Annotated in this window: 50 protein-coding genes and 2 pseudogenes (2 of these 52 running past the window's edge); 16 read left to right on the top strand and 36 right to left on the bottom strand. The window is 37.3% G+C overall.

Annotation, left to right across the window (positions count from 1 at the left end; translation table 11 throughout):
- Positions 1 to 84: the start of an OmpA family protein gene (locus CXF93_RS05940; protein ID WP_101061490.1), read on the bottom strand. Its footprint begins 798 nt before the window's first position; only the first 84 of its 882 coding nucleotides appear in the window; the start codon lies at positions 82 to 84; the stop codon falls past the left edge of the window.
- Positions 85 to 325: 241 nt separating this feature from the next.
- Here CXF93_RS05940 and rnt point away from each other — a divergent pair, with 241 nt between their 5' ends.
- Entirely contained in the window at positions 326 to 1,030 is a 705-nt protein-coding gene (rnt, locus tag CXF93_RS05935; protein WP_101061489.1) for a ribonuclease T, read from the top strand.
- A 64-nt stretch (positions 1,031 to 1,094) separates the two neighbouring features.
- Here the strand turns inward: rnt and CXF93_RS22230 are convergent, their stop codons facing one another.
- Entirely contained in the window at positions 1,095 to 1,322 is a 228-nt protein-coding gene (locus CXF93_RS22230) for a hypothetical protein (RefSeq protein WP_232784119.1), read from the bottom strand.
- Between the two features lie 586 nt (positions 1,323 to 1,908).
- On the opposite strand from CXF93_RS22230, the gene CXF93_RS05925 reads away from it, so the two are divergent.
- A complete protein-coding gene (locus CXF93_RS05925) occupies positions 1,909 to 3,234 on the top strand; it encodes a Na+/H+ antiporter family protein (protein ID WP_101061487.1) in 1,326 nt (441 codons plus the stop codon).
- 188 nt (positions 3,235 to 3,422) lie between these two features.
- Here the strand turns inward: CXF93_RS05925 and CXF93_RS05920 are convergent, their stop codons facing one another.
- On the bottom strand, positions 3,423 to 3,752 hold the full coding sequence (locus CXF93_RS05920; RefSeq protein WP_045110952.1) for a Grx4 family monothiol glutaredoxin: 330 nt from the start codon (positions 3,750 to 3,752) through the stop codon (positions 3,423 to 3,425).
- Positions 3,753 to 4,092: 340 nt separating this feature from the next.
- On the opposite strand from CXF93_RS05920, the gene CXF93_RS05915 reads away from it, so the two are divergent.
- Complete coding sequence (locus tag CXF93_RS05915) at positions 4,093 to 4,677, top strand: superoxide dismutase (RefSeq protein WP_017220598.1); 585 nt, start codon at positions 4,093 to 4,095, stop codon at positions 4,675 to 4,677.
- Positions 4,678 to 5,006: 329 nt separating this feature from the next.
- Here CXF93_RS05915 and recR read toward each other — a convergent pair whose 3' ends face one another.
- On the bottom strand, positions 5,007 to 5,609 hold the full coding sequence (gene recR, locus CXF93_RS05910; RefSeq protein WP_101061486.1) for a recombination mediator RecR: 603 nt from the start codon (positions 5,607 to 5,609) through the stop codon (positions 5,007 to 5,009).
- A gap of 410 nt (positions 5,610 to 6,019) precedes the next feature.
- Between recR and CXF93_RS05905 the strand changes: the two genes are divergently transcribed.
- The 6 genes from CXF93_RS05905 (at position 6,020) to dbpB (ending at position 11,816) form a co-directional block, all read left to right on the top strand.
- On the top strand, positions 6,020 to 6,310 hold the full coding sequence (locus tag CXF93_RS05905) for a J domain-containing protein (RefSeq protein WP_101061485.1): 291 nt from the start codon (positions 6,020 to 6,022) through the stop codon (positions 6,308 to 6,310).
- Positions 6,311 to 6,323: 13 nt separating this feature from the next.
- Positions 6,324 to 6,812, top strand: a complete 489-nt coding sequence (locus CXF93_RS05900) for a hypothetical protein (protein ID WP_101061484.1) — start codon at positions 6,324 to 6,326, stop codon at positions 6,810 to 6,812.
- Positions 6,809 to 7,573, top strand: coding sequence for a hypothetical protein (locus CXF93_RS05895; protein WP_101061483.1), 765 nt, complete (start codon positions 6,809 to 6,811; stop codon positions 7,571 to 7,573). Before CXF93_RS05900 ends, CXF93_RS05895 begins: the two co-directional genes overlap by 4 nt.
- 11 nt (positions 7,574 to 7,584) lie before the next feature.
- Complete coding sequence (locus CXF93_RS05890; protein ID WP_101061482.1) at positions 7,585 to 8,478, top strand: hypothetical protein; 894 nt, start codon at positions 7,585 to 7,587, stop codon at positions 8,476 to 8,478.
- Positions 8,479 to 9,319: 841 nt separating this feature from the next.
- Positions 9,320 to 10,621 (top strand): tRNA-guanine transglycosylase DpdA, encoded by a 1,302-nt coding sequence (gene dpdA / locus CXF93_RS05885; RefSeq protein ID WP_101061481.1) that lies wholly within the window; start codon positions 9,320 to 9,322, stop codon positions 10,619 to 10,621.
- A gap of 13 nt (positions 10,622 to 10,634) precedes the next feature.
- On the top strand, positions 10,635 to 11,816 hold the full coding sequence (gene dbpB / locus CXF93_RS05880) for a DGQHR domain-containing protein DpdB (RefSeq protein WP_101061480.1): 1,182 nt from the start codon (positions 10,635 to 10,637) through the stop codon (positions 11,814 to 11,816).
- Here dbpB and CXF93_RS05875 read toward each other — a convergent pair.
- From CXF93_RS05875 to CXF93_RS05860, 3 genes are all read right to left on the bottom strand, one after another.
- Complete coding sequence (locus CXF93_RS05875) at positions 11,779 to 12,033, bottom strand: hypothetical protein (RefSeq protein ID WP_101061479.1); 255 nt, start codon at positions 12,031 to 12,033, stop codon at positions 11,779 to 11,781. The genes dbpB and CXF93_RS05875 overlap by 38 nt on opposite strands.
- 424 nt (positions 12,034 to 12,457) lie before the next feature.
- The gene (locus CXF93_RS05865; RefSeq protein WP_157824421.1) at positions 12,458 to 13,243 is read right to left on the bottom strand and encodes a hypothetical protein; all 786 of its coding nucleotides are present in this window, start codon (positions 13,241 to 13,243) and stop codon (positions 12,458 to 12,460) included.
- Between the two features lie 13 nt (positions 13,244 to 13,256).
- Complete coding sequence (locus CXF93_RS05860; RefSeq protein WP_101061476.1) at positions 13,257 to 15,056, bottom strand: hypothetical protein; 1,800 nt, start codon at positions 15,054 to 15,056, stop codon at positions 13,257 to 13,259.
- Positions 15,057 to 15,699: 643 nt separating this feature from the next.
- Between CXF93_RS05860 and CXF93_RS22225 the strand changes: the two are divergent.
- Positions 15,700 to 16,499: pseudogene (locus tag CXF93_RS22225) on the top strand (IS5 family transposase); the annotation flags it as partial.
- Positions 16,500 to 16,535: 36 nt separating this feature from the next.
- Here the strand turns inward: CXF93_RS22225 and CXF93_RS05850 are convergent.
- The 7 genes and pseudogenes from CXF93_RS05850 to queE all read right to left on the bottom strand — a co-directional run bounded on the left by CXF93_RS05850 (position 16,536) and on the right by queE (position 23,423).
- Positions 16,536 to 18,049, bottom strand: a pseudogene (locus CXF93_RS05850) (IS66 family transposase).
- An 84-nt stretch (positions 18,050 to 18,133) separates the two neighbouring features.
- Positions 18,134 to 18,484 (bottom strand): IS66 family insertion sequence element accessory protein TnpB, encoded by a 351-nt coding sequence (gene tnpB / locus CXF93_RS05845; RefSeq protein WP_101061475.1) that lies wholly within the window; start codon positions 18,482 to 18,484, stop codon positions 18,134 to 18,136.
- Entirely contained in the window at positions 18,481 to 18,789 is a 309-nt protein-coding gene (locus tag CXF93_RS05840) for a hypothetical protein (RefSeq protein WP_101061474.1), read from the bottom strand. The genes tnpB and CXF93_RS05840 overlap by 4 nt, the downstream gene beginning before the upstream one ends.
- Before the next feature lie 408 nt (positions 18,790 to 19,197).
- Complete coding sequence (locus tag CXF93_RS05835; RefSeq protein ID WP_101061473.1) at positions 19,198 to 20,388, bottom strand: DGQHR domain-containing protein; 1,191 nt, start codon at positions 20,386 to 20,388, stop codon at positions 19,198 to 19,200.
- Positions 20,389 to 21,780, bottom strand: coding sequence for a tRNA-guanine transglycosylase DpdA (gene dpdA, locus CXF93_RS05830; protein ID WP_101061472.1), 1,392 nt, complete (start codon positions 21,778 to 21,780; stop codon positions 20,389 to 20,391).
- A 31-nt stretch (positions 21,781 to 21,811) separates the two neighbouring features.
- On the bottom strand, positions 21,812 to 22,753 hold the full coding sequence (locus CXF93_RS05825) for a DUF6884 domain-containing protein (RefSeq protein ID WP_101061471.1): 942 nt from the start codon (positions 22,751 to 22,753) through the stop codon (positions 21,812 to 21,814).
- A gap of 1 nt (position 22,754) precedes the next feature.
- The gene (gene queE, locus CXF93_RS05820) at positions 22,755 to 23,423 is read right to left on the bottom strand and encodes a 7-carboxy-7-deazaguanine synthase QueE (RefSeq protein ID WP_101061470.1); all 669 of its coding nucleotides are present in this window, start codon (positions 23,421 to 23,423) and stop codon (positions 22,755 to 22,757) included.
- A 67-nt stretch (positions 23,424 to 23,490) separates the two neighbouring features.
- Between queE and queC the strand changes: the two genes are divergently transcribed.
- A complete protein-coding gene (gene queC / locus CXF93_RS05815) occupies positions 23,491 to 24,183 on the top strand; it encodes a 7-cyano-7-deazaguanine synthase QueC (protein ID WP_101061469.1) in 693 nt (230 codons plus the stop codon).
- Between the two features lie 66 nt (positions 24,184 to 24,249).
- Here the strand turns inward: queC and CXF93_RS05810 are convergent, their stop codons facing one another.
- The 4 genes from CXF93_RS05810 to CXF93_RS05795 form a co-directional block, all read right to left on the bottom strand.
- On the bottom strand, positions 24,250 to 25,122 hold the full coding sequence (locus CXF93_RS05810; protein WP_101061468.1) for a 6-carboxytetrahydropterin synthase: 873 nt from the start codon (positions 25,120 to 25,122) through the stop codon (positions 24,250 to 24,252).
- 54 nt (positions 25,123 to 25,176) lie between these two features.
- Positions 25,177 to 25,830, bottom strand: coding sequence for a GTP cyclohydrolase I FolE (folE, locus tag CXF93_RS05805; protein ID WP_369832197.1), 654 nt, complete (start codon positions 25,828 to 25,830; stop codon positions 25,177 to 25,179).
- Positions 25,831 to 26,192: 362 nt separating this feature from the next.
- On the bottom strand, positions 26,193 to 26,618 hold the full coding sequence (locus CXF93_RS05800) for a hypothetical protein (RefSeq protein WP_101061466.1): 426 nt from the start codon (positions 26,616 to 26,618) through the stop codon (positions 26,193 to 26,195).
- Positions 26,619 to 26,691: 73 nt separating this feature from the next.
- Positions 26,692 to 28,242 carry a hypothetical protein gene (locus CXF93_RS05795; RefSeq protein ID WP_101061465.1) on the bottom strand — a complete coding sequence of 517 codons (1,551 nt, stop codon included), beginning with the start codon at positions 28,240 to 28,242 and terminating at the stop codon, positions 26,692 to 26,694.
- Between the two features lie 156 nt (positions 28,243 to 28,398).
- Here CXF93_RS05795 and CXF93_RS05790 point away from each other — a divergent pair, with 156 nt between their 5' ends.
- The gene (locus tag CXF93_RS05790) at positions 28,399 to 28,635 is read left to right on the top strand and encodes a helix-turn-helix domain-containing protein (RefSeq protein ID WP_101061464.1); all 237 of its coding nucleotides are present in this window, start codon (positions 28,399 to 28,401) and stop codon (positions 28,633 to 28,635) included.
- A gap of 79 nt (positions 28,636 to 28,714) precedes the next feature.
- Here CXF93_RS05790 and CXF93_RS22065 read toward each other — a convergent pair whose 3' ends face one another.
- The 4 genes from CXF93_RS22065 to CXF93_RS05770 form a co-directional block, all read right to left on the bottom strand.
- The gene (locus tag CXF93_RS22065; RefSeq protein WP_198551594.1) at positions 28,715 to 28,927 is read right to left on the bottom strand and encodes a Trp family transcriptional regulator; all 213 of its coding nucleotides are present in this window, start codon (positions 28,925 to 28,927) and stop codon (positions 28,715 to 28,717) included.
- A gap of 1,300 nt (positions 28,928 to 30,227) precedes the next feature.
- Positions 30,228 to 34,430, bottom strand: a complete 4,203-nt coding sequence (locus CXF93_RS05780; protein ID WP_101061463.1) for a DEAD/DEAH box helicase — start codon at positions 34,428 to 34,430, stop codon at positions 30,228 to 30,230.
- Positions 34,423 to 36,411 carry a hypothetical protein gene (locus CXF93_RS05775; RefSeq protein ID WP_101061462.1) on the bottom strand — a complete coding sequence of 663 codons (1,989 nt, stop codon included), beginning with the start codon at positions 36,409 to 36,411 and terminating at the stop codon, positions 34,423 to 34,425. The genes CXF93_RS05780 and CXF93_RS05775 overlap by 8 nt, the downstream gene beginning before the upstream one ends.
- Positions 36,408 to 37,676, bottom strand: coding sequence for a hypothetical protein (locus CXF93_RS05770; RefSeq protein WP_101061461.1), 1,269 nt, complete (start codon positions 37,674 to 37,676; stop codon positions 36,408 to 36,410). Before CXF93_RS05770 ends, CXF93_RS05775 begins: the two co-directional genes overlap by 4 nt.
- A 990-nt stretch (positions 37,677 to 38,666) precedes the next feature.
- On the opposite strand from CXF93_RS05770, the gene CXF93_RS05765 reads away from it, so the two are divergent.
- Positions 38,667 to 39,611, top strand: coding sequence for an IS1595 family transposase (locus CXF93_RS05765; protein ID WP_101061460.1), 945 nt, complete (start codon positions 38,667 to 38,669; stop codon positions 39,609 to 39,611).
- Positions 39,612 to 39,822: 211 nt separating this feature from the next.
- On the opposite strand, the gene CXF93_RS05760 is transcribed toward CXF93_RS05765, so the two are convergent.
- The 6 genes from CXF93_RS05760 to CXF93_RS05735 all read right to left on the bottom strand — a co-directional run bounded on the left by CXF93_RS05760 (position 39,823) and on the right by CXF93_RS05735 (position 43,620).
- Entirely contained in the window at positions 39,823 to 40,257 is a 435-nt protein-coding gene (locus CXF93_RS05760; RefSeq protein WP_101061459.1) for a DUF2513 domain-containing protein, read from the bottom strand.
- A 65-nt stretch (positions 40,258 to 40,322) separates the two neighbouring features.
- Positions 40,323 to 40,895 carry an HNH endonuclease gene (locus CXF93_RS05755; protein ID WP_198551593.1) on the bottom strand — a complete coding sequence of 191 codons (573 nt, stop codon included), beginning with the start codon at positions 40,893 to 40,895 and terminating at the stop codon, positions 40,323 to 40,325.
- A 115-nt stretch (positions 40,896 to 41,010) separates the two neighbouring features.
- The gene (locus CXF93_RS05750; RefSeq protein ID WP_101061458.1) at positions 41,011 to 41,685 is read right to left on the bottom strand and encodes a hypothetical protein; all 675 of its coding nucleotides are present in this window, start codon (positions 41,683 to 41,685) and stop codon (positions 41,011 to 41,013) included.
- Positions 41,686 to 41,821: 136 nt separating this feature from the next.
- Positions 41,822 to 42,586, bottom strand: coding sequence for a hypothetical protein (locus CXF93_RS05745; protein WP_101061457.1), 765 nt, complete (start codon positions 42,584 to 42,586; stop codon positions 41,822 to 41,824).
- Between the two features lie 129 nt (positions 42,587 to 42,715).
- On the bottom strand, positions 42,716 to 43,102 hold the full coding sequence (locus tag CXF93_RS05740; RefSeq protein WP_101061456.1) for a hypothetical protein: 387 nt from the start codon (positions 43,100 to 43,102) through the stop codon (positions 42,716 to 42,718).
- A 104-nt stretch (positions 43,103 to 43,206) separates the two neighbouring features.
- On the bottom strand, positions 43,207 to 43,620 hold the full coding sequence (locus CXF93_RS05735; protein ID WP_101061455.1) for a GNAT family N-acetyltransferase: 414 nt from the start codon (positions 43,618 to 43,620) through the stop codon (positions 43,207 to 43,209).
- Positions 43,621 to 45,680: 2,060 nt separating this feature from the next.
- Here CXF93_RS05735 and CXF93_RS05730 point away from each other — a divergent pair.
- Together CXF93_RS05730 and CXF93_RS05725 are read left to right on the top strand one after the other, a co-directional pair.
- Positions 45,681 to 45,953 carry a hypothetical protein gene (locus tag CXF93_RS05730; RefSeq protein ID WP_101061454.1) on the top strand — a complete coding sequence of 91 codons (273 nt, stop codon included), beginning with the start codon at positions 45,681 to 45,683 and terminating at the stop codon, positions 45,951 to 45,953.
- Positions 45,954 to 45,964: 11 nt separating this feature from the next.
- Complete coding sequence (locus tag CXF93_RS05725; RefSeq protein WP_101061453.1) at positions 45,965 to 47,236, top strand: tyrosine-type recombinase/integrase; 1,272 nt, start codon at positions 45,965 to 45,967, stop codon at positions 47,234 to 47,236.
- 22 nt (positions 47,237 to 47,258) lie between these two features.
- Here CXF93_RS05725 and CXF93_RS05720 read toward each other — a convergent pair whose 3' ends face one another.
- From CXF93_RS05720 to apt, 3 genes are all read right to left on the bottom strand, one after another.
- Entirely contained in the window at positions 47,259 to 47,588 is a 330-nt protein-coding gene (locus tag CXF93_RS05720) for a YbaB/EbfC family nucleoid-associated protein (RefSeq protein WP_101061452.1), read from the bottom strand.
- A 136-nt stretch (positions 47,589 to 47,724) separates the two neighbouring features.
- Positions 47,725 to 50,301, bottom strand: coding sequence for a DNA polymerase III subunit gamma/tau (dnaX, locus tag CXF93_RS05715; protein ID WP_101061451.1), 2,577 nt, complete (start codon positions 50,299 to 50,301; stop codon positions 47,725 to 47,727).
- Between the two features lie 114 nt (positions 50,302 to 50,415).
- Complete coding sequence (gene apt / locus CXF93_RS05710; protein WP_101061450.1) at positions 50,416 to 50,961, bottom strand: adenine phosphoribosyltransferase; 546 nt, start codon at positions 50,959 to 50,961, stop codon at positions 50,416 to 50,418.
- A 231-nt stretch (positions 50,962 to 51,192) separates the two neighbouring features.
- Between apt and dusC the strand changes: the two genes are divergently transcribed.
- A complete protein-coding gene (gene dusC, locus CXF93_RS05705) occupies positions 51,193 to 52,131 on the top strand; it encodes a tRNA dihydrouridine(16) synthase DusC (RefSeq protein ID WP_101061449.1) in 939 nt (312 codons plus the stop codon).
- Between the two features lie 175 nt (positions 52,132 to 52,306).
- Here dusC and CXF93_RS05700 read toward each other — a convergent pair whose 3' ends face one another.
- The 5 genes from CXF93_RS05700 to CXF93_RS05680 form a co-directional block, all read right to left on the bottom strand.
- Positions 52,307 to 53,038 carry a DUF3726 domain-containing protein gene (locus CXF93_RS05700; protein WP_017220582.1) on the bottom strand — a complete coding sequence of 244 codons (732 nt, stop codon included), beginning with the start codon at positions 53,036 to 53,038 and terminating at the stop codon, positions 52,307 to 52,309.
- Positions 53,035 to 54,744 (bottom strand): hypothetical protein, encoded by a 1,710-nt coding sequence (locus CXF93_RS05695; protein WP_101061448.1) that lies wholly within the window; start codon positions 54,742 to 54,744, stop codon positions 53,035 to 53,037. Before CXF93_RS05695 ends, CXF93_RS05700 begins: the two co-directional genes overlap by 4 nt.
- Before the next feature lie 148 nt (positions 54,745 to 54,892).
- Positions 54,893 to 56,503 carry a BCCT family transporter gene (locus CXF93_RS05690; protein WP_101061447.1) on the bottom strand — a complete coding sequence of 537 codons (1,611 nt, stop codon included), beginning with the start codon at positions 56,501 to 56,503 and terminating at the stop codon, positions 54,893 to 54,895.
- Positions 56,504 to 56,599: 96 nt separating this feature from the next.
- The gene (locus CXF93_RS05685) at positions 56,600 to 57,589 is read right to left on the bottom strand and encodes a membrane dipeptidase (protein WP_017220579.1); all 990 of its coding nucleotides are present in this window, start codon (positions 57,587 to 57,589) and stop codon (positions 56,600 to 56,602) included.
- Positions 57,590 to 57,659: 70 nt separating this feature from the next.
- Positions 57,660 to 57,671: the 3' portion of an aldehyde dehydrogenase family protein gene (locus tag CXF93_RS05680; protein WP_017220578.1), read on the bottom strand. 1,452 nt of this gene lie beyond the right edge of the window; only the last 12 of its 1,464 coding nucleotides appear in the window; its start codon lies off the right edge, out of view — the gene reads right to left on this strand; it ends in the stop codon at positions 57,660 to 57,662.

The following is a 57,671-nucleotide window of genomic DNA, read 5'->3' as shown; positions in this document are numbered from 1 at the left end:
CGCATAGTTTTTCATACTAGCTGAAGCACTTGTTGAACCGACAGCAACAAGTGAAGCAATTATAAAATGTTGGCAGTTATTCATACGGTTCAAAATCCTGTTTATTCGAGGCCTATATTAACTTATCGGTATTGAGGTAAATAACTTGAGTCTCTTTTCTCAAAAAATTTAAAAAAACCGCAAAATACTTAATAAGGTAAAGGCCCTTTAAATGGCATTCCCTGTTGATTATCCCGACAACTAGCAATAAATTCACAAAGTTGATTAGAGGACATGGGATTATTATGGCATAATCCCAACCAAGTCAACACTAATAAATGATCACATGACCACAACTGAAAAATCAGCTTTTAGCCAACGATTCCGTGGCTACTTCCCTGTTGTTATCGATATTGAAACAGCGGGATTTAATGCACAAACAGATGCAATGTTAGAGATCGCCGCTTCCATTCTCGAAATGGATGAAGATGGTTATCTTAAAATTTCGCATACTTTACACTTTAACGTTGAACCCTTCGAAGGCGCTAATTTAGAACAAGCAGCCTTAGATTTTACCGGTATCGACCCTACTAACCCATTACGTGGCGCAGTACCAGAACGTGACGCGATCACCGAAATCTATAAAGCTGTTCGTAAAGGCTTGAAAGATACAGGTTGTCACCGTGCGATCATGGTTGCCCACAATGCTGCTTTTGACCATGGTTTTTTAAGTGCCGCATCTAGCCGTGAAAAGATTAAACGAAATCCTTTTCACCCTTTTGCTACATTTGATACCACGACACTGGCTGGTTTAGCTGTTGGTCAAACTGTACTTGCTAAAGCATGTATGGCTGCAGGTATACCTTTTGATCATAAACAAGCGCATTCTGCTAAATATGATACCGAGCAAACAGCAAAATTATTTTGCTTTATCGTTAACAAATGGAAAGATATGGGTGGCTGGCCACTCGCAGTACCTGAAGAAGAAATGATTGAAGAAACTGAAGCTGTTAGTGACAGTACGTTAAGCGCTGACACTGAAACAGAATAAGTAATTATGCCCCTGCGTAATGAATAATGCGCGAAGGGGCAAAAGCTTCATTATGTAAAGCAAGTTAAAACTTGCCTTTAACACCGATGATCGCCGTATCAGTTTCACTTTCATAGTGAAAGTTCAACACTGTTGCGCCAAAGGACATCCCAGCAACACAACCTAACAAATTGGCCGCCATATCGTTTGTACTGAATTCATTCCCTTCTTCCCCTGAATCTATAGTTTCCTTCAATGCACCGATAGAGATACCCACTAACATCGTTTGCCACCAACTTTCGCTATACATCATCGTCCCCCCACAGATAAAAGTCTGAGCAATAAAATGCTGCTGCTTGTCATTCTCTACGCTTTCAGCATTCACAGCTGCAGGAAAAAGAAACAGTGGGATTAACAAGATCCTCCTGCACAGAGTCATCACTGAACATATAACTTGGTGTACATTTTTAGCTGAATTAATCATGAGTATTAAGCGCCATAACAAATTTAGCAATGTAACCTAAACAACATCTACTCGGGATCGAGAGTTACCATAGTATAAACATGATAAGTATAGGTTTATTTTATAACGAAAACCTACATAGATAAGGGTTTAATGCTAAATAAAGCCCGCACAAAGCATCCATGCGCCACACCACTTAAAATAAAAGAATAAAACTCCAAGTGAATAATAACAAGGCTAGCAGCCAATATGTACTTCGCAACAAATACAAAAACATAAAAATAACGATCAAATACTTAAGAATTATCACCTGTAACAACAATCATTCACTAAATCTGCATAAATACCCATAAATAGCTGTAAAATTCACTTATCTTATTTGTAATAGTTTTATATACTACTATTAATGAAATTATTAACATTGGAAAATAGATAAATGAATCCTGTCGTTATCGCGGTGCTCACTATGCTAATCCTCAGCTTTATGCGGATTAATGTTGTTGTCGCGCTCACAATTAGTGCCATTTTAGGCGGCTTAATTGGTGGTTTACCTTTAGAAGAAGTTATTGCGGCGTTTAACTCCGGTTTAGGTGGTGGTGCGTCAATTGCATTAAACTATGCCATGTTAGGTGCATTTGCAGTTGCTATATCAAAGTCAGGTATTACTGACATATTAGCGGCTAAAATCGTTAGCCGTTTAGGCACTGGTGGTACTCAACGCCAAATAAACGGTTTTAAATACGGTTTACTGTTTACTCTGCTATTAGTGGCAATCTCATCACAGAATGTTATTCCTGTTCATATCGCGTTTATCCCGCTACTTGTTCCGCCTCTACTCGGTGTTATGAATAAGCTGCGATTAGACCGTCGAGCTGTCGCTTGTGTTATCACATTTGGTTTAACAGCGACCTATATGTTCTTACCGATTGGTTTTGGTGGTATTTTCTTAAACAATATCCTACTTAAAAATCTAAATGATAACGGTGCAAACGTAGTTGCTGAGCAGTTACCAACCGCAATGGCGCTACCGGTATTAGGCATGGTTATTGGTCTTATTACAGCTGTGGTATTTAGTTACCGTAAACCACGCGAATATTTGACTGAAAGTGAATTAACAACTAAAGAAGTACAGAAAGTTGAATATAATCCGCGCCATATTATCGTGGCGATTATTGCCGTTGTTGCCGCGCTTAGCTTACAGTTAATCTACGATTCAATCATTCTAGGTGCATTAACTGGTTTCATTATCTTTACGTTAGGTGGTGTGATCAAGTTCCACGAAACCCAAGATATCTTTACTCGTGGTGTGCATATGATGGCGATGATTGGCTTTATCATGATTGCGGCATCTGGTTTTTCTGAAGTGATGAAAGCTACAAGCGGTGTTGAATCGTTAGTTAGTTCAATTGGTGGTGTAATTGGCGATAATAAAGGCCTAGCTGCGCTACTAATGCTAATTACTGGTTTATTGGTCACCATGGGTATTGGTTCGTCTTTCTCTACAATTCCAATTCTTGCTACTATCTATGTACCACTTGCACTGCAGTTTGGTTTCTCACCACTTGCAACTGCATCACTCGTTGGTACAGCAGCAGCATTAGGTGATGCCGGGTCACCAGCATCAGACTCAACATTAGGTCCCACATCTGGCCTTAACGTTGATGGTCAACACGATCATATTCGTGACTCAGTAATACCAACGTTCATCCACTATAATATTCCACTTATTATCTTTGGTTGGATCGCTGCAGTTACACTGTAAAGATCATCGCTGGTACGGTGAGATAAATCATCGTACTGGTTAGTACTATAAAAGGTTTTAAATAAGAGATTACTTAAAATCGAGATATAAAAAAGGGAAGCAATTGCTTCCCTTTTTCGTACGCTAATTATAGTTATAAACAAATGATAACGCTTACAACATAATTAACAGATAACAACTAACAAAAGTTATTCAGCTTTCGCTTTTGCAGCAGCTGCTGCGATTAATGGCTGTAGTTCACCTTGCTGGAACATTTCCATGATGATGTCACAACCACCAACTAGCTCGCCGTCAACCCACAGTTGTGGGAATGTAGGCCAGTTAGCGTATTTAGGTAGCTCAGCACGGATATCTGGATTTTGCAGGATATCAACGTAAGCAAATTGCTCACCACAATTGATTACAGCTTGTGATGCTTGTGAAGAAAAACCACAGCTAGGTAGTTTTGGTGATCCTTTCATATATAGGATGATTGAGTTCTCAGCAAGTTGCTGTTTAATTTTATCTAAAGTTTCCATTGTGTCCTCACAAATCTTAGCGTTTACATCTACTGTAGTTATTATTTGAATCTAAGTTATTTAAACTCTAACCATAGAATGCGTTATATAAATACAAATTTAATCCGCCATTTTATGCTAATTATAGTCTTGTTAACACCGTTAATTTGTAGGGTTATTTTGTTTTATATTTAGTCTAATTGTTAATAATTCATGTATCTAGTTACAATTTATTAATTGAACAAGACAATTGCGTGCAAATGCTTGAATATATTCAACGCTAGCGGTAGTATTCTTGCAATAATTAAATCAATAATGAGCAATGGATAGCTTTTAGCTATCAATAAATAAGGAAATACCTATGAGTATTACACTACCAGCTTTACCGTACGCACAAGATGCACTTGTACCACATATCTCTGCAGAGACTCTTTCTTTCCATTACGGCAAACACCACAACACTTACGTGGTTAAGCTTAACGGTCTAATCGAAGGTACACCTTTTGCTGAAAAAACATTAGAAGAAATCGTTAAATCTTCTGCTGGTCCAATGTTCAACAATGCTGCACAAGTATGGAACCACACATTCTACTGGAACAGCCTGACTCCAAATGCAAAAGGTCAACCAGAAGGCGCTCTAGCTGACGCTATCAACGCTAAATTCGGTTCTTTCGAAGCCTTCCAAGCTGCATTCAACGATAAAGCTGTAAACAACTTCGGTTCAAGCTGGACTTGGTTAGTTAAAAACGCTGAAGGCGAATTAGAAATCGTTAACACTTCTAACGCTGGTACGCCAATCACAGAAGCTGGTGTTACACCGCTAATCACTGTTGATCTTTGGGAACATGCTTACTACATCGATTACCGTAACCTACGTCCTAGCTACCTTACTGCTTTCTGGGCACTAGCTAACTGGGATTTCGCTGCAGCTAACTTCGCAGCTTAATTTATCTGTTAGCCTTAGGCTAGACGAGTCAGAACTTTGTCTTGAATTAGCCTTACGCTAGATGGTAATAAAATCGATCATATAAAAAAACCGATAGTGAAAACTATCGGTTTTTTTTTATTCAACTAGTATTATTTATACTTAATTGTTATTCTTTGCGTCATTAGACTAATGACAAGGATGTTATTACTTATTTTTCAAGACCGAGGTCGTTATGAATTTTAGTAGTACATTTAAAGCCATATTAACATTGTCTATCCCAACAACCCTGATGTTTACTGTCCTGTACTTATCAGTAAACTAGGCCAAAGAAGAAACTGTACTGACAATTAGTAAATTTGTTGTCTACCAAGTAATGAATGGGACAAGGTCGTTCCATCTACATACTCTAATTCACCACCCACAGGTACACCATGCGCAATACGGCTTGCTTTCACGCCATATTCTTGTGCTATCTCAGCAATATAGTAGGCAGTTGCCTCACCTTCCACTGTCGGGTTTGTCGCCAGAATGAGTTCTTCATAGTGGCCAGATGCTAATAACTCTGCTAACTTATCTAAACCGATTTCATCCGGTCCGATACCGTCTAATGGCGATAAGTGCCCCATTAATACAAAGTATTGACCACTGAATTGATTGGTCTGCTCAATCGCAGCCACATCCGCCGGACCTTCAACAACACAAAGTATTTTTTCAATTTGGCGTTTTGGATTTGCGCAAATAGCACAGATATCTAATTCAGTCAGCGTATTACACTGTTGGCAATGACCAATCTCAATCATAGCCTTCTCTAAAGAATGAGCCAGAGAAACAGCAGAATCACGTTTACGTTCTAAAATATGGAAAGCAATGCGCTGTGCAGACTTAGGGCCGACACCCGGTAAAATTTGTAGATCATTAATCAATTGATCTAGCAAGGGACTGAACTTCATTTATAACTCCAAAAAGAATCCCGGCACAAGCTAGGTTTCGCGTCTATATTGAGCGCAATACTACCTTAAATCGGATGCTTTAGCATATAATTTTGTCCGTTAGGTGAGTTCGATGTTTTGGACTGAGTCACGACTTGGAATAGCGTAAAAACAAGCTGTAAACACGACAACGATGAAGATAAAATAACAGAGTGTAAACCCGAGAACGGTTCGCAAGCTGCCGAGAGATGCATTAAGCCACAACAATATCGGATTTCTGTTGTGATTTGGTCTTTCTGCCGTTAAACTTCTGCCTCCCAAATTATTGGTTGGGCTAAAGATTGATAGATTTTTAGCCGGTGGATATTCATTATATTGGATCTCGCCGTTTATATCGGGACATCACAGACTAATCTGCCACAGGTAACAATATGATTAACCACTTTAGTGTGCTGGGTATTAAACCGAGCGCAAATGAAGACGACATAAAGAAAGCCTACAAACGTCTATCGAATCGGTTTCACCCTGATAAATTACTCGGCGCATCTGATGATGAGAAAGTTCACGCAGAAGCCCAATTACAACGAGTAAGAAACGCGTATGAAGTGCTTTCAGATCCAAAGCTTAAACGCGAATTTGTAAAGAATTTTAGTAACGTTATTGTGACCGACCCTGCAGCCGCTATGCGCGAGCTGTGGGATCAATTTTATCCTATTAGTTAATTGCTGAGCCCCCATGACAAAAGCACTCGATCTCTCACGTATTGATGAATTAAAAGAAAATGCATACAGCAATATCGAATCTTATAACGATCCCGATACTCCCAATGCACTTGCTGAATTTACTAGTCAAATTAAGGCTGTTTTACTGGCAGACCCTAAGTTACTCGATTCTGTACCTGAGTACCTGCCTATTGCACTTTATGAACAGGTTAAGTTTCCAGCTGAAGCAAAACTCAAGTGGGCTCACTGGATAAAAGAAGGCATCCAACCTGAATGGAATGAATTTAAAACAACGGTAGCCTTTAACAAGCCTGATTTACCGCTTGTTTTAGCTGTACGTGACTACTCTGAAACCTTATTAATAGAAAGCTGTATCGTTCTATTCTTATTGTCGAATGACAACGTAGCGACGTCTACAAGTAAAGAACAAGATAATAATGACTATGATGAGGAAGAAGAAGGTTATTACGATCAATTTGATGAGGAAGAGGACGAGCTATAATGAAGAGCTTAATTGAAACTGCCGTAATAGAAATTAAACAACTGGCAGATGTAGAGCCTCAACAAGCAAGTAAAAAGTTTGAGTTGATGGCGAGCACCATGACTGATGACGTTTTAGTTGAAGTGATCGAGCAGATGGATATCGTGACCTTAACGCAGATAAACAGTCACCATGATATCTCTTGTCCTTCAATCATGTCAGAGCTAATGACCCCTGAACAGATCCGCGATATTGTTTGCCAACAACCGCTATACTGGGAAGAAAAGGTTAAGAACAATGCCGACGAATTGATCCAGCATACCTTTGATTTTTTAACCTATCTTATCCGTATCCAAGATAGCGAAGCGAAACAAGCTGCTATTTTAGAGTGCATTGCTGAAGATCAAGCGGGTCTTTTTTATCTGTCGATCCCGTTTATTGAATATCTATTAGCGCCAAAGGCAGAAGCTGATCACCACAGTCACATCACAGACAACTATGATGATGAAGATGATGGCGAAACAGTCGGTTATACCGATCGCAGTGTAGAAGAAGATGCGCACAGTTTAAGTATTGATGATCCACGTAGCTTGTTAGCCTTGATCCGTGAACTTACTCCGGAAGTTGAAAAATCAATTCGAAATCTACTGCGTAGCGAAAACTCAAGCTGGGTAGCTATCATCGACAGTTTCGTCAATGAATTAGTACTTCAAGCCAAAGAGAAAAACCAAGTAGATGATGAATACGCTGAAGTAGATGACATGTTTAGTTTTCTTGATTAAGGATCTCGTTAATGCAAATTGTACTAAGAGACAGCAATCAAGGGCCTTTTTTAACTAAAGTATTAGATTATGGTCAAGCAGAAGCGTTATTAACTGAAGCACAACTGGCTCAGATTAAAAGCAAAGCTGTGTTAATGAGCCTTAAACTAGCAGATAAATTTTATAATAAACATAAAATGCATTTACTAGAAAATGCTGCTTTTGATGTGATCGGTGTGGCTAGCTTGGGATTAATGTCGCTGAGTAATCACGATCTTCCGCAAGCACTTAAACTACTTTTGACACCAAACGGTATTGTCACATCCTTCCAGAAAGGTTGGAGTATGCTAAGCAGTGTCAGTAAGTACAAGCTAAATGGTAAGTCCGTGTATGGCGATATTGACCCTACTTTACTCGATAAAGTGTCAACACCTAGTGATGCGGATGAATGGCAAGGCTGGCAGAGCTATCAAGACGCGCTGTTAGACTTTAACCGTGAAGAATCGATAGTGTGTTTGCTTAAACAGTTCTATGCTAATTCAAGCTACGATCCTTTAGATTGTTTAAGCCTTGAGAACGTGTTTGCAGAAGTGGTACTTTATCGTCTATTTTTCGGTCCGGTAAAAGTAAAACAAGATCTCAAACAACGTATAGCACGTATTGAACTTGAAGAAATCTGGTTTTCGACTGAGCATGTTGAACAACAAATTCAACTGACGTTAACCGAGATGCCAGCACAGCTTGCCGAGACGATTAAGCTTGACCAAGGTAAGTTCTTTACCGCAGGTTTAGTGCGCACATTAACGTTTGCTAAAATCTATCGAGAGCAACGCTTAAAAGATATAAGCCCTGAGCGATTAGAGCAATTGGAATATAACGAAGGACTAATAGGTCTGTTAGGCTGGCCAGTTTATATTGTGATGTGATCGTTATAAAATAATAGCTACAAAAAATGGCAAGTACCAATTCTTATATTAAGAACGGTTACTTGCCATTTTATCGCAGTATTTTAGTTAACAGATATTAAATACCCTTTAACCATCATTCTAATTAAAGAATTAGAAAGGCATTTTCATACCTTATGATTAACAGTTACATTAAATCGTAATATTTGTTATATAGAAGGATTTAACCCACATCGTTTAAATTAATATTGCATTAAATATGATGCTTTAACATATATTTTTGTCCCCTGGATGACCCCAACGATAATTCCCTAAGCTTATGTGGAATAAATAGCAATAACTAACACTATATTACCAATATCGATAATCTCAGATATAATCTATATGGACCTTGTTGAACAAATCAGTTAGAGGCTTGATCAACGAGGTCATCTGAACCTTTTAAATCTGTGATAATGATCTGGTCAAATTATGGTAATTAATCCTATTGCCATGAATGGTAGATTAATCGCCAAACTCCCACTCTAGAGTACTATGAATTATATTTACTCTCTCTTGTTAACCTGATGACCAGTTAAATTTATTTGTGACATTTTCACCTGCGCTTTGCGCAGAACTATACCAGCAGTTAGTACAGCATATCTTATATATACATGTCTAAAATTCCTTGACTGATTGAAATTCACTCTTGATACGTTCAAATTCAGAAGGTGAGATTCCTTTGGATAAAATAGCCCATTCTTCATGTATTACTTGAACCTGTTTTCCAGATCTACTTCGAACATAAATACTGTATCCAGTAGCTTAAGCACAAAAACTAAATTACAATGAAAAACATAAATTTAGTATCCGGACATGACAAATGATCAAATATTTTTTTCCTGATAGTCAGGATTTTGTAGATCCGAGTTTTAATTTCAATACAGAAGAAAGAAATGAGCATAGAGTTAGGCAACGAGATGATCGTTATGCTCATGAATTATTTGAGAAGAAACCTTACGATGGTCTACTTGTATCTAAAGCCATTGTTGATGGCATTCCTGGGCACGTAGGAAAAACGACTTACAGTGCCGCCCAAAGACATCGATTTTATCGAGAAAAATCACATCGTTTTTTTCGTTTGCCTTCAGATATCAAAGTGTTTGGAGATTGCGGTGCGTTCTCTTACGCATTTGAAGATAAGCCACCGTTTACTGTTGAAGATACTATCGATTTTTACACAAAAAGTGGCGTTGACTACGGTATATCGTTAGATCATATCGTTTTCATGTATACAAACACTGATAACATAAATAAAAAACGTAAATACTTAGAACATGTATCAGACTCTACACCTCACGATATTAATAAAATTAAACATACCGAGGCTTTTTTTTCTCAACTAGAAGATAGTCGATATAGACAAAGTTTAACTTTAGATAATGCTGAACAATTTTTAATCCAGTCTAAGTCTACTAACTTTATTCCTTATGGCGTTGCCCATGGATGGGATCTTCAATCATATGGTGACTCTGTAAAGCAGTTGATGAAAATGGGATATGACAGAATCACATTAGGTGGTTTAGTTCCTCTACAGTCTCATCAATTACTAGAACTTTTATCATATTTGAAAGACATAAAACAAAGTAAAACACAGTTTCACCTATTAGGAATATCCCGAGTTGAGCATGCAGAGAAATTCAGCAATCTTGGTGTATCAAGTTTTGATAGCACAACACCATTACTTCAAGCGTTTAAAGATGGTAAAAAAAATTATCACACTATCAGTGGTGATTATTATACAGCGCTTAAAGTTCCTCAAATAGATGCAAATCTAAAATTAAAAAATTTAATACAATCAGGTTCTATATCGCATGACGTAGCAAGAACTATGGAAAAAAGAGTTTTAAATATGCTTCAAGCCTATGAGTCATACAAAGCTACACTTGATGATACTCTTCACATTTTGATGGCGTATGAAATGTTGCATACCGAAGGAAGGGGTCATATGTATGAGGCTTATCATAAAACGCTTTCAGAGCGTCCATGGGAGAGTTGTGGCTGCGAGATATGTGATGATATAGGTATCAATGTAGTGATCTATCGTGGAGCGGAGAGAAACAAACGTCGTGGCTTTCACAACATACAAGTAAAGTACACTCGACTCAACAATCTAGATAATTAATAGGCATATTGTTATGAAGATAATTAGATTACCTGCAATAAAAATCCAGCAAAGTGAAGACCGTCAATTATTTAGCATTTCGATCGAAGGTAAGTTAATTGATAAAGTATGTGATATTTCAAGAATAAAACGTAATACATTAAATCACATTATAGGTTATCAACGTCCTGAAGTTATAAAGCATATTTCCGGAATTAAAAAGTATATTGAATCGCCAAATTCAATGATCCCAAATTCTATTGTCATCGCATTTAATTCTAGCGTTTATTTTAAAGAACTAGAAAATAATAAAAATATTGGTTATCTAAATATTCCCTTCAATTCTGATAGTCAGGATTGGGTTAAGCCGGGGTTAATAGTTGACGGTCAACAACGAACAGCTGCACTAAGAGATGCTGATAGTGACTACTTTGAAATGCCCGCATCTGTTTTTATAACCGACAGTGCAGAAGAACAGCGTGAGCAATTTATGCTAGTCAATTCAACTAAGCCTTTATCAAAATCACTATTATATGAACTAGCACCTTATACGAAAGGCTTGCTCCCACCTGATTTACGTCGTAAAAAATTTCCATCGTTACTCACCCAGCATCTAAATAACAATGAAGAATCTCCACTAAGCGGCATGATAAAAACCATTACTAATCCAGATGGTATTGTTGCCGATAACTCAATGATAAAAATGTTAGACAATAGTTTAAGAGAAGGTGCTTTGTATGTTTATCGAGATCCTGAAACAGGGACAGCAAGGCCCGATGAATTCAATTCAATGATATCAATACTGTATGACTTTTGGGCAAGTGTAAAAATAGTATTCTCTGACGATTGGGGCAAGAAACCACGATATTCACGTTTATTACACGGTGCTGGAATTGCAGGAACAGGTCAATTATTTGATGAGATGTATTACGATTACATCATAAAAAACCAAGAGGTAACTCTGAAAGATTACTTTATTCAAAAATTAGAATACCTAGCCCCACATTGCCATTGGAGTTCAGGTGTGTGGGACTTTGGTGTTGATATTGATGGTCATCGAATATTACGAAAATGGAATGATATTCAGAATTTGCCTAAAGATATTAAGCTATTGTCTGACCATTTATTAAAGCTATACAATTCATTAGACAATGCATCCAATCTAAATAGCAGTATCTTTAATTCCAGACTAAATACAGTTCACAAGCGTCTTTAAACGGATGATGGGATGAAAGTAATACTAATTGCTTTATTTCGTCATCCGTCACATTGCCATCAACAACCTTTTTCTTTAATTCTAACCAATTGTTGCCTTCTTCTTCAGGTAATAATTGACCACTAGCTACACTTAACAAAAAATCGCCACGTTCATGCTTAATTAGGTGCTCTGCGACACGTTGGCTTAACTCTTTTAACTCAGGTGTAATTTCCATTATAATTCCTTTGTAACAGTTGTTTAAACGGCTATTAGCTCTTGATTATTCAGGTGGTTCATTAACGTTCTAATCATTGATGATCAACCTTTTCCATCAGGATAAAGAATGTCTTTATTAATCGACTTTAGACCACAATACGCTTGATGTGCGGCACTCTTGTTACAAAACAAGAAGTAATCAGATATTTTAGCCAAGTGTTTTAAAAATGGAGTAACTACTGTATCGTGATTAAATTTTATTGTTACTTCTAGATATAGTATTTCCATCATATTTTCATCTCGATTTGAGGTTATTAACAAGCAAGTAGCTCAAGAGGACTGTCGAATTATAACAGCCCTAACTTACAACTAAAAATTAATAAATATAAAATAATTATTTTTTAATTTAGCGTTCGCAATCGATTGAGCACTGTATTGGTATTTCAATCCTTATTCCAACTGGATAAAAGACTTTTTCTAGCGTTATGAAGTTCAGTAACCCTAGGGTTATTTAAAATACCATCTACTTTCTTGTAGGTATAGAAGTCGAATATGTCCCTATAACAAGAAGGCAAACCTTTCCAATACGGGGTCAATACCTTTTGACATACAATCATAGGCCTAATGTAATTTATATTATATTTTCTACTTAGCTTATACAATATTTCATTACTCGATTCATAATACCTCATGACTTGGCCAATACATCGATCATCAACTTCTGAGCGTTTCACTTCAATCAAATATAGAATCCCTAAATCATCGTCTACTGCAATTAAATCGACCAATGCAACTAAACTTATATTTTTTAATATTTCATAATATTTACATTTATTATCAAGTTTAGAAAATCCATTTGAAATCCAAAAAACATCCCCTTTCACAGGAATAATTGAATCATGAAACACTATATCGTTCCAAAAAATAAAAATATAAGCTTGTAAGAATAGCTCATCCCCTCCTTTATAATTTGCATTCAAAATTAAAGTGAAAAAAATTGAAATTTTGAATATTACTAAAGGATCTAATTTTAAAACATCCTCTTTGTACAATACCATTTCTTTAATTATTATACTTAAACTATTCTTTTCTTCCTTTGATATCTTCCCTTTATACAATTCGGGAAATTGAATTTTTGAAACAATAAATTCAGATGAATTACATAATGCTATACCCGATATTAAACACTTATCATTATTTAGCTTTTTTAAAATCCCCTTAATACTCATCAACCCCATACTTCTAGTCTTCTTGTGATATTGGTTCAGGCTGAACTTTTAAAGTGAACTGTAATGTTTCTAACTGTCCATTTAATGTAGGAATATAACAATTAAATAAAATATCAAACATATCAGAATCATCATTATCATATGAAGGAAGTGTCACTTCAAAGGTAGCTTCTAATTTTTTAATTCCATTTCCGTAGTGTGTGTCCTTATAGCCAGCGAATGTATCCAATCTCTTAGCTTTAACGCTTTTCTTTCCATTAAGTTTTGCCCCTTTCCAACTAACACTGGGTTCAACTCTCATTACCAAATCTTGTTCCTTGAGGTCAACTTTACCCCCAATATAAAACTGCACGTTAATATCGATGTAGTTTTCTTGGGCTCTAGACAGGATATGTGTATAGCTAAGTGAACCATCAATCCATTCTTTAGTAACATCTCCATTGAGACAAAGGAATATTTTAGACTCGCGTTTCAGTGATAACTCTTCCAATAAGAAATTCTCTATTGTTTTGAGAGTACTGGTTTGCACTTGAATATTTATATTACCATCATCTTTTATACGAGCGATTGATTCACCTGTGGATTCTTGTATTTTTAGTAACTCTTCATTGCCCGATTGGAAGAATCTACCATTTTTTTGAGATACAAGCTTACTTTGTAAATTTTCGATTACTTCTTCCCAATCATCCATTTTTCTAATTAAGCCACCAATTTTTGCTAATGTCCTGATAAATGGATTACTATTTATTTTATCTTGCCCTCTTATGGTCTTATTTATTATCGACGCTTCTTCCCTAGCTTCTATTATATACTCTTCCAATTCATCCTCAGGGTAATCCCCATTTTCTTTAGGATAAATGTATTCCCTATATAAATTAGCAAAGGGATGCACTTCTTTTTCTTTATTCCTGAAGGTACATTTAACAACTATTTCATCTTTCAATTTATAGAAAAAATCACAATAATATTGAGAAAGTTCACTTTTTAAATCTTCATCGCGCAAACATTCTTTAATTAAATCTAATCCAAACATAGCCTTAATTGAAGCTGTGAAAACTGACATTGTCATCAGTGTATGTCTTTCGTTGGTATTTGAGTTAACTTCAATGTTTTGAGAAAAAAGGCGCTCATTTGCCTGGTCATAGGCTAAAATACTATCTTTCAAATTTCCAATAGGTGAAGTAAAGTCTAGTTCTTTTGCTTTAGCTGCCGTTATTTTTTTTTGCTTTGAATTCAATTCATTAAATAAAAGTTTTTCATCTTGCAAGCTTAAATTATATACATCGATTGCAAACTCAAAATCCTCATCAAATTTTTCAAATGGTTTATCTGATTTTAAATATTCTTTATAAGCTTCACAGATACCTAGATGGCGATGTGCAGAATCAGGCAAAAATATTTTTTTAGTGTTAATTTGAATTTCTTGTATTGCAGGTTTATTATCTAAAAGACTTGTTGACACTTCAAAAACTTCTTTACCTTGCTCCCTAATATTCCAAACAAGGTTTCCCATAAACGCTTTAGGTGCTAAATGGTTTAATCCTAATAAAGAATTCTTTATATCCTTTACTTTATTTTCTTCTTGTCTAATACGTCCTAAATCAGTCATACCTCTTTGAACATTCTCATCCAAGACAATAAGTGAATCGTTTGCAACTTTATAGGGATGCTTTTTACCTGAAGAGTCATATTTAAAGTAATTATTTAGATCACTAGCTGTTATTTTTACAATATATTTGGGGATAAGTGATTTTTGTGTGCCTCTGTTACTTTTGTTTAGATCATCTAACAATCTTAATTTTATTTTCGCCATTTCACATGTTCCTTATTATTAGCTTTTACATTTTAATTGATTAAATAAAAATTTAATCACCATTCAAAGTTGCTACCATAGTTACATTACCTATAAAATAATTATTTATAGCTAACCTTGGGTTATTTATTTACTATTATGAATATATTTTTAACTATATTATTTCATTGTGAATATTTACGACCAACTACCTTCCACCTCCTACAGCATAGTTATTACAATTGAAAAACCACCTTCACCACAAAAATAAATAACATATTCATTAATATCCTTAACGAAATAATATGATTTATGAGAAATACTTTACGATATAAAACAATCAGAAATTGAAACCAAATTGTTTAATTAATTTGTGGCTATGTTATCATTATTTAACTCAATAAATACGCTAGAAAAGTCGAACTAACATTTCAGAAATTCTTCCCCTATATTTTCCAGTAAATGTCGACATATCGAGCGACTTATCTTTTAAATAAGTTTTCGTGTCGTCATTAGGTTAATTTTCGTTAATTATTCCAATAACTTAAATACTGACGTTGGATATTTAGCATAACATTTTAAAATGGCGTTGTTGACTAAATCAGGGAACCTTTCGTAAATCTTGTGATCCGAACATTATCACTGATTTTAAAAGGTTCACTTGATGGGTAAGTCGAAGAACAGCATTACAATTGGTCTGAGTATAATCGCGCGTTAACTCAACGTGACTCAATTACATTTTGGATAGACGAGTCAGCCATAGAAGCATCGACTTGCACTCACCACCGCGGGAAACGTGGTAGAGGATTTCAATTCTCCGATGTTGAGATTGAAACTACACTCATGATGAAAGGCGTATTTTTCCTACTATTACGTTCTTTACAAGGTTTTATTGATTCCATTTTTTCTCTGATGAATGTACCGCTGCGGAGTCCCAATTATTCGAGCATAAGCAAACGGGCTAAAACGGTTGAAATAAAATATCGTAACCCATAGAGAGGTGCTATCCGCCATATTGCCATCGATTCAACGGGCTTAAAAGTGTTTAGCGAAGGCGAATGGAAGGTTAAAAAGCACGGTAATGAAAAGCGTCGAACATGGCGCAACCTACATATTACGGCCGATGTAGATACTCATGAAATTATTTCTGCTGAAATGACGCTTGTTAATGTTGGTGACAGTGAAGTACTACAATCGTTGATCAACCCCCTACGTAGACGTATTTCAGAAGTCTCAGGTGGTTGGTGGTGCGTATGACACAAAAGAATGTCATAAAACACTTAATAAAAAGACAAAAAGATAAAACCACCTATCCCACCACGAAAAATTGCAGGATTGTGGGAATCTGGACATCCGAGAAATGAAGCTGTGATAGCCCTCAAAGCGGGCGAACTGAAACGGTGGAAAGCCGATACTGGTTATCACTATAGATCGCTGTCGGAAACTGCGATGTCTCGTTATAAAAGTAAGCGCGTAGTTAAGCGGTGAAGCCTGATACCATCAGGCTTCTAGGTCGGCATTCCAAGGCAATAAATCACTTAAATCAGCAAATTCATCTCGTTGCGGTAGTTCTCTGAAGAGTTTTTGGAAGTATAAATACGGATTTATATCGTTCGCACGGCAAGTCATCACAATACTGTAAAGTACTGCGCTTGCGTCTGCACCATCCACTGATTGGCTAAACATCCAATTTTTTCGACCTGTGGTAAACGGCCTGATATCTCGTTCGGTGACGTTATTATCAATTCCTAATTCACCTGAATAAAGATAGCGCCTCAGATTCTCCCATTGGTTTAAGGTATAGCTAATCGCACCACCGATTTTACTTTTCGGCGTGACTGTTTCTACACTCTTCGTTAGCCATTCATGAAATTGCTATAAGATTGGTTCTGCTTTTTTAAGTCGTAAGTGTTGCCGTTCTTCAGGGGTTAATAATTTGGCTTTTTTCTCTATTGCGTAAAGTGATTGAATGTAATTGAGGCCTACTGTCGCTTTACCTGTTTTTTTCGACTGTGCCACTAAAGCATCGTGAAATTTACGTCTTGCATGTGCCCAGCAACCAACAGGGATAATATCGTCGATATTTTCATAAGCACTGTAGCCATCACATTGTAAATAACCTGCGTATCCCGCTAAGAATGTCTCAGGACAACGACGGGCGCGACTCGGTTGGTAATCGTAGATTACAACCGGCTTTGCAGTATATTCATTGCTACGATAAACCCACATATATGATTTCTGTTGTGCAGTTCGATCTTTTTCATCAAGTACTTGGATGGTGGTTTCATCTGCACAGAGTGTTGATTGGGCAAGTAAATGTATTTTCATTGCCGCTATTAATGGACTGAGTAGTGCTGCGCTTTTGATACACCAATTCGCTAATGTACCTCGGGTTATTTCAAGACCGCATCGCGCAAATATATCAGTCAAACGATAGAGCGGTAATACATCGCAATATTTGGCGACGACAACTGCCGCAAGCGCTTCTGGGCTAGCAATGCTGCCAGGTATTGGCTGCGCTGGTTTTGATGCAGTCACTACTGATGAACTAATTGATGTTGCTTCGCATTCACGGCAAGCATATTTGGTTTGCTTGTGCTTAATAACGCTGATTTTTTCTGGAATGATCTTAACTTGCTCGCTTATCTGTTCGCCACACTCATGCATATCATGTCCACAGCATGCGCATGTTGGCGTGTCGATAATGTAAGACTTTTCTTCTCGTTCAAGATGTTCAGGCAAGGCCTTACGGCCTTTTCGTTCGCGAGGTTTACTTTCTGATTGGTTTTCTTCAGCTTCGTTGAATGTGCCCTTTGGCATTTTTCATTGCGTGAACCAAATTCTTTTTTACGATTGAGTTTCAACTGCTCTAAAGCAATATTAAGGCTGTTTGTAAGCGCTTTATTTTTTGAATTTAACACTTTAACTTCGGAGTTCAGTGCCTAATTTTCATGCTGCAAGCTTGCCAGCATCTGTTTTAATTGCTCAATATTATCAGGCAGTTCAGTAGCCATTTATTAGCGCTCAATACAAATAGATAACGCTAGTTTGCCTGCTGTATTGGATCATGCAACAGCCAATTGTCGATCCAGTGACGATCACCTCACTGCGAGACCGTTTAAAGATTTGTGTACATGTGCAGTCTCGAGTGACAGCCCTGAAAGTAACCAGTTCAACTGATGTTGATTAATTGTCAACGCGTCTTGTTCATCTGTAGATCTAGGCCACTTAAAGCGACCTTTCTCTAGCCGCCGATAGTAAAGCCAAAAGCCATTGGTATCCCAAAATAAGATCTTAATTTTATCTCGATGACGGTTACAAAAAATAAACCAAGCTTCGCTCAGCGGGTCCATATCTAGTACATCACTGACGATTAGAGATAAACCATCAATGGATTTACGCATGTCTGTATGGCCCGTAACGAGGTAGATCTGTTTGTGTGGCGTCATGCTGATAGCACGCTTAAGAATTGCTGTAATTTACTCGGTTCTAATGACGCGGGAAATGAAAATTGATAACTATTCGCTAACGTTAGAGTAAGATGCTGCACAGATTTAGTTTCAGGAAAAATCAGTGGTATAACTTTCTGCTTGTTTGTTCTTTTTGGTGGTTGTGAGCTTAGCTTTGTAGCCCAGGCGTAAAAGGTGGATACACTAATATTATTGTGTTTACAGAATTGTAATTTGTTTAGCCCACTTTCAGTTTGCAGCTGAAATATGCGCTGCCAATGTTGTTCTTTTTTGCTTTTCAACATGATTTTACCCCTTCATTTAATGAAGAGATAATCATGCAATAACTGGAAATATTTGGTAGGTGGGTTTAAGTAGGCGCTTACATAGTTGCACTACTTTTGTCGCTATCAATTGCAACTATTTTACCAATACCATTAAATTCACTGTCGCTTTTGACTAATGAACCGATACCAACTACAGACATAAATCACCTTAAATATAAAATAAAGTCATAATCTATAATAATTTAGGGTGATCTCATGTCCTTTAAACAACATCATTAATCATCTACTAATCTATTTTAGATATATATTAAGTGATCGTAATATAGTTAGTTATTCCATAGTATTCCGTTTAGCTAATTTTTGATAAATACGTAATAAAAAAGCCGATTACTGTAAGTAACCGGCTTAATATCAAAGTAATACTATTTATTTAAAAATAAATGAATACACTTTTTTATATCCCTTTTGATTTTCGTACATTTTTAGCACATGTGTAGCAAGTAGTTGCTTTTCAGATGTTGTATTTTGAAAGTCATTCCATCGTCGGTTGTAACTTAAATGTTTATCATTTGAGGACTCTGGGTAATCATCATTTTTAGTAATTCCGAGTTTCCATGTCCCAGAGCTAAAATGACAGTGGTCTTTGATTATTTCAAGTTCACCTTTGAAAAATTCAGCACTCGGGATACCAGTATATGATGTTTTAAACTCTCTTATCATATGACGACATAACAATGAGAAAGCAATAATCGTAGTACCATGAATAATGTAGGTATTAGACATATTTCGTGATTTTTTATTCCAATCATCACTAAATACATCAGTTACAGCGAGCCAAAAATTCACAACAATTTTCGAGAATAGCGAGCGTGTCTCAGATGTCAAATCCTGATAGACACGAACACCAATAACACTCAGTATCTGCCGCTCAACATTCGAGATAAACTCAGTGATTGAAGACTCAGCAATTAGTCCTTCTTTATTTCCGTTTGACTTTATCAGCCCATGTAATGGCGAATTATGATTACGGAAACCTAGCTCTTCACACATCGACAGTGGAAATGCTTTTTCAGCTAATGCCGGTGGTTTATAAATATCGTCATATAGAGCTAATGCATTCAGTTGCACATTAGTTAAAGGTCGGCCTAGATTTAATATCAAAAATTGCTGAATATAGTCTTTTTCATCTTCAGAGATAAATACTGAAATAGGTAATGGGTAAGATTCATGAAAACTATTTTTTACACCACCACTACGCTGTTGACCATCAACAATTGCACCAGGTAACAAATCAGATGGTAATTCAGGATCATAAGGTACTAATAGATGCCCAAAACTACTACCTTCAGTTATAGGCTCAAATGTTACTGTTTTATCAAAACCAACAACAAGGTTAGCTAAAATGGTCGCATTAGTAGATTCAACGTAATCGGTAATACCTCCGATATGCTTTGGAATTTCCGCACGTTGATAGCCTTGAATGAATTCACCTTCACGAGTGATATGTACGATTTTGGCAATATTACGTACTTTTTTTCCTTCAACCCAACCTGTATAAACGGTAACGCCATTAACTTCTTTTTGAATAGCTTCAATTTTTAAAACTTGCATTACCATTTAATTACAACCTTCATTATCATTAACTTGTTTTAACATGATTGTTTTAAATTCAGTTATAACAGACAAATTGTGAATACCGCGGCGACGGTTAGTTTGATTACTTCTAAAAATGATATTCATAATGCCTTTATCGCAAATACCACATGAACAATGCACCCACAATTTATCTTTAAGGAAGGTCTTGTAATGCTCCATTTCTTTAGCCAGTTTATTTTTTTCAACCTGACTAATTAGTGGATTTAGATATTTAGGATTTGTTATTTTTTCATATGCACAGAATGCTTTAAATGCATGTTCAAAGTCCACACTACCAGATTCGTAAGCAATCAATTTTTCAATACAATCAACTTCTAATCTCTTAACACACTCGTTCATCGATAATGCAGTATTAGACAAATCAATATCGAACTCATTATCCGCACTCATCTGAACAATAACTGCTTTCATTAATGGTCGAGACGACTCAATCAAGTTCTGAACATTAGTATGATCACATTGACGAATTCGAGCTGACAAGCTTTCTTCAACTTTACTCGTCATATGGTTAAGTTCGTAGTATTTACCACCCTTAATGCCTTGCATCAAAGGTGATGTACTATCTGCACTTGTTACGCCATATTTGATATATGAATCAATATTTTCAAAACGGCAAATACCCAGTAAATGAAATTGAGTATCGGGATGTTTTTCACGAGACAGTACTTCAAGTAAAGCCAGTAAATCAGGTGTCTTTGACTTGATCATACCTCCGATAGTGATTCTGCGGTATCCCATGCCCTCTAATTCTTTAACTGAGCGAACAAATGACTTTACGCTATAGCCGTGAGCTACACCGTAAGCTTCAAATGAGCACGTTTGAGAACGCTCATAGAACTCTTTTGCATTATCAAGAGTTATTGTAATGCGACGTTCAGATTCTGCAATATCGGGATGAGGTAGTTTAGCTAGCGCTTCATCATCTTTAGCATATGGAAATACGATGTGATCCAGTGAAATACCGTAATCAAACTTACCTCGTTCATAAAATTCAATCAGTTCATCAATTGAAAATGGCGGTTCAAATTCACCAACATAATCAAAAGCACCACAATCCCCCATCAACTTAATATCTTGATGTTCAGGTTTATTTAATCGCAAAAACTCACGAGCACCACCAAAATAAAAATCTTCAGTAAGCTCTTGTTCGTAATATTTCCCTTTCCTCTGCATTGTGCCCACAGCAGCCAAAGATACTAGCATTCCGTCATATGCTTTTTTGTTCAATATCTCATGCGGATATGCACCATCATCATACTGGCGATAATGCTTAGTTCTTGTATTCGTAATACCATTAAATTCAGGGTCTACGAAATCTTTATTATCAGGGAAGTAAAAATCAAACTGTTTCACTATGAACTCTTTATTTCAATTAGGGGTTACTTTATCTAGATTCGATAACTTGTTTATATAATTTCGCAAAGCGTGTGTCTAAACAAGCATTTCCATCGGAATGATATTGCTTAAATGTCTTAGCTTTTGACAACTTACCGTCAGTGATTAATGCATTTTGGATGTACTTAACAATATAGTCATCATCGCGCGAGGTTCTTTTAACCTGTTTTTGTACTTTAATGCTATCTATTTTATCATTAATTTCTTTTCTAATCTTTGAAAAAGGAACATTATTCTGCGAATATAAAGATGCGAAATATGTCGCAACTGCGACTGTCGTTGTTCTATCGGTTATTTTTTTTCCGTCAGCTGCAATTTCTGCCAAGTGCTTTACACTAGAGTTCGATTCGATACAAAATGGTCGTAGTAAATCATCACAATCTGCCAATGACGATGTAACAATAACAAGCTGCTCTGGTGGGTTTGATAAAAAAGATACCGCTTGAGTCAGGTCTTTTTTAATCGCCTTAAAGTAATCATTACCACAACAAATGATAAATTTATCATGGCGATATTTAGAAAATAGTTCTTTAAAGCTGTCATTGTTTTCAAATTGTTTATGGATCTCATCCCACCATTCGTTCAATGGCGCAGGGATTGAATTTCCCTTGTTACCAGATGGTCGAGCAAATGTAGCGTCATAACTCGGTAATGCAATTGAACTATCAATTAGCCCAAAGCCGGCTGAGATAACCATAAGATTCATATTACAGCTAATAGATGCGTCTAACGCCATTTTCCATGCCACGCCTCTATAGAGATCTTTAGCTTCAAGCATTGGAGAAGAGGCGCGACTAATATTATCTTTCCAAAGAGATACTAGCTCTTTCGTAGATGAACCATCGACTAAAGCAGTTCCTAACTGATGAAAAGGACTCGCTTTCGTTTTTTTTAATGCTGAGCAGGTCGTTATAAAATGAGTTTTATTCATATTAATCTATAAAAATATATTTATGCATTTGTACTGACAATTTCCAATTCCGTTCAATACATACTTTTATTGCAAGTTCTGTTGCACGTTTTTGCTGGGAAATAGGCTGAAGGCACATGACTTTATTTGTAATATCCACCTCTTCGAGCAGAATATCTAACTCTTCAACATGCTTTTCCATTGCTACAACATGCTTTATTTCATTCGCCCTAATCAAAGCACTTTGCAACACTGGTAATTTACCTTTCATTTCTATTTTAGGCGATACCGAGACCCAAGTACTATCCGTTGCTTTCACGACTGAAGTACCCGATGTTTCAATTTGGGAAAAATACCCAGATGCTTCCAACTCACTTGTTAATGGCATCAGATCATACATGCATGGTTCACCACCAGATATAACGATATGTTTTGCTATGAATTTATTTTCTTGTATGGTTTTGATAAACTCATTAGCAGTAAAATAAGCCCAGTGAGGTTTATCGTTACATGGTTTATTTACAGTATTTTTATGAACTTGCATATCAGGATCAACAATCCAAGTTTGTTTCGTATCACACCATGCGCAACCAACATCACAACCTTGTAATCGAATGAAAATAACGGGATAACCTGTAAAGTGGCCTTCCCCTTGTACTGTTTCAAAAATTTCATTTACTGGATACTTCATCTATACACCTGTATATTATTACAGTTAACAAACTAACTGTACCATACAATTTTAAAAGGCCATACTAATGTCAAATAAAGCGGTCCTAGTTTTTAGCGGTGGTCAAGATAGCACCACATGCTTAATCCAAGCCTTAGAAAAATACGACTCTGTTGATTGTATTACGTTTAACTACGGTCAACGACATAGTGAAGAAATTGAGGTAGCAAAAAAAGCCGCGGCTCATTTCAATGTCGCTAATCACAAAATTATAGACGTCAGTCTTTTAAATGAGTTAGCAATTAGTTCTTTAACTCGTGATGATATAACGGTATCACATGAATTGATGGAAAACGGTTTACCAAATTCATTTGTACCTGGTCGTAATATTTTATTTATGACCCTTGCAAGTATCTACGCATATCAAGTAGGCGCTAAAACAGTTATTACAGGTGTATGTGAAACCGATTTTTCAGGCTACCCTGATTGCAGAGATGAGTTTATTAAGTCGATTAATAAATCATGTAATTTAGGGATGGATAAAGAGTTTACCTTCGAAACACCACTAATGTGGCTAAATAAAGCTGAAACTTGGGCTTTAGCTGATTATTACAACCAACTAGAGTTTGTAAAAGAACACTCTTTGACTTGTTACAATGGGATTATTGGTTCTGGATGTGGAGATTGCCCTTCATGCGATTTGCGCAGTAAAGGGTTAGCACAATATTTAGAAAATAAAGATAAGTATCAAGCATCATTAAAAGATAAAACCGAGCTTTAATACGAATATCGGTTATACAAGGTTGATGATACAACATCTACGTCCATATCATCAGCCACTTATTTATTAACTACTTATTGCACCTTTGCCAATCCCCTCATAAGCATGCACTTTCACGTTATCGAGATCATGTAGTTGAGCAACTTGATTTGCAACGTAATCAGAAATATTCTCTATCGTTGTATCAACAGGTAATATCTCAACTTCATTTTTCAGAATCGCTAAATCAAATTTACCTTGTGGTGCAATGTATGAAAAAATCACATATGCATCATTAATGTGTTGGAGTGCTGACGGTGATAATGACACACAGTCCAAAGCAACAATGTCTTCTTCAGTACCTAAATAAATATTTTCCCATCGTTCACACCACAATTCTTCAAGGTGCGCTTGTCGCTCTAAATTGTGCAATATTTTGATACGACTGCGATGCCCATGAACAATACGTTGGCAATTACCATAATGTTTTTTTAATCCATGCGAATATCTAAAACTTGCCCCGTCGATAACTTCATGATGCAAATTAAGCTCAATTGAAGTTATGTTCGATGGTAATAATTTTAATATTTTTTCTTCTAAATACTGCTTAATAGTATCTTTTGTTATTTCATCAGTATCCATAAACACAAATGCTTGTTTAGGGCTATTTAAAAACACATGCTTGCTATCAGCATAGCTAAAGTCAACTTGCTGATTAATGCCACAGTCATTAACTTTAAGGCCTTTATTATGAGAAGGGATCACCAGTTTATGATCAACCTCATCATCAATAATTTTCTTGATCGCTTTTTTTACTAAACCAAAATCGAAAATCATAGATTCGTCATTTAAGTTTCCACCTAAAATTAAATCTACATTAAAACTTTCACCAGTAATTCCTTTTTCTGATGTTAATAATGAACAATCAATAACGGTAAGGTTATCTACAAATAGCTGCATTCGGCATTCCTAAACAAAAAATAATATTAATTAGTGAGTTAGTCAAAGTGACCATTATAATTTACAACTTAAAAATTCAGCTCTTATTTCGGGTTTAGATTTAAAAACACCGCCTAAAGACTTTGTTGTTGTAAAACTTGATGAGTCCATAATACCACGAGACTTAACGCAATAATGAGTAGCGTTAATAGAAACGGCAACATCATTCGATTCCAATAGTACTTGCAGTGCAACGCGTATTTGTTGAGTTAAACGCTCTTGAACTTGTGGTCGCTGCGAAAAAAACTGCACAATACGGTTGATTTTAGATAAACCAATCACCTTAGTTCTAGGAATATATGCCACTGTAGCAAAGCCATCAATTATCACAAAATGATGTTCACAAGTACTTGTTAACGATACATCAGAAACCTTCACCATTTCGTCTACTTGCATTTTATTTTCTATGGTCGTTATTTTAGGAAAAGACTGATAATCAAGTCCTGAAAATAACTCATTAATGTACATTTTTGAAATTCGATAAGGCGTTTCAACTAAGCTATCATCTGTAAGATCTAGACCTAATAATTTAAGTATTTCGACAAAGTGGCTTTCAATCCCGTCTTTCCTTTGCTTTGAGGTTAAAAAGGATGGATTCACCATCGGTGTTTCAAGACCACTTTTAATTAACTCATCTCTAACTAAAGTTGCTTCATTCGACAAGCAAATCATAATAATTCTCAATACGAAAACAGAATTGATAATACCATTGTATTAGCTCGAGTAACAAGGGCGTTCATTAAGGGCGAGTAACTTAACTGGAGTCAAAACGACCACAAGATCATGGTTTACTCCGTCCATTTTGGACAACACATAAAACCAGACTATCTAAGGGGTTACCCCATAAGTAATTTAAATTAATAATGCATATATGACAAAAGTTCCAATACCAGAACAGTGACAGCGTAAAATGATCTGAATCCATATTGTGTTATTACGGTTCTTTTTACAATGAGTTGGAATTTAACCGCTACGCGAATAGATAACCAGTGGTAGAGTAACACCAGTAATTTCATATTTAGTTAACTGGTTTACTTCCGCCGGTTCTTTTGGCGGGTATTCACAAGTAAAGCAAAATCACTAAACGATAATTTGCATCTTAGTCCCAGACCTACTATTACATAACAAGTATTTCTCGTCACAAATAATCCTGGATGTCGATATTCTGATAGCATTGAAGTTATAACCCAGTCTATGCCTCTGTTTGGTGAATCCCTTAGGATAGTGTCTGCAAACAAAAGCATTGGTTTTAAATCGTTTGGGAAGCGTCTCATTTCTTCTTTAGTCAATTCAATATCTATCCAGACCCAATCCGTAACAACACAGATTGCCTTTCCAAAAAATAAGCTATATGCATCATCAATTCGCTGCTGAACTTCACTCACATCACAACCAAAATCATGATCCAAAGTTCCTTTCAAAGAAAGGATATATTCATAAACATCATTCTTTCTCATAAAAACCCTGAAGTCTTCCAGTAAATGTAGTAACAAGGCATCTGTTATCAATAAGAATTGATTGAATGCAACATCAAGAATTTGTCCGCAACAATTTCTTGCTAGGAGACCGAAAGTAAGCCTTATTACCTAAAAGCCATTTTGAATCAATTTTTCGTCCAATTAAGGCTTCAATAAAGTCAGATTCAGCTTTCACATTTGAAAACTCAATTCCACGTTTAACTTCTTCGCCATCGATATATACATACATTTTTTCATACAGATGATCGCAGCCCATTAAACACAATGGCATAACAATATATGGGTCTAATCGCTCTATCTCATTACACTCAGACCTTGGTTTTTTATGGGCCACCACCAAAGTATTAACACTGAACTCCTCTCCACACAACGCGCAACTTTCATGCTCTTTATCTTTAAACAGCCAATCTTGAAGAATATACTGCTCTCTCCTAGTCGTATTATTTCTTATTTTATCAGTCCCAGTATTAAGAAATGGGCTCAATCTAAACACACACGATTCATATAAATTTAAAGCAGTCTGAAGTTTTGATATTGATTTCATTTGGCCAATTAAGCTATATACATGATGTTTAAGACCTTGGCTTTTATCTACAAATACAAGAGGCGAATAATTTGTAGCTTTACTAATATGTGGCTTTCCGTAACCTTTTTCTGTTAGGTGCTTATCTAGGGTCGAAAAAGATAAAGTAGTGTTTAAACCAAAAAATAAAATTAAATCTTTTTCAATGTCAGTTAATTTTGTAGTTTCCCCTGTAAATGTTAGTTCAGACCCAGTATTAACAAAATATGCAGAGCCTTTTAAGTAATCTTCAATAATCTCAACAGGTGGATAGGGGTATTCATGCTGTCTTCCAGACAAAGCATTCTTATAAATCGTAGCCAAGATACTTGGATCACAACTGTCGATGACTAAAAAAACTTTTTCACTATAATTAACAAGAGTATTTTCTCTATTTTCAAAAACATACCAATGATCATCTCGATCTATTTTGATCCAAGATGCAGGAGAGTTATCAATCAATGACCAAATTAATTGATAATAATTACCAAGATCATCTTCTAAAAAATTTAAATTCGCAACACCACACCGACCTAGCCCTTTTGCTTTATTTAGAAGTTTTATCACTTCTTTTATGTCTACAACTTTAATCAAAAAACTATTTCTGTTGGCTGTGTAAGAGTTTCTTGTTGACCTCTTTAGATCTGAATTATAAATTTCGAAGCCACAAAAAATGCCAATGTCTTCAATAAGGTTGAATATGCCTTTTATGTGAGTATCTCGATCTATTAATCCAGTCGCATGAATTTCTTTTTCGAATTCTGACACCAGCCAATATTCTTTGGATTGTAATATTTTCACAAAATTATCAAGCGATGGAATATCATTGTTGTTCACATAGTCTCTAAACTTAGCGTTTAATAACTGTCTTATTCTCTCCCTACTGCCGATTGAAAACATTTTGGCCGTCTCCTCTAGCGTTGGCCAAGAAGATTCTTTTAATCCATAGTAAAACTTTATAATTTCAATATCTCTGGGCTTATTCACCCCGTCTTTGATATTACTTTCAAGAAATGCCACTAACTCATTTTCAATTCCCATAAATTCACCGGTTCAATAGATCTAAACAATAAAAGTACGATTCAAGTTTATAAACATAGTACATTATTGCTATATATGGAAACTTATTACCATATGTGATATCGATAATAATACGTTTGTATGAGATCATTTTTTCTTTAAAAAAGGTTTTTATAAATGGATGATTTTGCTAAAACGTTTGGAAAACAGATAAAGATCACCAGAATTAAAAAAGATCTAACCCAACAAGAAGTTGCAGCTAGAGCAGATATTACACCGAGTTATATGAGTAGGATTGAAAGTGGATCGGTATCTACATCAGTAGAAAAGCTATGCCGTATCGCCCAGGCCATTGGATGTCCCGCATCTGAGTTAATACCACAATTTGAATTCATAAATAGTTCTGATAAATAATGAAGGGAATCTAAAAAAGCTTAATGTGGTTTTATACATCATGGGATAACCACTTTTTACCTATATGATAATTTTTGCATCACAGTAATTTCTTTACTCGCGCGATCGTAGCCCGAGAACAACCAAGTGCACTTTGTATATCGGTGTAGCTCAACCCACCTGCAAGCATAGTTTTAATATTTTTATGTAATTCAATATTTATTTGCTTACCTTTGTATTTACCTTCTGCTTTAGCCTTTGTTATTCCTTGTTTTTGACGTTTCAGCCTTGTCTCATAATCATCAAGCGCCATAGCAGGTCTAACATGAAGCTTGTTAGTGCTTGCTGTATTGCTGAGATCTCAGATTGGCTTGATGCGAGTGCTTAGTGTGTCATAGGCTGGTCTACAACAATTGTAAAGCCCTTATCTTGAATACGTGCTTTTAAAGTTTGCCATTGTAGATAAGGTAACCGAGTTAATCGATCCGGTTTCGTTTAAGTAGTTTTACTATAGCGGTTTCATTAGGGCATACTCATATGGCACTTCAGATTCGTAAAATTTAATTGAAGAGTTAGTACGATCGTAATCGTGTGTTTAAATATCAACGTTAACTAAAATATTATTAAGTATGTGTCGTTGTCACTGTGAAAAAAATCAAAAAATTCACTTGGGTATTCAGTGAAAAATAAGTAGTAAAATTTTATACAATAAAGACATTTCATATTAAAAATAATAATTTTGTCAATAAAAACAGTAATTTAAATATAAATTACTCGTTTGAGTTACTATTTAAAACCTCTTAAATATGTTATAACTATTATAACGATTATAACAATTATAAATATTATATAACTAATATAAGGAGGAATTAGCGTGAAAATCAGGATCCTGCACCTAAGTCAATTTATAGCAATTAATTCTATTGCCATGGATGGCAGATTCATCGCCACAGATGGTAGATTCATTGCCATGGATGGCAGATAAATCGCAAAACACTCACACTCTAGTACTGCGAAGTCCATTTTTTCCACTCTCACATAGAGTGAGCACATAATTAAATAATATGTAATTAAGCATTCAATTTTTATTGATAAATCATATCGAACAGTCCAATTTTATGACGTAAATATTCTGTGTAATATTTCACTAATATCATGAACCATTTATGGATTACCATAAATCATAAAGAAGCTATTAATTGGATCCACCTCACGCCTGATAATTGAGATAACACGCCATAAAAACAGCAACGTAGTTATACGTTCTGTGAGTGCATAAGACTCTGTTTCACAAGAAACGCTCATGAAGCAGGACCCATTGACCAAAACGCTCTACAGCGCCAATATGAGCCCTTTATAGACCAACTAAACTTATTTACTAACTGCATGTACTAATACAGTCTCTTAAACTGTATTTTGGAAGCCAGAACTGCAATCATAGAGAAGAAATGACCAATTTCTATACTAGCAGACTACACACGCAGATTCTGAGCAGTGTTAATGATCTTCTTCAACCTCATAAGGCCAGCAGGTTCGTTACCCGCAAAACCCTCGTATTTCATCACCTAGAGCATTAACAAGAGTGTATGCCCGGCGGACCCAATTCTATTTCATTAACTATCTTCAACAAATTTATCACTACCATCTATTGAGAAATCTTTGAAATCATTAGCACAAGCTTGCTTCATGAATTTAGAGGTATTGCCTTTCATTCGCTGAAGAACATGAATCCAAGAATTTAGAAATAACTCAATCCTTCCATCCAATATGGACGCTGGGTGATATATGACAAACCAGCGCATCTGCTTTTCATCATCCTGACAAGTGTAGACTTTAACACTGTTAAAAGTTTCAACCACTGACCAATTCCCGCAGTCCTCCATGTGGGGAAGATCTTGATAATCATCCATAATTAATCTTGGTGGCCTTCCCTTTGTTGAAGTGCTAATACCTAACTCCCATACAATCATAGGTTCCACAGGGGTCATTCCAGCAATAGAATTATTACTCATATCAAGAAAAGATTGTAAACAAAAGCGTAATGCTGGTTTTTCTGGCATTGATAAATTAATTGTTCCATCCCGTAATAATTTATCACTTTTGAATATGTGATTAAGTACTTCAGTAACATGCCCTTCTCTTACATCGACGTTCTCTGCAAGCCTTGTAACAACCTGTTCAAAGACGTCCTTATACCAACGAGCAATACCAGAGCGGAAGCTATTATCCACTCTTATTTTTTTAATGATGTCGTCATTATTAACAGCAGTTCCCTTCATCAGCTTAAAAGAATTTTTTGCCTTATAGGTCCAGCGTTCTTTATCTTGTGCCGTATACAGCTGTTGAAGGCGATCTGCCGTTGCAGAAATATGGTGTGTTAGTTTATCAAAAGTAGCCCCAAATTTTTCGGGATAAGCGATTAAGCAGCAATACCAAATGACATCTTTATGGTCATTAATATACCCCCATTTCCGATTATTATTTTGCTTACCTATCCATACAGCTAATTCCTTATCATCAAGCCCAAGATCTTCAATAGATACAATTGGAGATCTGACTAACAACAAATTTCCAATTCGCTCAAGCATAACCATTTGCTTTCTATCTATCGTTTGCTTAAAAGGCGCTTCATGCGTAACAATCATAGCAAGAGTATTTAAGGTTTTATTGAATTCAAAACTTTTTGCTTCAGGTAACAAAAATATTGGTGTCGGCTCCAACATACAGTTGGAACGTCCAAAACCAGCTACAACAGAATCCATTTCTTTATCTGATAAAGATAGCGGTATCACTACTTCGTAGTTTTCTATCCACTTCATCTTTCCTTTTACTTTTTTGTATTCCCATTTTGTTTTGAGGTTATCACCCAATATTTTATTGTATGATGACTGTATTTTAGGGTTCGTATGCTCAACAACTAATGCAGGCAGTGGATAAATATCTTTTACATTGATATTCTTTTTTTGTTTAGATTCATATCGCATCAATTGTTCATGCACACTACAATCACGATAAGGAAAATTATTATCTTTAAGTAATGCCTTCTCAAGTAGTAATGATTTAGGGATAAATGTTCGCGTTTTAAGCGTTAGAGTAAGCTCTTTTTTTGATGCCGAATTATTAAAAATATCATCAACTGATATATCTTTAATCTCATTTTCTCGCTTACCAAAATCCATACGGAGATCACTTAACATCTTTTCATTCACAACCCGAATCACCTGATATTGATCCAAAGTACCTGCCAGGTAAGGAAATCCTGCTTTTAATTTAGGGGCAGAATCTCTGTCGCCCGAATGCTGGTTAATACGCCGATTGATTAAGCTATTAACTCTGTCCACACGACCTATACGTTGTTCTAGATCACCAGAGGTCCAGGCGACTCCGTAATGAATAACCTCATCGCAGAAAAGGTGCATGTCGACGCCTTCTTTGAGCACATCTGTACATATCAAAATATTGGGATAACAAGGCATTTTAAATTGAGTTACTGCATATTTATTTGAAATATTTCCTGATCGCCCTACAACTGGCCCCATGCGGCTAAATTCAGCATCAATATCAGTAATATTACTCTTGAAGCACTTTGATTTAATGAGTTCAAAGTGTATACACCACTGTTTAAGTCGCTGTCGCCAATTATTTAAATATTTGTGTAGGTCAATAGATATTGATTTGAGTTGACCATCCTTGCTCTTTCTCAGGATCCAGATAAGCTTTTCGCTTAAAGTGTTAATGCCTTCAATATTGATGAATCCGTTTAAAATATAAAGATCGACCAGGAGATCTGAACGACGCATACTCTGTAGAATACAGCGTTTAAGCATCAATATATCCACTGTATATTCTTGCTGTTTCAGCCAATCAGGTTTTTTTTCACCCTCATCAAAAATGGCATCCAATAGGCTGTGCCATAGTGGAGACTCCCAGTGTTTATATTGTTCTTCTTCATTCGGAACCAAAAACGCTAAAGGGCTTTTTCTTTTACCATCATTACTTGTCGGTTGTAATAAGCGTGTTAAAAATGAATACAGCATACCGTTACGTTCTTGCTTATCACTTTTCTGGCTTATTGCTTTATAGTAGGATAGATCAGGCTCTATAAAATTAGAGTCGCCGTTCTCCTGTGCCACCTGAATAGGCCCTGCGTCTTCATCAGGGTCATTCATATTCCAGAAATCATTACATCCTGAAAACGTAGGCTTATTGCCACCAACCAACTGAATTTTATCAATAATGGATGGCCAATCATCAATTCGCTTATCAATCAACTTTTGAAAACGTTGCTTCAATAAATCAATCAACTCCTCCACGGTTGCCAGACGCCTTACAAACACCAGTGTTTTATGGTTCGGTGCATTTTTCAGACTTTTCTCCACTAATTGATCGGCAACATGGTAGAGTTTTGGATGTGGAATATTCTTTAATTCTACATCTGATTCAGTAGCAAGCTTGTTATCAATCAGTACTTGCCTTAGTGATTTATTCAACTGATCTATATCACCACGATCTGGGGGTACATCTGATTCAGAAACACCTCCAGATGGCTCCATTTCTGTTTTTGTATATGAAATACCATCAATATTCTTACGAACAATATTCTTTACAGAACTGGCTAGAGATTCAAAAGACGAACACTCACCCTGGCGGAACCTATTATTTTTACCAGTTAAAGACTTCACCAAACGTTTTTGGACCAATGCTGTCACCATGCTTGAAAATGCATCATTGGTTGCAATCGCCGCATCAGTTTTATAGCTACGATAACTAACCTTGTCATAATCTTCATTAGCAGAGTCGCTATAATGCCGAGGTCGCCTGACGAGGAAATCATCTAATACATCAATAACATCAGTCTTACTTTGGCCTTTAAATGTTCCTTTCATTCTGGCACTAATATTAACGCATGATTCGATAGCGCACTCGAGGGTTTTACTGTCTCGCTCATGTGTACAAATATAATAATCAAGACTTTTTATATCACTCTGACCACTATGTAATGGAGTAGCACTTAAAAATAGCCATTTATTAGGTTTAGAGGCTAGCGATAAATTTAAGTGTCTATTTCTTGAGTTCCTTGTATGGCGAAGATACTGCGCTTCATCACAAACAATAAGATCAATATGCCGAGTATCTTCATTAAACAATGTTTGTATTTGTTCGGCATATTGGGTATTTAAGCAAGCCGTTAATCCCTTTTTCCAGTCATTACTTTTCATATCAACTGAATTAAATATTTCATCCTCTTTTGCATTGATATCTGCAATGCCAATTTCATTTAATTTCTGCTTGTACAGAGTTTTAATCTGTTCTTGAGAGTCCTTACCATTAAAGCCAATTGGGCGACTGAATGAAGAATAACGTAAAAGATGTATCCGATCATCATCCAGTAATAAGGAACTGGCAAATTCTGATAAACGATTATGTAAAGCTAAAGGCTTACTAACACTATTATCCAAGGCTGATTTCAGAATGCCATCATTAACACGTAAACAGCCTGATACAAATAAATTCCACTCTGACTTCCACTGCTCTTGTAACGGCCTACCGGGACAAATTACCACAACTCGAGAATCAGGCTTTATTAAAAACTGAGTTGCAATAACTCCCATTGCTTGGCGGGTTTTACCCATACCTACTTCATCGGCTAAATATGCAAAACCATCTTCTTGAATTCGGTGCCACAACGATGCAACCCCCATACTTTGCATTTTAGCTTGATCAGTGTGATCGTCATTACCACTCCCATCAAAGGCTATATATTGGCGAATATATGAGGCTTCTGACTCTAACTTATCTTTAATTGAATTATTCATAAGTGTAATCCACCTGTTTCTTGAACCATCCTAATATTGCGTCGACAGTACTCTCACCAATAGATTCCGTATGCAGAAACTGCTTCAGTATTCTCGATTCACTAACCAATATTTTAAATGGGGTTTCTAACTCCCATACAGTCAATTCAATTTTATCCATCAGAGTATTTGCATTGCCAAACTCTGAATTAGCTGCCAATTCTTTTACTGTTGAGGCCAGTTCACTAAGAAATATAAAATAATAAATAACATCTTCATTATTCATTTCACCAGATTTAGGTGTCCGACTGTCAATTTCAAGATTAATCGCTCGAAACATTACTGATAGAGAGAATACCGAACTGCTATTAAAAGGGTCTTTTTCCGGATGCTCAAAAAAGTATTTTCGTTGTTTATAAAAAGCTTGATAAATAGTAAAAAAGTCAAAAGATCTCTCTTCTTCATACTCATCCTCTCCAGGTTCACTTATCGAGCCTTTACTACCAGCATTTCTTTTTGGTCCCTTAATAGGGTCTAGCGCAATGAGGTCATCCATTATTTTTGACAATTGAGGTTTAGGGCTATAAATGAGTTCATCATCCTCGGCATTCCACTGAGCAACTAATCCTTGGTAGACGCACTGCTCATTATTATCGGTAAATAAGATTTTCATAAAGTATATAGGTTGCTTAACACTCAACTTCAAAATAGTGAGGTAGCTGCCATCTATTTGTTTTTTAAATTCTAGATAATTACGATTAAACAGCCCCCTTTCAACATGATTAAATGCATCCTCACTACATTCGAGTACACAAATAAAGATTTGTGTTTTCCAATTATAAGAAGCATGGGTTACGTAAGATGAAACAGTTGGTACTTGATCATCGGCATCTGAATCATCTGCCCAGTTCATCGTGGTCCCATTTAAATTAATGAAACCGGCATCAATATATGTAGTATCTTTTAGTTGATAATGTAACATCGCTTCTACATTACCCTGCTTCATATTGCCCATAGCCGCTTTCGTAAAATTTGCAGAACCAATAAAACAATGTGTCGTATCTTTGGTAACTAAGCTGACAGATTTTGCATGGGTATAACGATCATTATTAACAAACCCTTGGTAACCATTCGAAAAACTAGATTCTGTGAGGAAATCACGCATATCCGAGGGAAAACAATATCTCCCCTCATGGTTAATTGATGGTACAAAATCAATATGTTTACTGTTCAGCGTCTCAATTAATGCCTTAAGGTTTTCATGGTTAGACCAAAATGGAGAGACGATCCTGCAAGATTTAATTGGCTGACTTATACCGGATGTAAGTAACTCAAGATAGGTTTTATCAGCCCTTCTATCGGGTAAACGCAGCATAAAACGCGGGCTTAAAGTGATTTCTTTCTGACAGTTTTCGATTAAGAACGTTTCTATAGATTTAAGGTTTTGCCTAACATTCCCCTCCTCTTTAATATCTCTATCATCAATGTTAAGGCGATCAACCTCAGCTTTGGCCATTTTTGATATCCAGTGAACAAGAGGTAGTAGATTATCAGCTTGTTGCTTACCCACCGTACAGGCCCCTGCAACCTCTCGATTTAGGCCCCAACCACTAAGCGTCAGATTACAGCTTCCAACGATTAATTCAGCCACAGGCGTCCCATCTTCCAAGGTGCCTGTGGCCAGGATAATCTTGGGATGAAAGAAAGCGTTCTTCAAACCGACGGCCAACTGACCGTAACGGTAATTACTTTTCGGTTCAGGAAGTGTAGAACGATCACATACAACTGTTATTTGTGTATTTTCTAATACCTCATTAACTTGTGCAGCCTGCATATCTCCGACTTCTTTCATAGGACATCCGGCAGCTAATGGAAGGATATTATTTTCAAAGAAACTGGCTGAAAAATTAAAACTGGTAAACAAAAGAGACTCTACCTTTCCACCCTCAAATATAGCTAATAGCTGCTGATACGCATCACGTATTAAAGAATGATTGCTCATTTCACACCATTAAGTTGATTGTATATCCCGGCAGATATATTAATGTAATAGCCATTTTTCCAGGGGCTTTTATCACGAATTGAATCTAACAATCTTGTTTGTTCTAAATTGTGAATTTCAGACGTAACACGAAGCCGCCCCTCTTCTAGAAGGATCATAGCACCTGCCCCTCGAGCGCTCATAATACTTCGATGATACTCAAGTAATGCCAATAAGAATGACTTCACATCTTTCTTGGCTAGTAAACTAGCCATACCAAACAGTAATTTAAACCGGCTCGTCTCATAATCGCCATTACTTGATATTATTCTTTTGAAGTCAACGGCTTTAACTTGCGCTACCTGTATAACGCTTGTTTCAATCAAGATAGATTCAAGCTCAGATAATTTTCGGCCATCATGTAGATGCAACAACTGAAAGCTGTCATCCAATAATGATAAGAATGGTTCAGCGTATTTGATATGTTTAAGTTCACTAAAATATGGCCACTGCTTATTATCAGCAGCAATATATGTTTCTAGGTGTTGTGCCAAATTAAGTTCAGAATCGCCACCTCGTTTTTTTCGAAATGAGCGTACTGAAGCACAAGCACTTGCATAATATTTAAGATCATTATCTGCATATAGGGCATTCCTTATATACGTTTTTAACTCTTCAGAGCTGAATAAAGCTTTAAATAAAGCGACTATCTTCTCATCTGAAAATACTTCAAATGGCTTAATTGAAATATCTTTAGCTAATATTTTTTTTTCAATTAACTGTATTAGATTATTAACACCAGGGCCGTGAACTGTACATATTGGTTCAATCGTTACAACTACGGTTTCATCCAACACCCAAGAATCGGATAACATGCCAGCTCGACGACAGGTACCCCGATAAAACTGATAAAGCCCGTTAACTGCCGTCGCACTAGATAGTTTAATATCTACATCAGTACTATTCCCTTTTAATAGACGAGATCCATAACATGGATCTATCTTTAAATAATAATACAAATAGTATTCAATAAGCGCTTCCATATATTGGAAAAATATCCGGAAACTATTATTTTCAGTTCCTGACTCAGTACCATGTTCTTTTTCAAGATAATAAATAAATAGAACGGCTTCTAGCCCTTTGTAAGAACGGATGGCACCAGACAGGTTAGGTTCAAGTTTTCTAGCTATTTTACTCCAAACAGGTAGAAGTCCTAAATAATCTCGAACACTTCCTTGCCTTAACAACTCGCTATCTTTTTCACTGAAAAAGGGGCCTACAATCATTACTCAACCTCAAATATGTATGTAAAGAACCAAAATCAAAAACTAGGTCCGTGGTTAATAATTTTTTTGCGCTTTTAAAGCCCCACATAACGAAGCTTCCTGTTACTCGGATCAAACTTAGTAAGCACTCTCAATTTCACAACTCCAAAGCTAAGTTTGTAGGACGTCTATATTTACAAGTTAATTTACCATTACAAAGAGCAATAGAGAATAACATTACACTTCAAGTTTGCTGATAATTTATGTAAGGAAAGCTGACCAATAATTTAAATTATTTATTCTTGTAAGTTATGGAAAATACTAGCTATATTACTGATTATATCGATGTTATTTTGAGCTGTGAGATAAACCTGAATGTCTTTTTATAATTCGAGTGCACTTTCATTATACATAATAAATGTATAGGAAATGATATACACATATTGTGGATGGTAACAGCTCTAACACTAGGTGAGGAATTTTCTAGTTATACACTATTTATTTCATGTCCACTGCTCATCAAAATATTTAAAGGCGTATTTTTATGAATATGTGAATGCTAAAAGATGACGATTCAACCTTACGTATCAGTCAGTGTAATTTACTGGTCAGGTTTGGCTTCAGGAAATACCAGAGGGATAATTTTTTGTTTGTTTGTTTGTGTAGTGCTTTAGCGCTGAGCTTTTATCCAAGCATAGAATGAGGACAGTACCGATACCTCAACGTTTACTTAACCGGCGGAATTTCGATCGTGATCAGATTGTTTAGGCTCCAGAGGTATTGAAACACTTTTCACCGCTTTGGCAAAAGCTCTAGACTCGCAGCTACTTTCTTTACGAGCTTTTCTTCTGATTATTTGAGTCATAGTAAAAAAGAACAATTAGAAGATTTAAACATCGCAATAAGAAAACAAACAACACTATAAATCTACCCTTTAAATCTATCTGATTACCACTAATGCTCAGCCCTCGTAAACTATACTTAAATGAGTGTAGTGATGAGGTTTAGGTCATGGCTAAAAATAAAGTTCAGTTTCAAAAAGGCATATCGATTCATCAATTTATTGATAAATATGGCACTGAAATTCAATGTCACAATAACTTATTCGATATGCGTTGGCCGATGGGCTATCACTGCCCTCATTGTGACCACGACAAGTGCCGTAAACTGAAATCAAGAGCGCTTTATCAATGTAATAAATGTCATTTTCAAACGTCATTGATATCTGGAACGCTTTTCGCTCATTCTAAGTTGCCATTAACAACGTGGTTTCTTGCAATATACTTTATAACGCAAGAAAAGAACGGTATCTCAGCGCTTGAACTATCAAGATTACTTGGTATTTCGTATAACGCCACTTGGCGGTTAAAGCAAAAGCTAATGCAAGCGATGAAAGAGCGAGATGATGAAATACCATTAGCTGATTATGTCCAGATAGATGATGCTTACTGGGGTGTCGTAAGACGTGGTATTAGAGGCCGTGGAGCCAAAGGAAAGCGCCCCTTTATTGCAGCTGTATCAATCAATGATGAAGGTCATCCGATTGGTATGCGTCTTAGCGCTGTAGATGGATTCAACAGAGTAGAAATAACGCGTTGGGCTAAAGCTCACCTCACACCGAAGGCGATAGTTATTTCAGATGGTCTAGCGTGCTTTCGTGGAGTTAAAGATGCTGAGATGCTACATCTTGCAGTCGTAACTGGCGGTGGCCCAGATAGTGTTGATTGGCCTTACTTTAAATGGGTTAATACAATGATAAGTAATGTTAAAAACTCAATGCACGGTACTTATCATGCTATTAACCAAAAGCATTTACCTCGATATTTGGCAGAGTTCTGCTTTAAGTTTAATCGACGGTTTAATTTAAAGAATATGCTTGAGCAGTTAATCGTATCAAGTATTCGAACGGCACCGATGCCTCAACGTCTGCTTAAGCTGGCGGAGGTTCGGTGGTAATCAGAAAAATCAATATGTTGCTGTGCGAAGCCCCATAGTAATAACCAACTATAGACAAACACAAAGCAACAACGATATTCGTAATGTCTACTTTCATTAATACCTCTTGTAACGCCCACTTAAGCGGACAAAAATTGTTGGCTATAATGTGTAGCGGAGCGAAACTGAGCCCACTGTTTTAGTTCCATTTTAAGCGCTTTTTTACAAACATTTACGCCTCTGCTAGCAACAGATCCATCTTCTTTTTAAGGAAATGGTTTAACAATTTCTGACCACCATCAAAAATTGTTTTAAAAGGCATATCTTTAAACTCTGATTTAAGTTTATTGAACACTTCTTTATTATTAAGAGCCGAAGCAAAATCATGCCCTTTCTGACTAAGCCTCATTGGTATATCAATAATATACTGACTGTTTTTAGAACTACCTATTCCAAGAGATTCAAGATTGTGGCACTCCTGTTTTTCTTTATTTATTAATCCGTTATCAATACACAGCTGCATATGAAAAATAAATTTTTCATTCAGATCATTCCTTATGCTGACTTCTACACCTGATTCTATTAAGTCATGGTATGTCACATGTGCTTTCTCGGATTCAAGAAATGCTAAAAATAGTGATTTATAAAAATCTAAATCAATTCTCACCGTAATTCTCCATGTTTGTATAACGCCCAGCTCAACTACTTGCGGAGTCTGATTGCAGGTGCTTGTTATAGCTGTGTATAAGACTTTGCTACAGTCTCGTTTATTTCAGTTGCTAAAACTTGTGCATTACGCATAGTTTCTTGTACAACCTCCCAATTTTTCCAATGCTGCTCCCACTTTTCTTTGCCTACCAAAGACTCGAAATCAACTTTAGTTGGAACCTCATTATTTTCATAGCGCTCAAGCCTTTCCATTCTTTTTTGAATGTCACTAACACCTTTAGTTTTTGGAGATAGGGCTGCATCACTAATCATCCATACTCGCCAATCTTTATTTCCTTTAGATTGATTGCATTTCCCGCAGGCTGGAACCAAGTTATGAATCTCTGAAACATAGCCTGTTGGTTTTTTATTCATAACCAAGGGGCGAAGATGATCCCACTCTGTTGCTACGGTACCGCAATATGAGCATTGAAAAGAATAATGATCCATTTCAAGAATATCTAAGGCGTGTTTCACCTCATCATTTGTAGGCTCAATAACTGGAATAATTGAGTTTATAAATGAATTAGTAATACTCGAAGACCTTCCGGTTATTTTCATCGCCTTGGGCATTTTAAATAGTGTTAAGTATTCCATAACTCTCCGAAGCTATAACGCCGCGTTAAGCGGACTAAAATTGTTGGTTATAATGTTAAGCGGAGCGAAACCTAATTAACTGTTTTAGTTCCGTTTTAAACGCCTTATTACATTTTTAATTCTTGTTAAACCTTGGATTGAAAGAGTCTATATATTCAAGAATTTGGGTCATTATATTCTTATTCATCTCTTCGATTATCTCATCACTAAAACCATTATTATCCATATAGTCGAGATAAGTATTTTCTAAAAAGATATTTATGTCTTCCTCGAAATATGAACTTGGTACTTCACCGTTAGCTTCTATTATTTTGTCAATATTAATTAATGTATCATGAAGTGAAGATACCGTAGAATCAAAGCTAACTTTAGTTCTACAATCTAAATAAGTTGTGACAGCTTCCCTTATTTCATTGGGTATAAATGGATCATAACGAACCTCATCAGCTAAGTTTTGTGAAAATAAGAATTCGCTTGTTATGTTGATATCTAAAATATCAATACCATTTTCCCGCGTGGAATCTTTGTCTTCGATATATAAGCTTTGCATCTGCTTCCAAATAGGTTGCATTTGCAAAGAGTGCCCACGATAGTCCTGAGTACCTGATTTTAATTCTGAAAATAACTTATTGCTCAATACAGATAGATTTTCTAATACACGCTTTTGATATTCTGTGTTTACTGGGCTGAGGAGAGATTTATTAATATTTCTATAAGTTAAAAAGGTTATTGAACTGGCAAAAATCCAAAAAACAATTTGAACCAAATCCTTTATATCTACAAAAGTCACTATTCTGAATACCTGTATAGTTGGGAGTAATGATTAAAATGTAACGCCTCAATAGAGGCTAAAAATTGTTGGCCAAAATCAGCGAGGCACGAGCATGGCCAACTGTTTTAGTCCTGCTTAATTGACTGGTTATGTTTTATTTTAAATTAGCGGCTTTTTTTGAACCTTTTTGAGCCATTCTTATCAATTCGACACTACCGATTTCATCTTCGAAAAAATCAGAAGGGAAAATTATTGTTTTATCCATATGCTCAGGGGTTCCCTGTACACGTAAAGCTACATGAAACTGCATATTTGGAAGATAAAATACATAGTGTTTCCAGTCATCTAATACATCAAGAACTATTGCTGTTGAAAACATATTAAAGCTAGGCTTTGAGTTATGCAATCGGATATGAAGCATAAATGAACAGTCACCTTTATTTAATAAAAAGTTCTGAAGTAGAATTATTTCACTCTCGGGGACATCGTAAGAATTGTTAAGTAATTCTCTATAAATATAGGATATTGAAAAATATTCTAATACAGATATTTTTTCATAAATTGGATTAGATTCTAGGCACGTATTTATTTCGTCTTCGGTATAACCTTGTACCTCAAGTTTACTTAGGGCTTCACTATCTAACTCTAAATATGAAAAAATAGTCTTATCGGTACTAGCATTGATCTGTTTAAATATATTTGAAAACTCCAACTCGTTATCACTTAGTAATTGCTCGCAATCAGAACAAAATAGTTTTTTCTTAAGTTGCCGATTTGATTTTTGCCATAGGTTAAGTGTTGTATTAAATTGGGTTAAATTACCATCTGTCACATTCAGCATGTATCGATACAAAAACCGAGGAATTATATGGCTTTTTTTTAAATCATCTGAATCTCCACACAGTTTACATGACGTCATTAATCCTCCTAAAACATAACGCCCCTCTAATAAGTGAAGCCATGTGCTGGCGGGCGATTTGCTCAGCAAATGGCATGATAGCCTTGGTGAATTTTAATTTAGAGGCTTGTTATGTGATTTTTATTAAAATTAAAGGCTAATTGTTCGTACAGGATTACTATTATTCCAAGTTATATGTTTCGACAATTCATTTGTATCTATATGACAAGGGTCTCGAAAGTAAATGTTAATTCGCCCCTCTAATGAATCATGTCGTTCAACATCAATGATGCTCCCAATTAAAGAAATACCTTTAGTGTTTGTCAAAATTACAAATGAAGACTTTTTGGCATTTGTAATGCTTGCCTTGAAACCATGAGCTCTAAGCTTAAAAGTGCTTTCTTGAATACTATTTTTCTCAGTCAAATCATCATTAAGACGAACAACAACACAATTTTTGTTATTTTCACCAAACGACGAAACTATTAAACGTCGCTCAATTTCTGATACAAATGACTCTTCTCTAATCTTATCCAAAACTATTCCTTAAGATTCCATTTGATACTATGTTAATTAATTTGGTTACTATCGCACACGAAATGCAAGACTCACATAACGCCGCTTAGCAAGGCGTTATGTTTTTATTTGAAGTGGAACGGATAGTCGTAGACTGTATGCGGTTTCACTGAATCATCCAGATACAAGCGAAGATGAACGCGAGAGCCGAAGTTTTGATACTTTTCAAATCCAAGTGATACATAGAAACCTACTAGATTCTCAACAGATATCCCACTATCTTCATCTGGCTCAGCAGTGATCTCTACGCAAGCTTTCGGACATTCGGCTTCAATACGTTTGATAGCATCTTTGATCAACTCTCGAGCGAATCCTTTCCCGCGAAATTCAGGTAATATATCTATACGCTCGATCGTGTAGACATTTTCAGGTTCAGTAACTTTTCTCCACATGCAATTACAATCATCACTGTAATTTTCGAAATACGAATAAGAAAAACCGTTACTCTCTCTATACATAATATTGGATAACTGGTTCATGATACTCCTTATAGATAAACTGCCGATTAGTTAAGCTTATCAAATCTTTTAATCGTAAATTTGTGTCGATTGTCGCCAAAAACATAACATTTGTATAACAGGACTCTCGATTCCCCAAATTCATTCACCTCAATATAAGTAGATTAATCAATTGAAAAATAAGATTATACTTCAAATTTATTAATTACATGCTTATGGGAAAACGAGCCGTCCTGTAAATTATTTAGTCTTATAAGTTATATACAAGGCTCGCTATGTAATTGAGTATATTGACATTAATTCTAGGCTACAAGATAAACCTGACTGCCTTTTGACAAATTGAGACTGCGTTCACCGAAACACCAATAACACTGTATAAAATCAGCCTATCTAGTCTTTTTCATTACACAGTAAGTAGGATTAACTTAGTTGATAAATTTTGCATGATAAAATGTATGGGAAATTGTCATGAACAAAATATGAATGAGTAGAAACTCTAACAAGAAAAGGGGAAAAAGCGGCTTAGAATGATCACTTGAAGCCAGAAAACCGCATTTTCAAATTACGATATCTAATTGAACTGTTATTAGTAAATTTTAACGATTTACTTTTCTAGATTCATTAAAATAAGTATTTTAAAAGATTAGAATTAGCTGACAGAATTTCGATCTTGATCGGATTGTTTAGACTTCAACGGTATTGAAGCACTCTTCGCAGCTTCAGCAAAAGCAGCAGCACTAGATTCGCTAGTTTCTTTACGAGGTTTTCTTCTGATAACTTGAGTCATGGTAACGAGCCTTAAAGAGTATTAAACAATTTTAACGCATAACTGATATGAAAAACATGCACAATATACAGAACTTAATATAAAGACATCTTTAATACCGCTGCGCGAATAGAGACCGAGTGATTAACAAGGCTCACTGAAGCCTCACTCCCATAAACTGGTTCACTTCCGCCCTCTTTTCGGGCGGGTCATTGTTAATCTTGTATGGCCCTGTAAGCGGTTGCTATGTGAAAAACCACACCTACTCCTTACATGAGTAAATCAATGGCAAACCGATACGAGCAAGACGTGAGTGAGTTACCATTCTAACGAAATTGAATTTTCGAGTTACGCGCTTTCATTAAGACTGTAATTGCTGATTTTTAAAGATTTACTTTTTATTGATTCATTAAAATATGCATTTAAAAGATTACCATTCTGCTACTACACCCAACAAAGCCAGCATCTAAACAAGTTGCCAATTCCACTCTCTTTAGATGCCCCATTAGCCCCTACCAAGGTTGTAAGATCAGGATCGACAACTATGCACTAACCTTTTGCTCTAAAGTTTCTAAAATTATTTAGGTTTATAGTCTCAATTGCACCCCAGCGCCCTTCTTAATTGAACCCACAAATAATTCGTAGCCTTTAAAGTAAACGTTTAACTAGCAAGGCTAACTTATGACTTATTTTCCATGCAACTGATTAGTATTAAATAATTAGATTTGAAGTGAATAAATGATCAATAAATACCTACCGAATCAAAACCTTCTTAGTACTGGTTAATTTCACCGCTGCGCGGTGGCCTAACTTCGTTTAAATTGATAAAAATTTCAATTTAAACGAACGTTATAGCCTTTTAAAAGATGTTATTGTTCTCAAATATAACAAGAGGACACTTTTTAAATTTTTTACAGTAAAAAAACACCAAAAAGTTTTAAATAACGAAAATACCCTTACACCAGACCAATTTATCGTAAATACCAACAAAGCAGCGCCATTAAACTACCTTTAAAATATATGAGTTGAACTTAATTTTTTGATGATTATTGCCTGATATATTTACTTGGATTATGTAATGAGAGACATACTTGTTGTCAAATTTATAGAATTCAATTTCTAGCTTTATAACACCAGTCCTAACTCTTTCGATAGCACATAAAAACTATTCATTGTATACCAATACTCATATGAAATTAGTATACGATTGATTTATAAAGATTTTCATTTGTATTTTCATGAAAAACTCCTTGGCAAAAATAAAAAACCTACTATCTTAATCATAATATCAATATGTATAAAACCGAGGTGCTTAATGAATACTGATTTAAATATGAATAATACTGACTTAGAAAATCTAATGGCGAGTGTTAACTACCTGCATATGAAAGTTGAAGAGTTATCTAAAAATTATGGCCACACAGGTTGGATGTCAATTAAACATGCGGCAGGTCTCGTCGGCCTCAGCCGCAACGCACTAATACAGCGTATATCTAACGAGCATTATCCGGAAGGCATAGTCTGGCGACAAAAAGATAAGGGCTGCGCAATCATGATCAACTTAAAAGAATTGAATAAAATATTATAAGGGAATATCAAATGAGCAAAGACTTAGAAATAAAATTAAAAAACGCTAGGGGTGTAAGCATGCACAACGGTGCTTTACGTATACAGTTTAAGCTTCCTGGGCAGAACAATCCAACGCGTAAAAGCCTTGGTATAACACTAACAAAGAAGAACATAGACGTAGCAATAACGCGACTAGGTTCTATAAGAGCGGATATTGCCAGCGGCCTATATGATAATGACACAAGTGCATTTTGGCGTAAGCACTTCCCAGCTGATTCCGCTAACAATTTAAGTCAGCAAACCGTGAAAGATTATTTAACTAAATATATAGTGGAAAGAGACGGCGAGTTGTCTCTCAGCGTACAATCAAAATTAAAAACACTAAACACATGGTTAACGAAGCATAAACTTATCAATATTGAAATAACTAAACTGACACATCTTCACATTGAAAAAACGATAAAAGAAAGTTTGAAAACGCTAAAACAATCTACAGTTAACGACTACTCTTTACTGTTTCAACGGATAATTAAAGAAGCGGTCAGAGATGACATAATTAGCATTAGTCCGTTCGATCGTGCACGTAAAATTAAAGCAGAAGAAAAAATTGACGATCAAAAACCAGAGCCTTTTACTCAAGCTGAATTGATCAGGCTGTTAGATGTTATACATATTGAACAAAGCAAAGATATGATCGAGTTTTCAGCGTGGACTGGTATTAGGCCTGGAGAGTTGAAAGCACTAGCCTGGGAAGATGTAGATCTAGCCGCTGGAATAGTACATATCAAATACAACTTGAATCGTGGGGGACAATTAAAGCTACCTAAAACAGCTGCTTCAGTAAGAAAAGTGGAATTGATGCCAATCGCATTAGATATATTAAAACGACAACAAGCAAAAACTTATCTTAAATCGCTAATCGCTGAAAATATTTATTATAAACTGTCTAAGCCTGATGTAGTTAATCGCAGACGAGTATTTTTAAGTCGAAGTGACAAACCTTATAAATGTCCAGAACTAACAACTGCACCAAAGCAATGGGAGAATTGGTTACGTAAAGCAAAGTTGATTCACAGAGAACCATATCAATTAAGACATACGTTTGCGAGCCAAATGTTGATGGTAGGCGCAGATCCAACTTGGTTAGCGAAACAACTGGGACATGCTGATTGGGGGATGATCAGAAAGATTTATGGGCAATGGATATCAGGAGAACGCCCTGATTATAGAAATGAATTAGCAATAAAACTAGGACAACTTGACCCCAGCTTAACCCCAAAAGGTAAAGCAGGGACCAAGTGACTGATATTATCTATCTTTCAACTTAGAACGGCATTTTCATACCAGGTGGTAATTTCATACCGCCAGTAACATCAGCCATTCTTGTTTTGTTTTCTTCTTCAACACGACGCGCAGCATCGTTGATTGCAGCAGCGATAAGATCTTCTAACATCTCTTTATCGTCTTCCATCAATTCAGGGTCGATTTGTACACGACGTACGTTGTGGCTACCAGTCATAGTGATTTTAACCATGCCAGCACCAGATTCACCAACTACTTCCATGTTAGCTAGATCTTCTTGTACTTTAGCCATCTTGTCTTGCATTTGTTGAGCTTGCTTCATTAGCCCGCCCATTCCGCCTTTACCAAACATATTAAACTCTCTTTCTATTGTCTACCGCGAACAACAATAACTGAATACTGATTGTTGCGCATTGAATATCCATACTATATGGGTATTACTGGAAAAAAATCAAGGTTGATAACGATTGATATCAACACAATAAAAATTATAACGGCACAATTGAGCTATCATCAATGACAGCGCCGAGACGGTTCATAAAGAACTGAATATACTTATCATCATACAAGTTTTTAGTCGCATTCGCTAAGCGTTGTTGATAAATTATTTCTTCAAGTTGCGCTGGCGTTGATTTGCTTGGGTTTTCACCAAAGTTAATCACTAACTCAACAGACTCAGACAGTACTTCTTGAAGCGCTTCAGTTAATTGCTGACGAGACTTGTCATTGGTAACGTAACGTTGGTCTGGGTTCATGGTCAAAGTAACACGACCAGGTTCATGTTCCATTACACTGTGCAATGCCATTTGGCGAACTCGCCCACCTAAACTCATCTGATTGATGTAACAGCACCACGGATCATTTTCATCACGTAATTTGTTATCTAGTCGTGTAATGGTCGTTGATTTAGCCGATTTTTGTCCCTGAAACGCTGGTGACAAGTCATTAATATCAACAGCCACCTGACTAAAGCGATCGATCTGACGAACAGCTGGTTCAGCAAAACCTTGCGCAGGTATTTGATTGTTATAACCCCCCTGCCCTTGGCTCTGTGAATTGCCTTGACCTTGATAGCTATCTTGACCTCGACCTTGACCTTGATAATGAGCAGGGCCTGGATCTTGGTATTGTCCTTGGTCTGGATAGTTACCTTGGTCCTGATACGAATCAAGTGGTGGCAATTCGTCCCATGTCGGTGGAGACTGTTGCTGTGTTTGTTGCTGCATAGGTTGGCTTACAGGGGCGTTAAAACGACTCTGCATAGCGGGTGTATGCTGGATAACAGGTGCTACCGCTTTTTTCGGCGGTACATACGACGATTGAGCCTGTTCACTCTTCGCCGCTGTCGACTTTTTTGCAGTTGTACCTAAACGACTACGTAAAAAATTACGTGTTTTACGCCCTTGGTCAACACTGTTTTCAGCTACCGGTGCTTGCGCAGGTACTTGATTCTGCTGTTGCGGTGCTTGTTGTTGCTGTGTCGTATTTACTTGTTCATGTTGAATTGGCGCAGCTTGTGTCGGTGCGGTATTTACTGGCTGTGGCGCATATTCTGGCGCAACACTATCTTGCGGCGCTACATCACTAGACGCATGGCTCTGTGCTGTATTTTCCGGCGAAGAATAAGCCTGCGGAGCCACGCTTGCTGACTCAACTTGCGGAGCGGCATAATTTTGCAGCTCAGCGGTTTGTGGTTCAGCACTTTGTGGTTCGACATGACCCATCGCTTGCGCAGCTTGTAACAGCTCGTCTTGCTCTAGATTTAAATTCGTCACCGCTTCATCAGCTTCACGAATAACAGCTGTCTGCGTTACAGGTGCAGATACATGAGCGACAGGCGCTGCTGCTTGCTGTACTTGTTGTAATGGTGCTGGAGCTTGCACAGGCATTTGTTCAGCCGGCGCAACCACAACTGTCTCAGTCACAACAGGTGCAATGGCGACAGGTGCTGGCGTCACATCTCTCTCTGGCACTTGTAAACGCCCTTGTGGACGAAACGCTAACATACGTAATATCGTCATTTCTAACGCACTACGTGGATCAGGTGCAAGCGGCAATTCTTTACGGCCTGTTAAGGTAATTTGATAATACAGCTGCACATCTTCTGGTGACATCTCGTCACACAAGGCTTTCACTTTATCAGCATTCTCGGAATCAACCACGGATGATGGCAAAATTTGCGCCATGGCAATACGGTGTAACAAGCTTGCTAACTCAACGTGCAGTTGGTCGAAGTCAGGCCCTAATGAGCTAACTTCGGCAATTTTAGCCATACAGTTATTGGCATCACCGCTGACAATTAAGCGCAGTAGTTGCAACATATGGGTGTGATCGAGCGTGCCCAACATATCCAACACAGTTTGGTGTAATACTTCACCTGCGCCATGGGATAATGCTTGGTCGGTTAGACTCAACGCATCACGCATACTGCCATCAGCCGCTTTCGCAATTGAATTTAATGCCGACAATTCGTACTGGCAATGCTCACGCGATAAAATATGCACTAACTGCTGAGAAATCTGCTCAGTCGTTAGGACTTTTAAATGGAACTGCAAGCAACGCGATAAGATGGTAATAGGCAGTTTTTGTGGATCTGTTGTCGCCAGTAAGAACTTCACATATTCAGGTGGTTCTTCTAACGTTTTTAATAACGCATTAAAACTGTGCTTAGAAAGCATGTGTACTTCATCGATTAAGTACACCTTGAAACGGCCACGAGCGGGCTTGTATTGCACGTTATCAAGTAACTCACGCGTATCTTCCACTTTGGTTCGAGATGCTGCATCGATTTCGAGCAGGTCAACATAACAACCTTGATCGATCTCGACACACGTTGAACATTCGCCACAAGGTGTGCTGGTGATGCCTTTCTCGCAATTTAAGCTTTTGGCTAAAATTCGTGCAATGGTGGTTTTACCCACACCGCGCGTACCACTGAGCAAATATGCATGGTGTAAACGGTCTTGCTCTAGCGCATTAACTAAAGCGGTCAGCACGTGTTGTTGACCAACAACTTGCTGAAAATTATGCGGGCGCCATTTACGCGCTAAGACTTGATAACTCATAACAGTTCAATGATTACTTAATATTGATAAGCACTAATATGCTCGGGACTGAAAATAGCTGGCAGTCGACCACCAGCTAATCATGATTATTACGATAATGAATGTGACAACGAATTACTCGCCGTCAAAATCCACTAATTTAGTAATATTAACATTAAGATTCTTTAATACAGTTTCACCGCCAAGATCAGGTAGTGAGATAACAAATGCAGCGTCTTCAACAATACCGCCAAGCTGACGGATCAGTGACACAGTTGCCGCCACAGTGCCGCCAGTTGCAAGTAAATCGTCAACGATAAGTACTTTATCGCCTGCGTCCACAGCATCTACGTGAATTTGTAACGTATCAGTACCGTATTCTAACTCATAGCTTTGTTCAATTGTTTTGCGCGGTAATTTGTTCGGCTTGCGCACTAAAATAAAACCAAGGCCAAGTGCTTTTGCTAACGGAGCGCCAAAGATAAAACCACGCGCTTCAGTGCCCGCAACTTTAGTAAAGCCAGCATCTTTAAAACGTTCTGCAAGTAAGTCGATAGTGGCAGAAAATGCTGGGCCATTCTCAACTAAGCTTGTTACGTCACGGAAGATAATGCCTGCTTTTGGATAATCTGGAATTGATTTAATACTGCTTTTAATAAACCCGAGTGTATCTTGGTTCATGTTTCAACCTGTTAATTTGATGAGCGAACTGTCATATCACCAAATAACTTTGGCTATAACACGTGCTCAATATATAAAATAAATATTGGGGATAAATTTTAAGTAACTGCTTGTTGATATGCAAGCGAGTATTAAAATTAACGTCCTTTTGAAGAAATTATTATACGATATATTTGGCAATTATGGTTAATTCTGTTTTAATCGCTCATTTTGCCAACGCAGGACAATAACATGCGCGTAGTTTTAGCCCCAATGGAGGGCGTTGTTGACAATTTGATGCGCGAGTTACTAACAGCGCAAGGTGGTTACGATTTATGCGTAACTGAGTTTATTCGAGTCGTCGAACAACTATTACCAGAGAAAATTTATTACCGCTATTGTGCAGAATTAAACAACGGTTGCCGCACTCAAGCCGGTACGCCTGTTCGCATTCAATTATTAGGACAACACCCAGAATGGATGGCTGAAAATGCAGTAAGAGCGATTGAACTGGGTTCTCACGGTTTAGATATCAATTTTGGTTGCCCCGCAAAGCAAGTGAATAAGTCATCAGGCGGCGCCGCGTGTTTACGTGAACCGGAACTGGTATATCAAATCGTCAAGCAAGTACGTGAAGCTGTACCTGCAGAGCATATTGTCAGTGCCAAGATCCGTTTAGGTTGGGATGACAGTAATCAAAAGTTAGAAATTGCCGACGCAGTGCAACAAGCTGGAGCCAATGAACTAACCGTACATGGCCGCACCAAAGCCGATGGTTATCGCGCAGCGGCGATTAACTGGGAAGCAATTGCTGAAATCAAAAAACATGTCTCAATTCCGGTTATCGCCAATGGTGAGATTTGGAACTACGAAGATGGTCAGCGTTGTTTAGCCGTAACAGGCTGTGAAGATTTAATGGTTGGTCGTGGCGCATTAAACTTACCCAATTTAGGTGCAGTGGTTAAATATAACCAAGCAGCGATGCCTTGGGCTGATGTCGTCGCGTTATTACAAAATTATTGCCAATTAGAGATTAGAGGTGATAAAGAGAAGTATCTACCAAATAGAATAAAACAATGGTTTAGCTATCTTCGTAAGCAATATCCTGAAGCCGCTGACTTGTTTACCCAATTAAGAGCCTTACGTCAGTCAGAAGAAGTGATTAATACGCTAAATAACTATCGTATATAAATAACTATCGCGTGTAACAATTACCACCCCCTAAAGACCCAAGACTGTGACTACCTCATATTGAAGTGCATTAAAAACCGAGGTAGTCGCACAAGTAAATCGATGACCTGAGCTTGAACTTGAACTAAAAACTAACCAGCGCAGTAGCTAGTTTTTAGCCTGGTAACCACAGCGGTTAAACCAGTTCCCCTGCGCCCTTAACGGATGCCTCACTATTTTCAACCAAAAGTGCCGTTGCGGTTTTCTTCAATTTTTCCCACTCCGCATCATCAACAAGAATACCATCATACCAAGTATCACGTTGCGCGCTATTAAGTGCTGAAGAGTTAATATGTCTTTCGTAACCCGCAGAGTAACCGGCAATATCAAAATTCTTCACTGATAATTGAATGGTCATATCATGTAACGTACGCCCCGTTAAATCGAGATGATCAGATAAAAACAACTCTGGTGACACACAACCTTGATTTAAAATATACAGGGTGTTTTGTGGTGACGAACCATTATTCCATTGTGCTTTACAAGCCAAGCCTTTAGCGGCGAGTTTCACCAATTCGTTATACGCCAGCCAACGGTTGTGGCAATTTTTTAATTCAATCGTCAGGTGCTTTTTACCCACCATTTTTTCAATCGCATAGTCAATCACCACAGGCAAGTGACAGGCCAAACTACAGCCATGCAAGTCAACGACTAAGCCACCCTCATTAGTCATAAAAATATCGACAGGGCAATCTTTCTCGGCAGTTAAAAACTGTGCCGCATTATTAAAATGACCAATACCATTCAAACCAACCATCTGCAAGCCAGCAACCATATTAGCAATAATATCGGCTTCACCACAGGTACGGCGCATGCCAAGAAAGGCTTTGTTCACCACGGCTGTTAATTCATTATGTGAAACAATCATGACGCTTCTCCTTCTGCTACTGCTTGATTTAATGAATGGCTCGGTAACAACGGGAATAACCACTCGCCATCATGAATTTCATTAAGTAAAGGTGCACCTTGAAAAAAGGTAACCCGTACCCAACGCTCTGAACGTGGATCAAATTTAGTGGCACCAAAGACCGCTAATTTGCAGCGTAACAAATGCATTGGCAATGCAGTTTTGTGCAATACGTTCATCTGTATCTCGCCCATTTCTTTATTGCCGAGCGTCCAAACACGACGCGAAATAGCGCGATATTGAGGATGTAGCACTAAAAATTCAGCCAATTGCATGTTTGGTTTACATATCAGTAATGCATGATAAAGACGGTACGCTTGACGACCAATATCAAGTGGCAACTCACGGTCTTCGCCTGGTTCTTCACCGCGAACGCCTAAACGGGGTTCTTCTTTGTCTTGTGAACGATACCAAAACCAATAGTTATTTTCTGGCTGCTTAAAGTCAGTATCAATGGCCCAGCGATAACGATTTTCCAAAACCGCAATCAAATCTTCGATACGCTTACCGCTCGGTAGATTTAGGTTTTCATCACAATTCATCTTGGTTTCATAGCTATCGACTAACTCAGGATAAATCTCCATCAAACACGACAGCAGTATCTCTTGCGTTTCCAAACTATACTGACCGCTGTAATCAACCAACTCATGCCAGGTTGCGCTTTGTAACAACAGGCTTTCTAACTTACCTAATAAATCATGCAGTTCACCTATGGCGGTGGTATTAAGGCCGTCTTGATGTGCATTTATCGTGATAATTTGATCTAAATGACAAAGACCTTTTTGCAATAAATGTTGTAAGGGTTCAAGTTTGTTAATCGTCACCGCAGTATTCAATACAGCCGTAAGCGCAGACTCTCGTGACGACAACCACTTATCAACAACACAAGGATGATTGATTAAGTATGGCGCCATGCCTAGACCTGTTGCATTACCGATACCAAGGTAACGTTGCAAGTCGATATCTAAACTGACCGCCTTATCACCACCTTGCTGATTCGCGATGTAATGCACCCAATCCAAGCTGAATTCACGCAAAATATACACGGCACACATTTGCGCACTGAATGACTGATTAAAATCTTCCGTTGTTTCAAGCCAATTAAAATCTGCAATACCAAATTTACCATTACCATAAACGGCCGTGGTACGTAGAATGTAACCCACTTCAGCAAGTTCTTTGGCATTCGGTTGTTGGCCTTTTGCCAAGTGAGAAACAAGATGTTCAAATACGCGAACACTTTTGTTAGCTCTGGCTAATACCAATACTTTATTTGGATTTCGTCCTGCTTCTTGCAACGGCACATTGGCACGTAAGCGTCCTAACAACTCAACATCAACATCACCATAAACAAGGGCGAAGGTCACGTCCCACTTCTCGGCGATAACCCGATCGTTACGATCTTCATCGGCAATTTCATCACAAAAAATAACCAAGTGATAAACGTGATTTAACGTCGTCAACTTGTAAATTACGTGACCAAAACCTTGGGGTGATAACTGCCAGTCGTGCTTAGTGACTTGCCATTTTTGTTGTGCCATTTTACGGATTAACGTACGTACAAAACTAATCCGATTCTGATGCATTGCACCAAGTCTTTCTGGCGCCATAACGGTTATAGGATCACGCATATAAGTGCCACCGCAAGTTGAAGGACGAGCATCCATATTATTAACTTCCATTTTAATTATAATTGTTTTAATGAGGCGGCTTGCTAACCGCCCTGCTTCACATTTTGTCGCTACTATCTACTTATAAACTATCCACTTATAAACTGGCCGAGTTACCGACCTTCCATGTTATAAATAGACTGGTCTATAAACCTTGGTCTTTCGCCATTTTCATCGCGATCTGTGGCGCGTTCCAAAGTGATGGCAATAAGATGAGAGAAACCGGTACTGCAGTAATAACAATGAACGATTGCAGTGCAGATATACCTCCCGAACCAAGTGAAATAAGGATCAAGGCTGTAATTCCCATGATGATGCCCCAGAAAGCACGGATAAATGCATTCGGCTCAGCGTCACCACTAATCACCACACTAATGGTGTAAGTCATCGAGTCACCCGTCGTCACGATAAAGATCGTCGTTAAGATCAGGAACAAAATCGAGGTGATCATAGGGAACGGTAATTGTGTTGTCACCGCAAGCAGCGCACCTGGTAGATTAAACCCTTCAAATGCAGAACTTACTGAACCCGGTTCTGCTATTTCAAACGCTAAACCCGAACCACCGACGATAGTGAACCAAAAACACGTGGTGAGCGGCGCAATAATACTGATGGTGGTAACGAGTTGTCGAATTGTTCGACCACGTGAAATACGCGCGATAAAGATTGCCATCATCGGGCCATAACCTAAGAACCAACCCCAGAAGAATACCGTCCACCAGCTCAACCAGCCTTCATCACCACGGTATGTAGCCATAGGTATGAAGTTATCGACCATGCTACCCACACCTTGGATATAACCATTAAAGATAAAGTTAGTTGGACCAAAAATAAGAATGTAAACCATCAACACACAAGCCAGAATGACGTTGTAGCGACTGAGCATTTGCATACCACGATTCAAACCACTTAGCGCTGAGAGCGTATATAATGCAATCGCAAATAAGATAATAATAAGCTGTGTAGTAAAACCATTAGGGATCTCAAACAAGAAGTTGAGAGCATAACTCACCTGCAAACCAAGGAAACCAATAGGACCAATGGTGCCAGCAGCAACCGCGACGATACAACACGCATCAATCAAGGCGCCAGTGTGGCCAGTGAGTACGCGGTCACCAAAAACAGGGTAAAGCAAAATACGCGGTTTAAGCGGTAAGCCTTTATCGTAGTGCAAATGCATTACCACGATAGACGTCAAGCTACCGACAATCGCCCAAGCCAGAAAACCCCAGTGCATGAACGATTGTGACAAGGCATTAACAGCCTGTTGCTGAATATTATCTTGTGCACCATACAAAGGTGGTGGACTCACAAAATGCGCAATAGGCTCTGCCGCAGCCCAAAACACACCACCACCTGCAAGTAGAGTACAAAAGATAATAGCCATCCAACGGAAACCATCCATTTCAGGCTCAGGAAGCGCGCCTAAAATAACTTTCCCCGTACGACCAGCGGCTAAACAAATACCAATCAAAAAAGTTAATAACAACAAAACTTGCCAATAGGGGCCAAAGACTTTTACAGCCCACAAGAACCCGCTATTCACAAGGCTAGACAATAAGGCTTCATCGAATAACGCTAATAGTACAAAGGCAGCAAGAAAACTACCGCTGTACCAAAAAGCTGGGTTACTAAAACCCAATTTATCCGCTGTAGACTTATTCTCATTTACTGCGCTATCACTTGATGAGCTTGAGGTATTACTACCATCACTGTTTAAGCTCGCCGCTTTCGCGCTTTTGGTTAAATCTGACATGCTCTGACTCCAGAGGTATGCTTTGCAACTGCAAAGGTGTGTTTACGCCAGCCCTGTCGATTAAGGGTGGGCTGACGTTCTATGTGTCGTAACGACTTACGAAATAGGCTCTAATCCTTGCTTTAAAAAGTTAAACCAATTCTCGCCTAATACTTGCCCCGCTTCAGATTCTGAAAATCCGTAGCGCATTAATCCGTTATATATATTCTCCATGCCTGCGCTGCCGCAGAACCAAGGCAATGAATCAGGCCATCCTGAATTACTTGCCGAACCTTCACCATAATCCATGGCTTTAGACCAACGTCCATTACGCATCCATTCCAATACCGCTTGCGGTTGGTTTAGACACAGATCACTACCAATACCAAGATGATCAATGCCCACCATGTCGGCCGTTTTCGCGACCATCTGGCAAAAATCATCCAAAGTGCACTGGCTACCATTGGGTAGGTGAAATGGGTACAAACTAAATCCCAATAACCCGCCACGCGCTGCTAACGATTTGATCACCGTATCCGACTTGTTACGCAGTGCTTCAAACGCAAACGTCGGATTGGCATGACTGATACAAATTGGACGTGACGAAAGGTCAATCGCTTCAAGTGTAGATCGCTCTGCACTGTGTGACATATCGATGATCATGCCAACGCGGTTCATCTCTGCAATCGCTTGCTTACCAAAACGGGTAATACCATTATCATTTTTCTCATAACACCCAGTCGCCAGTAAGCTTTGGTTGTTATAAGTCAATTGCATAATAAGCAGACCTTGTTGACGCATTACTTCAATCAAACCGATTTCATCATCAATCGATGAACAGTTTTGCGCGCCAAAGAAAATGCCCACTTTGCCTAACGCCTTGGCTTTCTCGATATCAGCAACAGAGTGGATAGGCATAATCAAGTCGGCATTTTGTTCAAACCTTAAATTCCATTCAGCAAAACGGCTTAACGTTTCACGCGCAGTCTCGTGATAGACAATCGTCGCGTGAACAGCTGTAATGCCACTGTTTTTTAATGTCTGGAAGTATTCTCGATCCCAATTGCAATACTGCAACCCGTCAATCACAATCCTTTGGCTATACATACCGACTCCTTCATTATTCATCTGAATTTTATTAACTTGGCTATGCTTTCGATACCGCTTTCAACCGAACTTAATAAGCACG

The sequence above is a fragment of the Moritella sp. Urea-trap-13 genome, assembly GCF_002836355.1.
Lineage (GTDB): Bacteria > Pseudomonadota > Gammaproteobacteria > Enterobacterales > Moritellaceae > Moritella.
This window is presented reverse-complemented; position numbering and strand designations above follow the sequence as displayed.

Bases quoted from the DNA above. Each gene is read 5' to 3' on its own strand.
- rnt (WP_101061489.1), top strand. From the start codon at position 326: ATGACCACAACTGAAAAATCAGCTTTTAGCCAACGATTCCGTGGCTAC.
- CXF93_RS22230 (WP_232784119.1), bottom strand. From the start codon at position 1,322: ATGATGTATAGCGAAAGTTGGTGGCAAACGATGTTAGTGGGTATCTCT.
- CXF93_RS05925 (WP_101061487.1), top strand. From the start codon at position 1,909: ATGAATCCTGTCGTTATCGCGGTGCTCACTATGCTAATCCTCAGCTTT.
- CXF93_RS05920 (WP_045110952.1), bottom strand. From the start codon at position 3,752: ATGGAAACTTTAGATAAAATTAAACAGCAACTTGCTGAGAACTCAATC.
- CXF93_RS05915 (WP_017220598.1), top strand. From the start codon at position 4,093: ATGAGTATTACACTACCAGCTTTACCGTACGCACAAGATGCACTTGTA.
- recR (WP_101061486.1), bottom strand. From the start codon at position 5,609: ATGAAGTTCAGTCCCTTGCTAGATCAATTGATTAATGATCTACAAATT.
- CXF93_RS05905 (WP_101061485.1), top strand. From the start codon at position 6,020: ATGATTAACCACTTTAGTGTGCTGGGTATTAAACCGAGCGCAAATGAA.
- CXF93_RS05900 (WP_101061484.1), top strand. From the start codon at position 6,324: ATGACAAAAGCACTCGATCTCTCACGTATTGATGAATTAAAAGAAAAT.
- CXF93_RS05890 (WP_101061482.1), top strand. From the start codon at position 7,585: ATGCAAATTGTACTAAGAGACAGCAATCAAGGGCCTTTTTTAACTAAA.
- dpdA (WP_101061481.1), top strand. From the start codon at position 9,320: ATGATCAAATATTTTTTTCCTGATAGTCAGGATTTTGTAGATCCGAGT.
- dbpB (WP_101061480.1), top strand. From the start codon at position 10,635: ATGAAGATAATTAGATTACCTGCAATAAAAATCCAGCAAAGTGAAGAC.
- CXF93_RS05875 (WP_101061479.1), bottom strand. From the start codon at position 12,033: ATGGAAATTACACCTGAGTTAAAAGAGTTAAGCCAACGTGTCGCAGAG.
- CXF93_RS05865 (WP_157824421.1), bottom strand. From the start codon at position 13,243: ATGAGTATTAAGGGGATTTTAAAAAAGCTAAATAATGATAAGTGTTTA.
- CXF93_RS05860 (WP_101061476.1), bottom strand. From the start codon at position 15,056: ATGGCGAAAATAAAATTAAGATTGTTAGATGATCTAAACAAAAGTAAC.
- tnpB (WP_101061475.1), bottom strand. From the start codon at position 18,484: ATGACGCCACACAAACAGATCTACCTCGTTACGGGCCATACAGACATG.
- CXF93_RS05840 (WP_101061474.1), bottom strand. From the start codon at position 18,789: ATGTTGAAAAGCAAAAAAGAACAACATTGGCAGCGCATATTTCAGCTG.
- CXF93_RS05835 (WP_101061473.1), bottom strand. From the start codon at position 20,388: ATGGTAATGCAAGTTTTAAAAATTGAAGCTATTCAAAAAGAAGTTAAT.
- CXF93_RS05825 (WP_101061471.1), bottom strand. From the start codon at position 22,753: ATGAATAAAACTCATTTTATAACGACCTGCTCAGCATTAAAAAAAACG.
- queE (WP_101061470.1), bottom strand. From the start codon at position 23,423: ATGAAGTATCCAGTAAATGAAATTTTTGAAACAGTACAAGGGGAAGGC.
- queC (WP_101061469.1), top strand. From the start codon at position 23,491: ATGTCAAATAAAGCGGTCCTAGTTTTTAGCGGTGGTCAAGATAGCACC.
- CXF93_RS05810 (WP_101061468.1), bottom strand. From the start codon at position 25,122: ATGCAGCTATTTGTAGATAACCTTACCGTTATTGATTGTTCATTATTA.
- CXF93_RS05800 (WP_101061466.1), bottom strand. From the start codon at position 26,618: ATGAGAAAGAATGATGTTTATGAATATATCCTTTCTTTGAAAGGAACT.
- CXF93_RS05795 (WP_101061465.1), bottom strand. From the start codon at position 28,242: ATGGGAATTGAAAATGAGTTAGTGGCATTTCTTGAAAGTAATATCAAA.
- CXF93_RS05790 (WP_101061464.1), top strand. From the start codon at position 28,399: ATGGATGATTTTGCTAAAACGTTTGGAAAACAGATAAAGATCACCAGA.
- CXF93_RS22065 (WP_198551594.1), bottom strand. From the start codon at position 28,927: ATGGCGCTTGATGATTATGAGACAAGGCTGAAACGTCAAAAACAAGGA.
- CXF93_RS05780 (WP_101061463.1), bottom strand. From the start codon at position 34,430: ATGAATAATTCAATTAAAGATAAGTTAGAGTCAGAAGCCTCATATATT.
- CXF93_RS05775 (WP_101061462.1), bottom strand. From the start codon at position 36,411: ATGAGCAATCATTCTTTAATACGTGATGCGTATCAGCAGCTATTAGCT.
- CXF93_RS05770 (WP_101061461.1), bottom strand. From the start codon at position 37,676: ATGATTGTAGGCCCCTTTTTCAGTGAAAAAGATAGCGAGTTGTTAAGG.
- CXF93_RS05765 (WP_101061460.1), top strand. From the start codon at position 38,667: ATGGCTAAAAATAAAGTTCAGTTTCAAAAAGGCATATCGATTCATCAA.
- CXF93_RS05755 (WP_198551593.1), bottom strand. From the start codon at position 40,895: ATGGAATACTTAACACTATTTAAAATGCCCAAGGCGATGAAAATAACC.
- CXF93_RS05745 (WP_101061457.1), bottom strand. From the start codon at position 42,586: ATGACGTCATGTAAACTGTGTGGAGATTCAGATGATTTAAAAAAAAGC.
- CXF93_RS05735 (WP_101061455.1), bottom strand. From the start codon at position 43,620: ATGAACCAGTTATCCAATATTATGTATAGAGAGAGTAACGGTTTTTCT.
- CXF93_RS05730 (WP_101061454.1), top strand. From the start codon at position 45,681: ATGAATACTGATTTAAATATGAATAATACTGACTTAGAAAATCTAATG.
- CXF93_RS05725 (WP_101061453.1), top strand. From the start codon at position 45,965: ATGAGCAAAGACTTAGAAATAAAATTAAAAAACGCTAGGGGTGTAAGC.
- CXF93_RS05720 (WP_101061452.1), bottom strand. From the start codon at position 47,588: ATGTTTGGTAAAGGCGGAATGGGCGGGCTAATGAAGCAAGCTCAACAA.
- dnaX (WP_101061451.1), bottom strand. From the start codon at position 50,301: ATGAGTTATCAAGTCTTAGCGCGTAAATGGCGCCCGCATAATTTTCAG.
- apt (WP_101061450.1), bottom strand. From the start codon at position 50,961: ATGAACCAAGATACACTCGGGTTTATTAAAAGCAGTATTAAATCAATT.
- dusC (WP_101061449.1), top strand. From the start codon at position 51,193: ATGCGCGTAGTTTTAGCCCCAATGGAGGGCGTTGTTGACAATTTGATG.
- CXF93_RS05700 (WP_017220582.1), bottom strand. From the start codon at position 53,038: ATGATTGTTTCACATAATGAATTAACAGCCGTGGTGAACAAAGCCTTT.
- CXF93_RS05695 (WP_101061448.1), bottom strand. From the start codon at position 54,744: ATGGATGCTCGTCCTTCAACTTGCGGTGGCACTTATATGCGTGATCCT.
- CXF93_RS05690 (WP_101061447.1), bottom strand. From the start codon at position 56,503: ATGTCAGATTTAACCAAAAGCGCGAAAGCGGCGAGCTTAAACAGTGAT.
- CXF93_RS05685 (WP_017220579.1), bottom strand. From the start codon at position 57,589: ATGTATAGCCAAAGGATTGTGATTGACGGGTTGCAGTATTGCAATTGG.